The sequence below is a fragment of the Paenibacillus plantarum genome (genome assembly GCF_013141695.1).
Lineage (GTDB): Bacteria > Bacillota > Bacilli > Paenibacillales > NBRC-103111 > Paenibacillus_E > Paenibacillus_E plantarum.
Genome location: NZ_WHNY01000075.1, coordinates 1 through 57671, shown reverse-complemented (window position 1 = coordinate 57671; position 57671 = coordinate 1). Strand labels below are relative to the sequence as shown.

The window sequence follows — 57671 nt, the reverse complement described above, 5'->3', positions numbered from 1 at the left end:
CTTGAGGCGTTAGGCTCTAGCCACCACCAGAAATTCGTAGGGCGGAACTCCCAACGATGACCTGGAAACCAATCCAGATGCTGCGCACCTAAGGCAACTACCGTTTTTCCACTATTCAGAAATTCATGAATTTGCGCCATGTGTTGTGTAACCAGTTTTTGATGAAGCTGCGAAGAAACAATGAGCACATCAAACTGATGAAGATCTATTTCTGCAAGTTTTGGCAAATACAACAACTCAGCAATATACGCTTTGTATTTCGGTTCTGTAAAAGAACGGTGCTGATGCGAGCTGCCTGAGTAGAGAACCGCTATCTTTCTCATACTTGCACCCTCCTAAGCTGCAGCGATTGATGTTCTTCATAAAGGAATCTATAAAATTGCTCACCAATCCGCCCTGCACTACTAACTACATGCCGATATTTGAGCAGATTCCGTCCTGCATGCACAATAATCGTGCCTTGGCTGCTGTGACGATCGATATACGTAGTAGGCTCTTCACCTGCCAGCCTCAATAACACTTCTGCCCCTTCTGGAACCGGGTGATGTCCACGGCTGAAAAATCCAGCAACCCCTTTATTGTAAGTGACATCATCAGACACCACGCCTTTAAATATCGGATGATCAAGGACAGTAACTTGATAATCAAGATAAGAATGAATCGTTTTTGGCACAAATAACGAAGCTCCCGGAATCCAATATCGAAACAGTTGTCCACCGAAAAACAAGATATTCCCTTGATCCAAGAATGCCTTGATCCGATCTTTATGCTCGAGCATTAATTCTTGATCAATAAACTCATCCAAGATTAGAAATTTATGACCCGCATTAAGCAAATCATAAGCATCGAAATCATACTGATCGAGCACTTTCATATTCGGATCATTATGCCCGTCACGAACAGTTTGCTCACTAAAGTTGGCACCTGAATCCAACAAGAGGAAATCAGATGGATTACTCATGAAAGCCTCTTAACTTCCAATAGTTCGGATTGGGGAAGCGATAGCGCTTTTTCACATAAAGAAGCTTTCAGTTGTTCATTCGCTTGTGTATCTTCTTCCGTCATAGTTCCTTCTCTGCCCTTTTTCAAATACTCATAAAATACTGCAGGCAAAAAGTCAGCCTTCAAAGCAACTTCCACAGATGCACCTTGTGAATCTGAAATCACATAAGCATAGGACTGAGCACGGTGTGGATCATATTGAGCCACAGGATACTCCACATCTATGATGTAAGCTCCACGCGTCACAGCTCTTGTCGTATATTCAAATGCATCACGGAAGCCAGGTCCTGCATGACCTGAACGTACAGTCAAACTACTTCTCTCAGGAGCTTCTTCTCCGTATAGTTCTTTTAATGCCGCTTGCACAACGCGAAAACCTACCCCTATCGCCATTAAAGCTAATCTCCCATGATAATTACGAAGCTCAGAGAACTGTAACGTTAACACTTCTCCACGATCTTTGACTTGGATGAATGACATGATGAACACCTCTTTGTGATTGATAATGATTATCATACATATAGTGATAATGATTATCAATGATAATGGCGTAAATTTCACTTCCTCTGTGTCCGATCTGTGAAGGTAAAATTTAGGTTACTTCTGAAAAGCTATCATTTCCTGTTGCCAAAGGCACTCTGCAAGCTCACCCCTACATGCTATAATTAGCACTAAGAAAGGTGCTGATCAGATGGCTCCCAACCTGACAACCATGCAGCCGGCAGAAACGATCGGCATGCTTGCAGATTATCATTTCCCGCCGTATATTACGCTAGCTCATATGTTCCATGCCCCACAGGGATGGTCGATACGCAATCGAGAGATGACGCAGTTCATCCTACAATATGTCGTCGATGGTTTTGCTCACTATCCCGTTGGCGACATTCCCTATGAAACGCGCCGCGGGGATCTCTTATTTCATCGTCCGAATGAACGTCACTCGATTATCAAAGAGGACCACAGTCCTTATGTATGTATTTCACTTGTCTTCCATTTTGGTACGTCTGCGTTCCCTTACGAGGAACTCTTTAAACATAAGCATCTGCTCGGTAATTTCGCGGATCATCCGGTAGAAACGATGCTATCCCAGCTTGTTTCGCATTATCGTCAACCAGGACTTGTGCATCAAATGCACTGTCAAAGCTTACTCATGCGCATTCTTGCTGAAGCCGCACAAGCTTTCGAAACGGGGACAACCCGCGCCAAAACTGACGCAATCACGATGCCCAAACTCGTCTTAATCAAAAACTATCTCACCGAGCACTACAACCGTGAAATTCAAATTAAAGAACTGGAAGACGTTTCGGGCCTGAGCAAAAATTATATTTTAACCTTATTCCGCCAACATGTCGGCATGTCTCCTATGCAGTACTTGACGTGGATTCGCATCAACAAGGCGAAAGAGTTGGCCATACACAGCAGCCTTTCCTTCAGTGAAATCGCGGATCGTGTCGGCTATTCGGATGTCCACACATTCGGGCGCATGTTCAAGAAAAAAACGGGGCAAAGTTTAACCCAGTTTTGTTCGAATTTGATTTATTCTTAGCTCGTTGAGGCGCGGCTGTTTGGGCCCGGCTTTGGATTGCTGCTCCCCCTCCTCTCCGACGCAAATTAACTGGAAAATCTACAGCTAATCTGACGAAATCCACTCCCATTTTAGAATTAACTGGATTTTATGTAGCTAAAACTGCCCCTTCTACCCATTTCGGCTAAAACGCCACTAATTACCTGTAGATTTTCCATCTAATCTCCTAATGTAACGATTATCCAAAGATTTAACTGGATAAAATCCAGTTATTTCCACAAACAGCTGGTTGGCGCCTCATTGCCCACATAACAAAAAAGGCCATCCCCCATCCATCTACTTGGAGGAACAGCCTCATCTTCACTTAAGCACGCCAATATTCCGCATGCGTATACCGGTACGTCTTCGGTACCTGCTTCGTACCTATCGCGAATGCACCCTTCGGCTGATAGTCGTATGGTTTTTCACCTGACGTATAGACTGCTTCTTTGCGCTTTTCGATACAATCGACGAGCATATGCTGCTTCAACGATAGATACTCTAGCGTATGCGGACCATATTCCGCTTCGATTTCACCTGGGCGGAACTCGTAGTACACGGTACGGCGAAGCGCATTGCCATCCCCCTCAGGTGAGCCATGCAGCAGCTGAATATTGTGGAAAATGACATCCCCAGGATTCATTGGCACGGGAACAGCATCGCTGACATCGAAGCCTGGCAGCGCGCAGCGTTCCTCGGCAACCTCAGCTGCCCAGTTGTTTGAACCAGGAATAACCCACAAGCATGACTTCAGATCTGCCTCATCCAAATAAAAATCAACATTGAAGATCGGCCGTGGATCTGTACAGCCCACAGGCACTAACGCATCGCGATGCCAAGGCACGCTGGCCGCCTGATTCGGGATTTTCACAACGAGGGAATCCCATGTAGGAATGAAGTTAATCCCTTGAATCTTCGCAACTGATCGCAAAATAAACGGATGCGCGAGCAACGCTTTATTCGCCTCTTGCTTATCGATAATATACTCTGTCCGCCAGTATTTGCGTTCGCCATTTTTCCTCACACGGTACAGATAATCCTCGTCACCACGACCAGCCATTCCAATGTCAACAGCCTTCATCGTTTGCTCCTGCAAGAGTCGAAGCTCCTCTCCCACAACCACATTCCGAATAACAAGGAAACCACTTTCTAAGAAAAATTGTGCTTGCTCGCTTGTAATTTCATCTTGCAGTAAAGCATCAGCTTCAGGAATATGAATCTTTTGTTGGCTCATGCGAACAACCTCCTCGGATATCTTTCTTACCTTTACTTTACTGCAACAGTTAGCGAAAATCTTTAGTCTAAACAGGCATAATGGTTGCCAAAAGCACACTGTCCATTTAAATATTCATGCTTCCAGATCGGGTGGACAATCCTTACGATGATGCCGATCTCGATTTCACTGCTCTCTTCCAGACCATATGTAGTACGATATTGCAAGATAATTCGCTCATTCACATTGGCAATCCCGCTATTATTCCGATTTTCTTGCCACAAGCCTAGCATCGCATTTTGAATAACTTTCAGCCGTGCATCTTCCATGCCGCACCCATTATCCCGAACGGGGGGTTGGGTTGGGTTGGGTTGGGTTGGGTTGGGTTGGGTTGGGGATGTTCAAGCCAAATAACTGGAAAATCTACAGCTAATCTGGAGGAATTAACGCGATAATTTGTTTTAGATGGAAATTATGTAGTTAATTTACTCAAATTTGACCATTTCGACTGAAAAGACTGAATTTAACTGTATGAAATCCATCTAATGTCTGATTAGACGGAATTTCATGGAAATTAACTGGAGGAAATACATCTATTCGCGACGAGTATGAAAAGTGTCGTGTCGCAAAGTGCCAACTCTACTCTACTCTACTCTACTCTCACCCCCATACTAGCTAATCTTTACTCGTCACTCCCTGCCCACTCACCATCACACTATCCATCTCCAAACCTGATCTACGCTCAAAACCAACTGAAACAACTCCATCTATCCGTCGCGGACACGTGCTCCTCAAAAACTAAAAAAACACCAGACCATGTCGGGTGCCTCACACTGGGTAGACCCAGCCTCTTCTATGCTAACTTACTCGCCTAATGCTTCAATCTTCTTCTCGCTTCGAGTTCCTGCTTCAATGCTTGTTCCACCAGCTCGGCCATCATATCGAATTTCTCAGCAACCGTGTAGGGAGACAAAGCCCCACAGTGCGAACAACGCTGCATATGGAGTTCTGTTGGTTTGGAGCACGATTTGCAAGTAATCATGAGATGTTGTCCCCTTTGTGTAAATAAGATATATCCATTATACACTTCTGGCACGTATCCCACACCTTTAGTTCGTGCGGAACGTTCGTGGAGAGCTTCCGTATTTCTGCTTGAATGCTCTTTCGAAATGCGTTAATGTGTTGAAGCCTGAGGCGAAGCAGATTTCAGTAATCGGAATGTCCGAAGCTTGCAGAAGTGATTTGGCAAATTGCAACCGTAGCCCTTGCAAGTAGTTTTGGAACGAAATACCTGTCATTTTATGAAAAACGAGACTAAAATAATTCGGCGCCAATCCAGCTTGCTTAGCAGCATCTTCCAAACGGAGTTCTTCCCGAAAATGATGATGCATATAAACAAGCGCCCGCTGAAGCGTTGAAGACTGAGACTGTGTGACCTGCAACTCTGGCTGATCTTTACGTTCGTGATAAGTTCGAAATAAGTTCAAAAGGATCCGCTCGAAAGCCCCTTTGATCAGAATAGCATGTCCTGGCTTCTTTAATTGAACCTCATCACGTATCAGTTGAAACTCGGACTCTATAATCTCATGATGCGTCTCGTTCAGATCTACCATATATGCCGCAACTTGCCCAAACATGAATTCTCGCAGTTCTTGATCGAGCAACTCTTCATCAAACACTAGATTATAAAGTTCCATCGGCTCATTCGGATACGAATAGATTTCGTGGAAATCAGCAGGAGTTAGTAAGAACAAGCTTCCTTTCCGCAGCTCATGCTCGGTTCCATTCACAATATTCTTCCCTCTACCTCGAACCACAAAGCAAAGCTCATAGAATTCGTGCCAATGTAATTCATGGTGCTTATTGATATACTGGAAGTAAATTTGAAAGGAGGAAGCAGGATGAATAAATTGTTCATTCGTTAGTCTTACCGGTTGTTTTTTCATCCAAGTCCTCCTCATCCCGCATTTCGTTTATCATAAGATTTCCATGAATGAATACTTAATCCCTTCTATTATACATTCGCGTAACTATTTCCGGCTAAGTCTTTACCTCGAGCGAGCCATACTTTGAAGTTTGGATTTTTGTCCGCGTAGACCTTCGTATCCGTAGAGAAATAGCGCATCGTATATCCGCAGCGACGGAATTCACTCTTGTTCGGATCCGCACCATGAATAATTCGTGAATCATGCAAGGAACATTGACCTCTTTGCAGTTCAAAATGAACGGCAGTCGATGTGTCCATATTTTTGATTTGCGTAGCGAAGAGATTTTTGGCACCATCTACTTTTTCATACTCAGAGAACCCATTGCTGTGTGTACCTGGAATAACTTGCATGCAGCCATTTTCCTTCGTGCTATTATCGATGGCTAACCAAATTGTAATGATATTATCGAAGTTACTAACGCGGCCCTTCCAATAAGCAGAATCCTCATGCCATGGCGTCGCTCGTCCAATGAATGGATCCTTACATATAAAATGAGAAGACCACAAACCAATGTTAGGTCCGATAATAGGCTCAACGAGATCCAATACTTCATCAGCTAAAAGAAACTGTAATAGACGCTCTTCACGGAAATGCGGGGTGTCTAACTCGTCTGAGAGCTTGCTGCCTTTTTGCTTCAGTTGATCTTCAAACAGCTCCGTTAATTCGGCTAATTTCTCTGGGGAGAATACTTGCTTCTCATAAAGAAAATACCCATTCTTTTTATAAAATGCGACTTCTTCTTGTGTTAATTTACTTGTTAATTTACTCATCCTAGCCCCTCCTGAAAGTGTGATTTTATCTACACACTAACTATATCCTGAAATAGGATCCGGAGGCTTATCGTAAGCTTAGAAGAAGTTAGCGTATCTTCAGGTTCTTAACTTTTTTACACCCAGAACCAGAATACAAGCAACAGCATCGTAAAGCGAACGATCTCATAAGAAGTGTCTACAGCCACGACTAGCCAACTTTTGAACTGCCACACCTTTTTACCCACTGTAAACGGAAGCGTGTAACCTGCTGCTAATAACATAGTGAACCAAAAAGCATTCATCAGACTATCGCCATCATAACCAAATGCTTGTCCACCTGATTTCCAAAGCTCTAAACAAACTGCGAATGCAATGGATGTTATGATAGATACAAAAATATAAATCACAAAAGACTGGATTTTATCCGCTTTACTCACATTAAGATTGGTTTGCTCTCCCTTGCCGTACATGTCCCTCTGATAAGGTTTGGCCCATATAACAGCCATCCAAAGAAAACCTAACACTAACGATAAAATCCCCGTAACGAATACGGCCCAATAATTAATTTCTTGAAGTAACATTTCCAATCTCCTCTTCACCCATATATCGTTATGCGAAACCATTTGGTTTCGTTTTTCATTATATACAACCATTTGGTTTCATGTCAATTCCTTATTTCTGTAAAAAGTATACAGAAGTCTAATCCTTTTTCATGAAGTTCCACTCTTGTACATATCAACCATTCACCTAATGACATATGCATAGAATTAGATAAACCTAAACTGGTTTATGTGAGGTGAACTTTCGTATTCACAGCAATGAAAAGGTAAACCTGTAGTGGACACAAGCGTATTTTCGCTGCAGAAGTAAGTGTTTTAGAACGTACAATTCACTTTAAAATACGTGATGGAGTGATGGTGGTGGAAAATTATCAAATCGTTCCCTGGATCGATGACGTCTTAGAGCCAGGAATCGTAGCTAACATGTATGTTCCTCCTGGGTTAGAAATGCTGGCACGAGAAGTCATGGGACATTATGATTTTCAAGTCAATGATATGCTCTTGATTACTTCAAAGCCAGATAAAGGTGGAGCTATTTGGAAAATCAGCACAAGTAAGGGTAATCTCAGTATTAAATGTTTGCACAGACGACCTAGAAGAAGTCTTTTCAGTGTTGGAGCTCAATCCTACATGTCTGGTTTAGGTCACCGAGTTCCATCTTTCATCCCAACGAGGGAAGGCAATTTCTACGTTGAAGCAGGCGGTAAACTCTGGATTGTTACTGACTGGATTGAACCCCTAGTGCCCGTATCCAAAGTCGACTTGGAAGGTGCTTCTCAGCTGTGCTTTGGCTTAGGCGAATTCCACAATAATTCCAAAGGCTATGTCCCTCCTAGCGGTTCGGAGAAATCCTCGCGCATCTACGGATGGGGCAAATATTATGAAAAAATAATTGCCAAAATTGGATGGTTCCAGGATATCGCTCTCGCCTACTCTGACACTGCAGCAAGCGCAGACTTACTTGCCGTTATTGAAGAATTCAAGAAGCAAGCTAACGACATGTATCAACGTTTCCAAAATTCCCCTTACCAACAGATGGCCGCAAAAGGTGAACCCCATTGGGGACTTGCCCATCAAGATTTTGGATGGTCGAACGGTCAAATGGGGCCCGGCGGTATCTGGGTGATCGATTTAGACGGTGTTTCCTACGATTTACCGATTCGAGATCTAAGGAAATTAATTACTAGCACCATGGATGATATGGGTGTGTGGGATTTAACTTGGATTCGGGGCATGATTGAAGCCTATCATAAAGCAAATCCTCTTGATCAAGAAACCTTTGAAATCTTGTGGATTGATATGGCTTTTCCTAATGAATTTTATAAGCATGTCAAAGAAATCGTATTTAATCCGCAAGTATTCCTCGACACTGAGCTTGCTTCAATTCTTCAAAGAGTGATGACTACTGAAGCAAGTAAATGGCAAGCATTAACGGAGCTTGAAAAAGATAAGGCTAATTACCCGGCTGGAGACTACTCGTCGGAATACGTCAAACCGTCTATTCAACGTCCGTCTTTTGTGCTTCCAGAAGCTATTCTAACGCCTATTAATTCCGAAATGCCTGCTCTTCCACAAACGCCAGTACTAGAGCCCGTTCATGCAGGAGACCCCGCTGCTGTTACCGTGCCTCCAATGCCAGTACTCATTCAACTCCCTGCTCGCGGACAAAAGCAATTTAAACTTCGCGTTCCAAGGAAGCGACGCGCTATGAGAAAAACTAGAATCATCAAGAAAACTCGTTATCTGAAACGCAGAAAATTAAAAAGACTCACAAAATGGAAGCGTTCCTCAGGTGTTAAAGTCTTTTACGGATACAAAAGTTACAAAAAATGGCTTGCAAAGAATAAAATGAAGCCTGTATCTCGTTCTCGGAAGAAACCAATGAAACGTAAACTAGGACTTAAGAAGCCTATTAAACGTGTAGTGAAACCAACAATGAAAAAAATACAACAACCTCGAACAACTAAGAAAGTACCTCCACCGTGGAATAAAAGGCAGATTCCCCCTAGAAAAAGGACTGCCTGAGAAAGGAAGCTGTTAACTCGTGAACATTCTGATGATTTGTACGGAAAAGCTGCCTGTCCCCAACATTCGAGGGGGAGCTATTCAAACCTATATTGACGGTGTGGCTTCGCTACTAAGTAAACATCACAGAATTACCATTTTAGGTAGAACGGACCCAGATTTGCCCAACGATGAAGTCACGAATGGTATCCACTATGTTCGTGTGGAATCACATGGTCTACTTGAATCATACGCTGCAGGGGTTATCCAATTTCTACAACATACGCCGGAACACTATGATATTATTCAAATTTTCAACCGCCCTTTACTAGTCCTTCCTGTTAGGGAAGTTGCGCCTACATCGCGGATTATTCTAAGTATGCATAATGATATGTTCAATCCTTTTAAGATTAACCTTACCGAGGGTACTCAAGTTATTGAACAAACGGAACGTATTATTACGATTAGCCAGTATATCGGAACGGCAATCTGTGATTACTACCCACAAGCAGCTGGTAAAATAAAACCGATATATTCCGGCGTTGACCTGAATCGCTTTGCTCCATGGTTGGAATCCGAACAGGCAAGGAACGCTCGTGAAAGCCTTAGAGCAGAACACAACCTCTCCAATAAGAAAGTCATTTTGTTTGTGGGGCGGTTAACTCGTAATAAAGGTCCTCATGTGTTGGTGCGAGCAATGTCTCAAATCAACCATTCTGATGCAGTACTCGTTGTTGTCGGTGGCGCCTGGTTCAGCGATAACTCGGTCAGTGACTATGTCGCTTACGTCAGAGCACTTGCCGTGCGCTCACCTCTGCCAGTCATAACAACCGGCTATGTTCAAGCGCAAGATGTCCACCGCTGGTTCTGCGCAGGAGATGTCTTTGTATGTACATCTATTTGGCAGGAGCCGTTAGCACGTGTACATTATGAAGCTATGGCCGCTGGCTTACCCTTCCTTACAACAGCTCGAGGTGGCAATCCAGAGATTGTTAAGAATAATAATGGATTACTCGTCGATAACCCTGAAGATCCGAGCGAATATGCTCAGAAACTTAATTCCTTGTTGTCTGATATGAACCATGCACGACATATGGGACTTAACGGACGAAGATTGGCAGAACAATATTTCCCATGGGAACGCGTAGCTCAGGAAATTCTTGCCGTCTGGGAACAACGATAAGTATACATTTGCAGATTTCTAGTTAACTTAACTGGCTGTCCCACAAGTAGACACTTCTACTTAGGGACAGCCCACTTTATTTGCAGTGAGTCTCAGAGCAAGTATGGCTAATTACGGATACCGAAGTGCAGGAAAACCCCTTTCTACAAGTATGGTACATCTGCAAAACTAGCAGAAGCCATAGCAAGAGTAAGAGGTTTCCTTACTTGCCTAGTCTATTGGATAACTTTAATACGATTACTTATGCTTCTTCTTCTTCTTCCTCATCATCATCGTCGTCGTCGTCGTCGTCATCTTCTTCTTCTTCTTCTTCTTCTTCTTCTTCTTCAGCGTTTACAACCGGTGCTGTTACTTCTTCGTCTTCGTCTTCTTCATCTTCTTCATCTTCTTGATCTTCTTCGTCTTCTTCGTCTTCTTCGTCATCTTCTGCACCAAACGCTATCTTGGAACCGTCTGCTAATTCAATCTCAACTTCATCAACTTCAGCCCAAGCGATGTCTTTCATTAAATCATTAATTTCTGTTAAATCAACCTTGTTTTTGTCACCATTTTCAAACTCCAATGAGAGTTCTGTTACTTCAGGATGTGCTTTTAAATAACTGAGTAATTGTTCTAAACTTTCCAAAAAAATCATTCCCCTCGCCATAAATTAGAAACTTTTAAGTCTCCCTGTATACTATGATATTTCCTACCTCATGCTTAGGCTCTTGATAGAGTAGATTGGCGGATTATGTTTGTCCGCTAGGACATTTTCCATGAACGTATACATATCAGCTTATTTTCCCTGTGAATAGCCCTTACATTTCATAATTCTTCATCATAAATTAATAATGTCTTCATATAGACAAGGAGGTAAAAGCTTATGAAAGGATTAATTCTCTGTGCAGGCAATGGTACTAGACTCCAACCTTTTACCAATATAAAACCTAAAGGTCTGCTTCCAGTGGCGAATAAACCCTTAATTCATTACGGCATTGAAAAGCTAGTGGAATTAGGCATCGACGAGATCGGAATTGTAATTCGGCCCAACCTTCATGCCATGTTTATGGAAGAAGTAGGTGCTGGCGAGAGGTGGAATGTAAACATCACATATATTTTTCAAATTAATCCTTTGGGTATTTCAGACGCTGTGAAACAGGCAGAATCTTTCATTGACAACGAACCTTTCTTGCTGCTTCTTGGGGATAATTTGATTACGCAAGATCTTCATGGCTTATGTCACGCCATTACACATGGGAACCATGATGCAGCCATTCTTCTAAGAAAAGTGACGAATCCAAAGCAATTTGGAATTGCCGAAGTGAATAAAGATCGCATTATTGGTCTGGAAGAAAAGCCTTCAGAACCCAAGTCAGATCTTGCGGTTCTGGGGAGTTATGCGTTTAAACCAAGTATATTTAAAGCGGTGCATGCGATTAGTCCCTCCGCCAGAGGCGAATACGAAATTACAGATGCTATTCAGTGGCTGATTCATCAACAATATTCGGTTGCCTATCAAACAACAAATAAGAATTTCTCCGATGTTGGAACTATGGAAGGGTGGCTAGAAGCGAATAGGTGGATGTTGAAGCAGTTAGACGAAGAAGGTTTGTTAACAACTCCAACAGATTACCCAGGAACTACGATAATCCCACCTGTATGCATCGCCCCTAGTGCTGAATTGATTAATTGTGTGATCGGACCTTACGTGACGATCGGACCCAATGTCAGACTTGAAAGTTGTATATTAGAAAACAGCATTTTGCTAGAGTACGCCATTCTTAATCCTAACCACTATCCAATGACGAACTCGATTATCAGTCCACAGTCGGTGTTTGTGCAAGAAGACGGAGGGTCAGGAAAATGAATATCTTAATCATGGGTATGGGGTATGTAGGCGTTACAACTGGCTTAGTATTTGCCGAACTGGGATGGCAAGTTACAGGGTTAGATACAGATACGAGAAAAGTAGAGGCATTATCTCAAGGTAAGTTATCTTTTTATGAACCAGGGCTAGACCTGTTATTACAAAAACATATTGCATCTGGTAAAATCAATTTCATTTCCTCTCCCGAGATGGGCATTCGTCAGAACGACATCATTTTCATATGTGTTGGCACACCCTCGGATAAAGATGGAAGCGCTGATCTTCAGGCAGTACGAGGAGCCGCCCAAAGTATTGGAACCTTCATGGATGACTATAAAATTATTACTGTGAAAAGCACAGTTCCTATAGACACAAATCGTAAATTAGTCGAGTGGGTCAAAGAATCTCAAATCCATCCCCACCCCTTCGATGTTGTATCTAACCCCGAGTTCCTTCGGGAAGGCAGTGCCTTGTTTGATTCACTGAATCCGGATCGCATTATTATTGGAAGCGATAATGAGCAAGCCGCAATTGTCATTCAATCCTTATATGACAGCATAAAAGCGCCTGTTTTTGTGACCAAACCTCGAACAGCGGAATTGATCAAATATGCATCGAATGCTTTCTTGGCAACTAAAATTTCCTATGTCAATGAATTAGCAAGACTCTGCGAATCGTTGGAGGTCAATGTCACTGATGTCACCAAAGGAATGGGCTTGGACCAACGGATAGGCCCTCATTTTCTAAAAGCTGGGATCGGTTATGGCGGATCTTGCTTCCCGAAAGACAGCATGGCACTCTTATATACGGCGAAAGAGCAACAAGTTGAGTTGAGTATCCTTGAACGAGTTGTTGCCGTCAACAACTCACAGTCATCACACTTTTTGAACATATGGGAGCAAAAAATAGGTGGATTCAGCGGTAAAACCATTGCGATTCTCGGCATTTCCTTTAAGCCGAATACGGATGATTTAAGGGAAGCGCCCGCGCTATCTATCATTCAACAATTACAGCATAAACAAGTGAACCTCCGAATACACGATCCCATTGCCAAGCTGCCTGAAGCTCTTAGCTCTGATATGGTTCAACAATTCGAAACACTTGAAATCACATTGCAGCAGTGCGACGCAGTCATCCTTTGTTCGGAATGGAAACACTATCGAGAGGCAGATTGGCTGCAGTTAAGAGCGCTTATGAAAGATTATTATATTTTTGATGGAAGAAATACACTGAACGGCCAAGAAATGACCAAGCTAGGCTATGCTTACTATGGTATCGGAAATAGATAATCGCTCTAAGATGGGAGGTTAAATGGAATGAAAATACTCGTCACAGGAGCAGCAGGCTTTATCGGATCGCATCTGTGTGAAAAGCTTCTCCAGGATCCTCGCAACGAAGTCATTGGATTGGATGCTTTGGTTCAGAAATCGCCAACCCCTGTCCCAGTTAGGGAATATAACCTGCGCTATTTACTGGTGCATGATCGATTCACATTCATTAACCAGGATTTATTACATGTTCAGTGGGAGGAGATTCTTCCTGGGGTAGATGTTGTCTACCACTTGGCCGGAATGCCTGGCGTGCGTTCTAGCTGGGGGGAGGATTTCAAAACCTACGTCACCAATAATATCGAAGCTACGCAAAGACTGCTCGAAGGTTGTCGTACTTATCCCGTCAGTAAAATCGTGTATGCATCGACATCCTCCGTGTACGGCGAAAAAACGAATCAAGTGAACGAGGCCGCTACGACGGTGCCGCTCTCGCCATATGGGGTCACCAAACTGACTGGAGAGCAGCTCTGTAAGGTTTATGCTACGAAAGATGAGCTACCTATCGTTGTATTACGCTTCTTCACTGTGTACGGTCCTAGACAGCGTCCTGACATGGCTTTTCATCGTTTTATCCAGCATATCCGGCACAATAAGCCCATCCCGATCAACGGTGATGGACTCCAAACTCGCGACTTTACATTTGTTGGCGACTGTGTGGAAGCCATCGCAGCAACAGCCCATGCAGCGAATATCATTGGCGAAACCATCAATATCGGAGGCAAAGAACGTGCTTCTGTACTTGATTGTATCGCCATTCTTGAGGATCTTTTTGGCCGAAAAATAGACAGGCAATTTCTTGGCAAGGCCTCTGGAGAGCCTCGACATACTTGGGCAGATATCAGTAAGGCACAATTACTGCTCGGTTATCAACCGAAAACCGATTTACGGACTGGATTACAAGCCGAAATCATGGACTTATCTCAGACTCCTTATTTATAAGGTGACCCTTATGGACATTCACACATAAAACTGGATTTTCTACATGTAGTCGTTTGTAGAAGCATCCAGTTTTTCTGTTGAATACAGTACCCTGATTCAAGGCCGCGGGCCTCCTTTTCGACCGCGTTAGTCGATTTTATCGACGATCTCTGGGCCGCGGGGCTTGAAATTCCCATGACCGCTAACTAAATTCGAAATTTGGACAACAAATAGACGCATTTAACGCTTCAAAAACCAATTATTTGTAAATAAAGGTAAAAATCATTCATTTTAGATACATCAAAACCAGTTATTATAAAATGTCAAATCTAATCCCTCTTCAAATCGTCACAATTATAAGCGTTTCCATCACTTTTATTAACGAAAACCAGCATTTCCCTGCACAATCACGTGCTCTCATGGTTGCATTTCCCACACTTATCGTTTATATTTTTATCTTGCTGGCCATCCTAATTAGCATAGAATTCGGTTTATTTAACAATATAAGCCAGCAGATAAATAATGATGAGGTGTACCCAATGACATTGAAGAAAACAGCTGCAGGGCTTCTTATACTAACTATGGCAGTTACAGGCGTTGCTTGTACTTCCAAAGATTCTACAACTTCTCCTACTCCTGCTGCGTCAGCAACTGCAGCTCCACAAGCAACAGCAGCAGTAACGCAAGATGCAACAAACATGAAAGGCTATATCGCTGCTAGAATTGCACGTGAAAAAGTAGATTACTTGTTCGCTGAAGCAAAATCAGCAGACGGCGCTTTCGTTGTTAATCCGATTGCTGCAACTGATAAAGAAACAGCTAAAAAGTTTCTTGCTAGCTACGTCGATGCCGCGATGCTCGATCCTCTAGTAAATCATTATGTAACAGACACGAAGGCTGGTACAACATACGTAACGAACACCAAATCATACTTCGCTTCCAATATTTTAGAAACAAAAAAAGAGGAAATTACTTTCGATAAAGCCAACACGCCTGAGCTTGTGAAGTTCACAACGAAAGATGGCGCTACTTATACAACGAAAAAAGTGAACGATAAATTCCTTCTTACCGAAGTGAAATAAGCATCTTCTCCATAAGAAAGCCCAGCCCCATGAATGTGGGCTGGGCTTTCGTTATATTTCATAAAGTGCTTAACCCGTTTCATGCTAATTTAGCTCATACTGCAACCCAACTACTCCAGCTACTTTACCTAATTCAGGATCTCCAACTAGCTAACTCTTCTTCTTAAAATTTCAAATAAATGGAAAACCAACAGTTAAATTTCATCATTTCGGCGATTTCAGAAGAATAACTGGAAAATATACAGCTAATACTGATGATTTTGCTCAAAAATAATATAAGCACACTAATTAACTACATATTTTACATCTAATTCAATTTCCGAACCCAAAAGCACTAAATTAGCTGTACTTTTTACAGTTAATCACGCTCCCGCTGGGGAGGATAGCATGGTTGGCCTTGGAAGGATTAGATGACGAGGTGCGAGGATAGCATGCTTGGCCTTGGATGGCTTGGATGACGAGAATCGTGAGGATAGCATGGTTGGCCTTGGATGGCTCGGATGACGAGGTGCGAGAGGATAGCATGGTTGGCTGTGGATGGCTTGGATCACGAGGATCGGGTGGATGGCTTGGATAGCGTGGAAAAGGAGCATGGCGTGAAGAATGTGTGAGAAACTCGAATCCCCATATCTCGCCGCGCCACAAAGAAGAGCTAAGCATCCGCTTAGCTCTTCTCATTTCATCTATTCCGCAAAATAATTGCTTTCATGCAGCCAATCCGCGATTTGGAACGATCGCAGAATATGGTTTTTCTCAGCATCCTGCGGTTCACCAACCAGCGTACCATTGTTGAGAATGGTGAAATTTCGATTCGTATTCACGAGGATTTTGCCCATCGCGGTTGACTCGAATTTCGCCTTATCTACGCCCATCACATAGGCAAGTGTAGGTAAGATGTCGATTTGCCCCCCGATGGTGGGAATCTTCTCCCCTTGCATGCCTTTGCTGTAAATCATGAACGGGAGCTGCAGCGAATGCGTTCTCCAGGCTTCATTTTCTAAGGCAGGAATCGCATCAACCTGGTCTTGATAGTACTTATGCACACCTGTATGATCCCCATATATCGCAACTACTGATTGATCTAATATCCCTAATTGATCCAACTTGTCAAGGAATGCACCAATCTGCTTGTCTGTGTAATTGATTGCTTGAAAGTAGGCACCCATGATCGTCTTATCCAAGCTTGGATCGAGCTGAAGCGATCTCGTTTTCGCCGGCAAATCGAAGGGGCCATGGCTAGACAATGTAATGACATGCAGCATGAACGGGGATTGGACAGTTGCCATTTTGTCCCCAAGCTGACGGAGGTAGGACTCATCCGATAAACCAAGACCGACAGTATCGTCTTCCTTATATTTACGTAGGTCCCAACTCGTTTGGTACCCGATATTGTGATGGGCCTCAACCCAATTCCAGCTGCCCGCAGGTTCCGAATGCGTGGAAATCGTCTGATAACCCATACCTTCCATTAACTTTGGCAACGAGTTATATGTGTTGGTTGGATACCGAAAGAAATTCGCACCCGATCGAATGGGGTACACAGATGTCGTCGTCAGCAAATCGCTATCTGAGCTCGTCCCATTGTTAACCTGCTCATAGAATTGGTTGAAATATAAACTATTGCCTAGTATACGGTTTAGGTTCGGCGTAATTTCCTGTCCATTCACCTTTTCACCAATAACGAAGTTTTCTAGTGATTCTACCTGGATGACAATGAGATTCTTCCCTTGAAACATCCCTTTGTAGTTATTATCCGGAAGGCTTTCTGCGTTTCCTTTTAACCACTCCTGCACTTCTGTACGTTCTTGATCAGCAAGCTTGATACTGTTCGATGCACCGAACAGCCGTATCCCATCATACAGATGATAGCCAATCGGTGACATATCTGACATGGATTGAAAGGGAGCCCAGCTCAGATTAAAGAACATCATCTCGCCATTCGTCGTATTCTTAACATCAATACGATAGTGTTCGTAGGAAACAACACCCACAGCAAGGATGATCAGCAGAGCTGCCAGAATCGGCTGCCTTTTGTTTTCACGTCGACGGGATAGAATTGGTGAGTTTCTAAAGCGAAACAGTGCAACCGCAGCAATCACCACAAGATCCACAAAGAACCATAAATCAAACGCGCGTATAAATGTCCACAGATTATAATCGAGAGGATTAAATCCATTGGGATGAGCAAGGAAGCGAAGCGATAGAAACGCTGAATAGGCTCTGTAATACACTAAATCGCAAAACAATACTAAACTAAACAGCACCTGTACACTGATCAAATAGTTGCGACGGCCTCTTTTTTTGAAGAATAGTCCAAAGGCTACGACAAATACGATAAACATAAGATGCGACATGACAGGCGGGATGGTGAAATACATTTTGCCAATATTAATCCCTGCCATATCTGGAGCATGAAGAGCTGCCAGCAAGAGCTGGGACTTCCATAGAATTGCAAAGAACGTATACAAAGTCAGCTTCTCGCTGCTCACGACTACTTGAAGAACATTTTGAATCGTGTTGCGGAAGGTCTTTCTTTTATAGGATGATAATTGCAGCAAAAACGGTTCACCTCATACCTCTTGATTTTAAGCCGATTTCCCCATTTTACCACAAGTTGTTCGCGTATGTTGCTTACAAATATTGCAATCTAGCGACAGCAAAGGGCAATATGCCGCTCTCCACAAACAAAAAGAACCTGAGACGAGTGTCTCAAGGTTCTTTCAACTGCTGCTTTCTCCCATAAAATCGTCACTTGATATAAGTTAATAAATTATAGATCAGAACTGCAGCCTGTGCACGATTCGTCGTATCCTGTGGAAACACTTGATTCGCGTAGCCATGTACCAGCCCTATTTTAACCAGCGTAGCAACACTTGCGAACGCATAATCAGATATCAACGAGACGTCTTCAAATATAGTTAGATCCGATTGATCTCCTACAAGGGTGAGATGATTCGATACGCGTAATGCTCGATCTGTGAGCACCATCATATCTTCTCTCGTAATCGAAGCTTTAGGATGAAATTGATTCACTTCGTCTCCTTGCACAATGCCCAAATTTCTTGCAATAGCTACAGGCTGTGCATAATAAGCATCAGCTTCAATATCATCAAATGGTTGGCCGACTGTCCCCTTCAAGCCAAGCGCTCTCATCAAAAGCACAAGGAAATCTGCACGCGTCACCGCTGAATCAGGACTGAACTGCCTCTCACCAGTGCCATTCACGATCCCTTTGGAAGCCAAATCTTCAATCGCCTCCACCGCCCAATCGAAGGAATCAAGATCGTCGAAAGCATATGGATGATGTATCGTAAGTGTGGATTTCGCATTTATTTGCTTCGTAAAGTTACCAAGATTGGAATCTACAATCTTCACACTGCTTAGTGTGAGTTCATTGTTTCCATTCTGGATCGCTTGAAAATGCAACTTGAATAGGGATTGCTCACCTTCAAATCCTTTCCCTTTTCCAACCTTTGTATGCGCAAGCTGAATATGTGAATTCTTCACACTCGGTGGTACAGAGAACCCAGGTACATCGGATTTGGCATCTATGAATGTTAACCTTGTAGGATCATACTCCAAATTAATTTCGAAAGCATAGACATCAGTCAATTGTTGTCCCGCAATGACCACTTCAATGGTGTCACCTTGATTCGGCATGAGTGTTGAAACCTTCATCGTAAATGTGCCTGATTCATCGGCCTCAGAGGCCCAACTAGTTGTAGGAAGAATCCAACTTATAAAGAGTACTAGTACAAAGCTTATTTTCATCCATTTTCGCAAAAACATGTTCGATGTCCTCCCTCAGCACTCAGAACTCAGAACGATTCATTCCCGTACAATGAAGATCACCCGCCATGAAACTATACGAAATGTATCATGACGGGCGATGTTAAACTTGCTTAACCTTGCTTACGCGTTATTAATAAACAAAATCTTACTGTTGCAGAATACGTTGTGCCACAGCAGCCAAATCAACCAGATCCACTTTGCCATCCCTGTTGAAGTCAGCTTTCTTGAACTGTGCCCAATCTGTATCTGCGGATGTTTTGCCGTAAGCCGCTGCGACGTTTGCCAAATCTATGACGGAGAGGATACCATCATTATTCAGATCTCCTGGATCGCCAACGTATCTCAGCGAGTCAAAGACATCTAAAGCTTGTTGCAGATTCGCTATCGCTTGCGTCACTTGCGGTTTCGTAACCGCCACATTCGCAGCAACACTTCTTGCAGCGTCGATCGCAGTCTGGAGGGCAGCTTTCGCTCCTGGAGCGTATTGACCACTGCTATAACCTTCTGTTGCGGCATCATACAAGGATTGCGCCGCAGCAATCTTACTATTCAGAATCGACAGATCGACGATCGCTTTCACCAGAATCACTTCCGATGCTGAACCAAGGTTCGTTGCCGTCTGCAAATCAGCTAAGGCAAGACTGTCTAATACGATCGTTGTGGACACATCGTCACTTGGCGCTAACGCCTTCCAATGTAGTAGCATCAACGGTCCGTTGACATCACCACCAGCCAAATTCGCTGTCAGGATGCGGATATGTCCTGCTCCAACCTTTTGACCAATGATCGTAATGGCAGGATTTAATGATTCCACCGAGTCAAATTCAAGCAATCCAGCGTCATAAGACAATTGAATATCTTGTGCATACACACTGGAAACAACATCAGACAAATTTATCGTCGTCTCAAATGATTGCCCGCTTGTGACTGTCGTAGGTCCCACTATGGAAGCTGATGCAGGTACGGACCCGTACACTCTCACTTCATGAACAGACCACCAGCTGGAATTCGTTCCTGTTTGAACAACTTTGAAGAATCTCGTCACCTGTGGAGCAAAATCAATGGTGATTAGCTTGTTGCTGCCCACTCCCGTGGCGATCGGACTGCCCCAAGTTGCACCATCATTGGATACGTATAACGCATAACCCCGTGCATAGTCATTATTGCTGCCTGTAGAATCCAACTCAATGCTATTGATACTTGTAGGTACCTTCATATCAATGGTGAACGATTGCTCTGGCGTTGGCGCCATCGGTTTGCCTGCGCTCCAGCGCGTACCCATATCACCATCTATGAGGTTTGCTGCTGGATCCGCTGATGTCGAGGTTGCTGTCCATGCAGAGCGATCTAAGGCTCTCTTCGGCGTTGTTACGCTTAACGCCGCACTTAACGCGGACACATTGTTTCCACCATCTTTGGCTTTCACTGTGTAGCTGTAAGTTGTCAGTGGTTTTACTGTAGTGTCCAGATACTCAGCCGTAGTTGTGTGGCCAATGAGCGTCCCATCACGATAAACATCATAACCAGTGACATTGAGGTTATCTGTCGATGCGGTCCATCCAATTTTGACACGATCATGTGCCGCTGTCTCTTTAAGGACCAAATTAGTAGGCACGCTCGGTGCTTCCGTATCCCCAGCATCTGTCCCGTAGAAGTTAATCGTTTGTCTTTGAGCGCTGCCTGATGTCCCGTACACACGACCGCCGATACCATTAATAATGTGTGTGATTTCACTGCCCGCTGTACCATTTAACCAAATGGTTGTCGCATGATGAATTTTGACGCCTGCCGTATTCGGCACTTCGATGGCATTTTCCAACTTCACCGCTGCATCTCGGAAATAAGAGTACACCCCAAGTCCCCAAGCTTCATGGGTCGTAACGGTATCAGCTACTTTATAAGAGGCATATCCATTCTTGCTTCCGTCCATCCAAGCCGCTTGATTAGGAACATCATAGGGAATCTCGGACTGATAGAAGTAAACGCGACCGCCGTTCCCATTCCATAGGGTTTGATACTCATTGTGATGCTCATTAAATAAACCGTACAAGGTAACATCATCACCATTTACAATGAGACCATTGGTCGAAACATTCTCTGTCCAACCTGCACCTGCACCGTGGTCAGCACGCCACATCCAGAAATGATCACCAATGATGTCATCGCTGTTAATGGTCATTTGTGCTTTATTTTCCCCAACAACAGCTCCGCCAGTACGGAAAAATAAGTCATGCAACGAGGTTGGGTTAGCTGCGTGATCTAATGAACTGCCCGTTGGTCCGACTTCTAATAACGACGAGGTTGCATTTGGCCCCGCCTCATACAGCAATCCTGCCAGCTTCACGCCATCCACATCAGCAATTGTCATCGCTGGCTTATCTGTCGTTGGAATGAGCGTCGGCATCCCGATGCCCAACACAACTGTATTCGCATTATTGATACGAATTGTATCATCAATGTGATAAATTCCTGGCGTAAAGAGCAAATTCTTGCCATTCGCCAATGCAGCATTGATATTCGTAGCACTCGTTGTTGCGGGCACATCTGCACGTACAATATAGAATTGATCGATACTGATGGAATTACCTGGTGTTGCGCCATTTGCCCAGCTTGCACCTTGTGTATTCTGAGAAAGTGACGGGACGAATACTTGATATTCATTCGCGTTATTGATATAGAGATACGGCTTCTCTCTTATGACTGGCGTCTTCTCGACTACTGTATAAGGCGGATCCGGAAAGTTTCCAGTTGGCGTATTCTTGTCACCGACGAACACCATGTTCCAAACCCCATTGGACCAACTCGACCACTGACTGTTTCGCGAGAACCATTGTTGCTGTGAAGCCGGTGTTACTTGACCATCTACGATGGAGTCCGCGAGGAAGCCGCCACTTGCCCATCCTGCGCCCCACCCCGAATCAAAATCGAACAAATTTAATTTCCCTTTAATATGCAAACGCCTTAGTGGTGCTGCTTGTGAAACCGCGATTTGCGTTGTCCCTGCTGAGAAATGCGCTGGCGCTGGCGGTGTATAATTGAAAGTTGGATTAATGCTCAGATTTTCTATCCCCCGCCAAAAATTTCGTGTCGCATTCCCATTATCCCAATCCGCATTCACATTCAGACCGCCATTGATCAGCACATCATCTGGATTGAGCCCGAGCCCTGAAGCTTGTGTGTTAAACCCAATAAAGTAATTGCCATTATACGTTCCCGGTTTAAAAAGAAAAGCATCTCTTTCCGAACCAAATTCATTGGACTCCTGTCTTGTGAACACCGCATTCACAGCACTCTGAATGTCAGCTGCAGGCATATCAGGATCAAATACATACACATTTGGACCAAAAATGGATGAATTGGCATCACCGATTGGTGTTGCTGCACTCGAAACACCAGGACTCCACAAACTAAGAACGATTGCCATCATCGATACAGATGAAACCATTTTTTTCAAACTACGCATTGTATACCTCCCTTAGATTAGAAACGATCTATCCTGCTCCACATTCCGTTGGTAAGCGATTACATAATTGCTCCGATCACCCTCTCGTCTTACAAAGTAGGATGCTGACTCGTAGTTGGTATCTCCATCATAGAAAAATATGGATCGTAATGAAAGCGGTAAACTTAAGAAGATTAGGAGAGTTACTTAAGGTATTGGGATATTTTAACTATAACGACGACCTTGCCTTATTCTACCTTACTTATGGATATGCTGAAGAATAGCAGGTCGATATCCGATCATTTTCTACCCTGGTCCTTATCCTGTTCACCTTACGAAACATCCGAAAATCCTTAGAATGAAGTAGAGTCAATCAATCAGGAGGTCGAACATGAAAAAACTAACACTTATCTCTACAGCTTTACTTGCAACAACCGTTCTTGTATCCGCATGTGGAAATGGCGAAGAAACTGCTCCCGCAGATAAAGGCACATCCGGCGAGAAAGTAAAGCTTACCATTTGGCACAACTGGTCTGGTCAAGATGCGAAAGCTGTTGCTATGCGTAAAATTCTGGATGATTTCCAAGCTCAAAATAAAGATATCACTTTGGAAATTGAAGGTCTTCCAACCGACGGTTTAAAAACGAGACTGAAGACCGTAGCAGCAGCCAATGAAATGCCTGACTTATTCGTGATGTGGCCAGATGCGATGACGAAGGAATTCGTTAGCGGTAACTTGCTTCAACCGATCAATGAGTTCTTGGATAGCAAACCAGAATGGAAAAACAATTTCATTCCAGGCGCTTTAGACGGATATACGGTAGATAGCAAAATCTACTCCGTACCTATGAACTTATCTCCAACTTCCTTTATTTACTACAATAAAGCGCTTCTTGATCAGTATCATGTTGCTGTTCCTAAAACGTGGGATGAGCTTATGGCCGCTGTCAAAACGTTCAACGACAACAAAATCATTCCAATCGCGCTTGGTAATAAAGCAAACTGGGCTGCCCAATCCACGATTTTCAGCGGACTTGCTGATCGTATGACGGGTTCTGACTGGTTCCTTAAAGCTGCTAAGCAAGATGGCGTGAAGTTTACAGATCCTGAATTCATCCAAGCTTTAAAAAAGCTGCAAGAGCTAAGCAATGCCAAAGCGTTCCAAGATGGCTTCAACAGTATTGATCAAAACCAAATGAGACAACTGTTCTATCAAGGTAAAGCTGCGATGTTCATCGATGGTGGATGGGCAATGGCTGACGTCGTTCAGAATGCACCGAAAGATTTGCTTGCCAACACACATATCGCTCTACTGCCATCCATTGCAGGTGGAAAAGGTGATCCTCAATCCACGTCTGGTGTAGTTGGAACTGGACTTGGCGTTAGCAAGAAACTTACTGGAGCTAAAAAAGAAGCCGCTCAAAAATTGTTCTATGCACTATCTGGTCCAGATGGTCAACAAGCAACGCTGAACAGCTCCACATTGGTTAGCTACAAAATTGATCTTGATCCTTCCAAAGCAAACCCGTTATTCGTTGAACTCAATGACCTTATGAAAACAACGAAAATCACACCGGTTTATGATGCTAAACTAAGCTCCGCTGCAGTTGAAGTTATCAATAATGGTCTACAAGAACTTCTAATGGGTGGAAGTGCCGAAGCGATTGCTAAGAAAATTCAAGACTCACAAGCTGCGTCATTAGGTAAATAATACGTTATCGTACAACCAGCCCTCCACATCTGTGGCAGGGCTGGCTAATTTCATACAAGAAGGTAGTGAGATTGATGAATGCTGCTTACGTCCGCAGGTTTGTTTTTATGAGCCTTGCCCCTGCGATACTTGTTTATGCCTTATTTGTGTTTGTCCCCGTTATCTGGTCAGGCTACTATAGCTTCTTCGACTGGAAAGGTATTGGTACGGCGAAATTTATCGGTTTGAAAAACTATGTAGAAATTATTCATGATCCTATTTTTTGGACATCCTTAAAGAATAACCTTATTTTTCTTGTTGTTGCTGTGTTCGGCCAGCTGCCAGTTGCTCTCATTCTGGCCATTCTGCTGCATAAAAGCAATGCGCTTCAACGGTTCATCCGTTCTGCCGTCTTCGTTCCGATGGTCATGTCCTCGGTCGTGATCGGAATGATCTGGCAATATATTTATCATCCGCAAATCGGAATTCTGAACCTTCTCCTAGAGAAGCTAGGTTTAGAATCTTGGAAGCTGCAATGGTTATCAGATCCTAAGATCGCTATCTTCGCATTAGCTCCTCCTCTGATTTGGAGCTTTGTCGGTTTGTATCTCATTATTTTCATCTCGGCTTTTCAAAATATTCCTGGTGAAATTCACGATGCTACGCAAATCGATGGCGCTGAAGGTGCACGCAAGTTATTCTCCGTCACCCTGCCGATGATGTGGAGTACAGTACAAATTGCCATTATTCTATGTATTTCTGGTAGCTTAAAATCCTTCGATCTCGTGTATGTCATGACCAAGGGCGGACCCGCTCACGCAACTGAGCTACTCGCTACGTATATGTATAATTCGACTTTTTCCTCATACCGATATGGATTCGGTAGTGCCATCTCGACAACAATCGTCTTGATCAGCCTTATTTTCATTGGAATTAGCCAATGGGCAACAAGTCGTAAATCCAAAGTATAACGAAAGGAGGAAGCTGACTATGTCTTCTATTCCCATTCAAGTAAAATCGACTGCGACAACCCGCAAGTTCTCGTTTCAAGTATGGAAACAAGGCGCACTCTGGACGTTCTTAACCCTATATGCGATTCTCACGCTTTATCCGTTGTTTTGGCTCGTTATTTCCTCATTTAAAACGAATAGTGAATTCTTTAATCATCCGTTCGGATTGCCCCAAGTATGGAAATTTTCGAATTACGTAACCGCATGGCAAGCATCTAAAATGGGTACGGCTTTTCTCAACTCGGTCATCGTCTCGCTGGTCTCACTCGCACTTACGCTATTTTTAAGTTCCTTAGCAGCTTATGTATTAGCTAGAATCAAATTCCGTTTCAAAGGCATTATCCTGGCATTCTTCGTCATCGGGATGCTCATTCCCATTCATAGTACATTAGTACCTTTGTTTATTCTCATGAAACAAATTGGTCTATTGAATACGTATTGGGCGCTTATCTTACCTTACACGGCTTTCGCATTACCGACTGCCATCTTCGTTCTCACTGCCTATTTGGCTTCCGTACCCAAAGAAATCGAAGAAGCTGCCTATATTGATGGCACGAAACTTTGGGGCGTATTCTGGCGTATTATGCTGCCAATCTCACTGCCGGCCCTATCAACAGTCGTTATCCTGAGCTTCTTGCATTTCTGGAATGACTTCTCGTTCGCACTTGTTTTTATTAGCAAAAGCAGTTTAAAAACGTTACCGCTAAGCATCGCTAATTTCGCTGATGGTTACCAAACAGACTACGGCTTAACGCTCGCCGCTATGACGATCGCTGTCATTCCGACAATTGCCGTGTACTTGGCCTTCCAAGAGCAAGTTATGAAAGGGATGACCGCGGGAGCTGTAAAAGGCTGATTGATTTCAACGATCCAGACAACGAGTTAGGAGATGACACGTGTTGCGCGAGTGGTTCGGCTATTCTTTACAGCGTAAGCTATCCTTCATTATGCTTGTCACAACCTTAATCCCCCTCTTGTTTCTGGGTACTTTCGCTTTTACAACATCATCGGATATTACCAAAGAAAAGGCGCAGCAAGCAGGCTTGAATTCACTCGCGCAAATGGATGCCAAATTTCAATTCATTCTGAAAGATGTTGAGAATATTTCTATTTTTCTGATCGGGCAAAGGGATATTCAATCGTATTTGAAACGAACTGATGAGAATTTGGATGCGCAAGCACAAATCCTTGGGTTAATGACGAATCTGGTGTACACCAAGGATTACATTTCAAATATCACCATTTATCCCAGCAATAACACGATGCCTCTCTCTACCTCTACGATCTACAATTCGAGTTTGGATCAAGAGATCGCCATTAAACAGATAACAGATAAGTTGTGGACGGGCTTATATCACATTGAGAATTATTTGGGGAAACGACAAGTATTTTCCTTTATACGACCCGTACGCGCTATGAATACCTTTCAAACACTTGGTTGGTTATCGATCAGTGTGGATGAGCAAGTGCTCTCCCGTACTTGGTCCGTTCCACAGTTAGCCGATGGCTATGGCCAAGTTGCTTTGTTAAATGATCGGAATGAAATCATGTCTTCAACCACGAAGAGTTGGCTGTCACAAGAAGCCGATAGCTTGTTCCCTGGTATAAAAGATCGCGTTCGCGGCTATTCTTCCGGGGTATGGACGTCAGGTGCCGGGAAAACACAACAAAGCATTCTATTTTATCGAGAACCGATGATTAACTGGACAATTGTTGGCATTATTCCATCAAAGCTATACAGTGCGCAGAATCGGTACATTTTGCAATTAACAGCCGTTGCTGTGGCGCTTTCTGTCCTTACCAATGTGTTTCTCACCATATTCGTCATTCGTAAGGTCACCACGCCTCTCGGATCGCTAACCCGATTGTTAACCAAAATCAATCCTGATGAACCTTTACCCCACTATCCGGTATACACCTCAGATGAAATTGGGCGACTAGCTGGCAGCTACAATTTGTTAAGCACACATATCGAAGCCTTGAAGAAGCAGCTCATACACAATGAAACGCGCAAAAAAGAAGCAGATATGCGGGCATTGCAAGCTCAAATCAATCCGCATTTCCTCTATAACACGCTGTCCTCGATTCATTGGATTGCTTTGCTCAATGAAGAGAATCGCATCGCCGAGATGGTCGGTGCCTTAAGTGACTTCTTGCGTTTCAGCTTGAATAAAGGCAAAGAATATTGCAAGGTCTCGCAAGAGCTAGCCCATATTCGCAATTATGTGCAGGTTCAATCCATCCGTTTCCCAGATGAATTTACCGTGGATTACGTGGTTGACGCTCGACTTAGCGATACGTTCATGCTGAAATTGTTGCTTCAACCATTGGTTGAAAATGCGATGATTCATGGTATTCAAATGAAAGAGGAACCAGGTGTTATTTCCATTTATGTTGAGCTAAAGGGCAATTCGATGCATGTCAAGGTGATGGATGATGGCATCGGGATGACGGAAGATCGGTTGCGCGAAGTCACTGAAAGTTTATACCCTGCTGAGGGCATGGAAGCTAACGATGCCAGTTATGGGCTGCGTAATGTGCACGAGCGACTGCAATTGCATTACGGGCTTGATTCGGGGATCAAGATCGAGAGCCGATTGAATGAAGGCACGTGTGTGTCATTTGCGATCCCAGTTTTGGAGGATAACCATGAAAATCTTGATCGTTGATGACGAGGTCATCATCCGAACAGGCTTGGCCAAAGTCATTAATTGGAAAGAGATTGGACTCGAGCTGCTTAAACCAGCCGTTTCGGCCGAAGAGGCGCTTCGCCGCATGCCTGAGGAACGTCCGAACATTTTATTAACGGATATCCGAATGAAGCATATGAATGGGTTAGAACTTGCCCTTAAAGCGAAAGAAATTATCCCTGATATCGAGACGATAATCTTATCTGGGTATGATGATTTCATGTATACACAGCAAGCGATTCGGCAAGGAGTCAGCGACTATCTCTTGAAATCCAGTCGTCCTGAAGAGATTATGAAAACCGTCCTTCAAGTCAAACAGCGCATTGAAGATAAATGGAAGCATCTCAATCAGGATCAATATAAGAACAAAGAAGTTCGCAATCGTTTGTTTGAACGCTGGATTATCGAGGGGGAATCCGCCGCAGTTGATGCAGCTATGCTGCCGGACTACCTTCCTCTCCTATTTCTCTCACATGAGCATGAGCAACCCAAATTTCAAACCTACGTGGTGACCGCTGAAGGATGGGGAGAAACAGCATCGGAAATTTCTCTGCTGCTTTTCGCCGTTGACAATATGCTGAACGACATCTTGCAATGTGAAACGTTGATTTACAGGCAACGGATTGTCGTGGCGCTTCCCAAAACAAGCGCATCTGACTTCTTCGATCATCCTGATTCAGCGAAGCAGAAAATCGAGAGGCTGCTCAAATGCAAAGTCAGCATTTCCGTCGGTGAAGTCGTAGGGCAACAGTCTGATTTATATAAATCGTATGTCACGGCGGACTATGCGTTTAGCTATAAACATCACCTCGATGAATCTATTCTGATTTATTCAGACATTGTTAAGCGTAAAGGCGGCAAAACTGTCTGTACGCACGAGGAGGAGCTCGAGCTCTCTTCGATCCTGTTGGAGGACGACTCCGTTGCATTGAAGAACTGGGTTCAGCGACATATGCATTCGGAATTGAGCGACCCGCACATGACGATCGAATCCCTTGAATCGTTGGTCCGTTCAGCTGCCCTGTCTGCTCATCGTTGGCTGGAACGTGTATTAACAGCAACGGGACGACAAGGCGCACTGGATGGTCAAAATATCGCCTTCGTCGTCAAACGGGATATTGTCCTGAAGGATGCCTTATTTCAATATTTATTGACCGTTATGGAACTGTATCATCATCGATTGGGGAACGGACAAGCCACACATACACAGAAAGCCATGGCCTACATCCACGAGAATTTGGGGAAAGATGTTGGCCTGCAACAGGTTGCTAAATATGTGCATCTGCATCCGAATCATTTGAGCGAAGTGTTTAAAAAGGAAGCCGGTATTACGTTTGGTGACTATGTGACACGACAAAAAATTAATCGTGCCATGGAAATTCTAACCGTATCCCCTGCCAAAATAGCCGATGTCGCAAGCTCCGTCGGTTTTGAAGATATTAAATATTTCAGTCAAGTGTTTAAGAAATTCACTGGCAAAACGCCAAGTGAGTTCCGGGAGGAAGCAGTCCTTCACCCTGCTGCTCCACCTCCAAAATTTTAACAATATCATGGTGTAAGAGGAGAAATCACAGATGGAATTATCAGGATTATGGCGATTGCAGCAGTTCGAAGTAGGACAAGTTCGACCACTTGACGTCGCGGCAGCTTGGTTAGACGATCGTTTCTGGATTACAGCGAAGGTTCCCGGGGATGTCCATTCCGCACTCATTGAACGAGAATTGATTGAGAATCCGTATTTCGGTCATAATGATGCGAAGAGCCGTTGGATCGAGCAGAAAGAATGGTGGTACCGCCACTCCTTCAATTATTCGTTAGTGCATGGAACCGATGAGAAAGAGAAGCATGAATTAACCTTCGAAGGTCTTGATACGTTTGCTACGATCTATGTGAATGGGAAGGAAATCGGAACAACGAGCAACATGTTGATGGCTCATACCTTCGATGTTACACGCGTCATTCAGGATGGTAAAAATTCAATTGCCGTTAAATTTGATCCTTTGCATTTACATAACAAGGATAAAGAATTATTCCAATGGTCCTCTTATACGAAAGAGCGCCCTTGGCTGCGTAAAGCTGCGATGAACTTCGGCTGGGACTGGGGTCCTCGTATGGTCACGGTCGGTATTTGGGGCAAAGTCTTTATCGAGCGTTACCGCCGCGCGAAGCTGGACAGTGTTTTTGCAAGAACACGCACGATCCATGATACTGGGGCAGAAGTACAAGTTGATGTCGACGTAACAACACTTCGCAAAGGTGTACAGAAGTCATGTGACATTCGTTTAGTGGACGCAGCTGGTCAAGTGGTTGCTTCTGCTCAGGGGAATGTGCAATCTACTGAATCGTTTACTTTACAAGTTGTTGATCCACAACTTTGGTGGACACATGACCTCGGCAAACCTTACTTGTACGAGCTGGAAGTTGTTCTATATGCAGACGGTGAGCAAGTTGATGCGTATCGCAAACCCTTAGGTATCCGTACGATTGAGCTGCAATTGAAGGATGCGGAAGGTCAGAATGCCTTTGCTTTTGTACTCAATGGTGTCAAACTATTCGCCAAAGGTACCAACTGGATCCCGGCTGATCACTTCATTGGAAGTATTCCAGATCAACGCTATCGAGACTTAATTGATCTTTCGGTTACTTCGAATCAGAACATGCTTCGTGTATGGGCAGGCGGCATCTATGAGAAGGATGTCTTCTATGAGGAGTGCGACAAGCGGGGCGTTCTGGTTTGGCAGGATTTTGCCTTCGCAAATGCGTTGTTCCCTGATTTCAACCGTGACTTCATGGAGAATGTCCGGAACGAAGTTATTTATAATATCAAACGCTTGCGCAATTATACGTCCCTAGCTTTGTGGTGCGGAAATAATGAAATTGATTGGCTGTATGATATGAAATCCGCTGGAGGCGACATCAACTGTCCGTTCTATGGGGAAATCATTTACCATGAGTTGATTCCTGATGCGCTTGAGTTGCTCGATGACAGTCGTGCCTACTGGCCATCTTCCCCATTTGGCGGCAATGATGCCAATGATCCTGATGTCGGCGACCGCCATAACTGGCAGGTGTGGCATGGTTCCGTGTATCCACGTCAATTCGGTGATGTGCCTTTGCTTGATTACAGTATTCAAGGCGTCACGTTCAAAAATTACAAAAAAGACTTCACCCTTTTCAGCAGCGAATTCGGTATGCACGCCTCTGCCAATCGGTACACGTTGGAGAAAAACATTCCAAATGGCCAATTCTACTGGAACAGTGTTGAAATGGCTTATCGCAACAAAGATACCAATCACCAAAAAGGTATTCTCCTTATGGAAGGATACACCGGTATTCCGACCAACATTGAGGAATATATGAACTTCTCCATGCTGACACAAGCCGAAGGCTTGAAGTATGGTATTGAGCATTATCGCCGGAACAAGCACCGCACGAGCGGTTCCCTCATCTGGCAATTGAACGATAGCTGGCCAGGCACAAGCTGGTCGCTCATTGATTATGAATTGTTGCCTAAGGCTTCCTTCTACTACGCAACGAAGTTCTATCACCCGCTTCTGCTCTCCATCGATCATGAGCCTGGGCAGGACTTGCACGTGTGGGCTGTCAACGATACGTTGGCTGAGTTACAAGGGCAAGTTCACGTAACAGTTTATAACTTCTCCGGTGAGGAAGTGTTCAAGCATACATTCGAGGCTTCTGTGGCGGCGAACTCTGCGATCCAACTGGGAAGTCTGCCAGAAGCTACCGTCTTAAATGGAGCATCTGCGGAGCAAGTTGTTGTCCGCGTTCACACAACAGACTGGGCTGCGCCTGATAATCTTCATTATCTGCGCGATCAGAAAGATCTTCAGTTCCCTGCGACTTCGCTTAGCGTGAACGTCGATGCAGAGGCGCAAACTGTGCAGATTACCGCTAATGGCGCACATGCGCGGATGGTGAAGCTGGATCTGCCACAGGGTAACATTCGCTTCAGCGACAACTTCTTTGATTTGCTTGCGGGTGAGCAAGTGACTGTGCAGATTAGTGATCCAACTGGTGCCAAAGTAGATTTGAATCGTTTGACTGTGAGTGCAATGAACGTTTGAGCAAAATGAGCGAATGAGAAATGCTGAAAACTGCCTTTTTTGCAGTTTTGGCGGAGCTTTGGAAGTTTGGGTAACAGAAATAAGATAGCAAGGATGCAGAAAAAGGCTTCTCCACTTGGTTGTAAGCCGAGTAGGAGAAGCCTTACTACTTTGCCACTATTTGCTTTTCTGTGCGCTAACTTTCAAGAGAACGGTTACCGCCTCTGCTCTCGTCGCATGATCTTGCGGGGCGAATTGGTTATCACCTTTTCCTTGCATGATACCGGATTGCAACATGAAAGCAACGCTGCCCTTTGCCCACACGGCAATATGCTTATCATCCGCAAAGCCTGTTCCAGTTTCCGTCACTTTAGCTTTCCCCAGAGCGCCCGCGATCACTACCGCCATCTCGGCTCGCGTAATTTCAGCATTGGGACGGAAGCTGCCGTTTTCATAGCCATGCAGGATACCCTCTCGCACTGCAAGTCCGATGGCTTTTTGCGCCCAAGCTCCAATCTCCGTGTTATCTGTAAAATTCAGTTTCACTCCTTCGCCTTCCGGCTTCAACGTGTTCATCAGCATGACCGCAAACTCCGCACGTGTCACTGTATGATTCGGTTTGAATGTACCGTCCGGATAACCCGTGACGAAACCGTTTTGTATCGCTTGCTGGATACCTGACTCAGCCCAATGCCCCGAAATATCACTAAAATTCAGTTTTACTACCTCTCGGTCAACTGCAAATACCGCATATTTCGTAAAATGATTCACATCTACGGTGATTTGATCCCCGTTTACCTTCCCGCCAGGAACTTCCACCCATACCTTGTTCGTTTCGTCAAAATAGAAAACCGCTGCTCTTTGGTCAGTTGCTATGCTTGCCTGATCGAATGCAAACGTCAGCGTAATCGGTTTGCTGAAGTTCTCCGTAAAGTTCTTCAGAATCTCGAAGATTGGGCTTGCTAACGTCTCATTTCCCTTAATTAATTCCTGTGTATCCAACACTTTATCAATGGTCACATTGAGTTCTTGGGATGAAGCATCCGCCGGAATCGAAATCGTTACTTCCTTGTTCAAACTAACTTCACCGGTTTTACCAACCGGCAGTATCAAATTACCATCTGTGGAGGTAACCACTGTAGAGATTGGTGACGCTGGCAGTGAGATTGGACCGCTTCCACCTTGCACACTTGGCGAGCTTGGCGCACCCCTTTTCACAGTAAGCACATAGGAATGTGAACTTCCATCTTGTGCATACACATCGATAAAGATTGGATTCTGCCCTACATTCAGGTTAGATATCGTGTACACGTACACATTACCGGTGACTGAACTCGTCGTGTAAGTCACACCAGTAACTGATAGAGTTTGATTAGGATTGGCTTTGGTTAAAGTCATTTTGAAACCTGTAACGCTGTTCGCCACATCCACAAGATAAGAAAACTCTGAAGGATTGAATGTCATTGCACCTTGATCAACTACCATGTTAGATAGCGAAGCATCGGTGCTAATCACTTCTCCTGTGCCTGCGCGAATATCCTGCGAAACTATGGCATCATCATAATTTGGTGCAATGACGGTGATAAAATGGCTTCCTAATGACAATGCGCCTGCTTTGAAAGAGATTTTTCCAGCGTTTATTGAATATTTCGCTACTGGCATCGTCTTCGTTCCGTCTTTGACAGCTGTGATCTCATCCCGCCAATTCACATCATCCGCAAACGTGATGTCAATCGCGCTCGCTACGTAATTATCTGTGTTATCTGAAGTTAGATTCGGCGAAGGCATCCACTTCACGATTTGAGTAATACTTGTATCGAAATAGTCGGTTGCCGAAATTGTAATGGTATGATCACCTTGTGCGAGTACACCAGCCCTAAAAGTGATTTTGCCAGGCTCGACGGTGTAGCTCTCTGATGGTATGGTTATTGCTCCGTCCTTCACCGTCGTAATGGCACCGCGCCATGCCGCATGATCAGGGAATGAAACAACGATGTCATGCGCAACATCATTGGCCGTCGTGTCCGCCGCTAACGCCACTGGTTTTAACTGCACCAACTGGTTCACAACAGCATCTTCATAATGCCTCGTGGATACCGTGATGGTATGATTCCCTAGGTTTAGCACGCCGGGATTAAATGTTATCTTACCAGGGCTAACCGTATATACAGCTGACGATATTGTAGCCGCGCCATCCTTTACTTCGGTAATCTCATTGCGCCATGCCGACAAATCTGGGAAGGTAAGTTCAATTGGACTTTCCGTGTTATTACTGGTGGAATCCGCGGTCAAGACCGGTGCTGTCAAAAAGAATTTCAGAATCCCAGGCTTACGATTGATCGCAGGATCTGCCCCTAAGATGAAGGCGCTATTAGCCAAATAGGGAATACCGTTATGCACATATAAAGAATTTGCCATCACCGATCCTTCAGTTATTCCCGAAACACCTACAGATACCCAAGTAATTCCATTAAATTTCTTCACAGCTGTTGTTCCATCCGTAAATCTGCACGCCACATAGAGCACACCATCAGATAGAGAGAAGGAGGCATAGCTGATATTACTTGAATCCCCTATTTTCAAACTCCCGTTGTCTACCCTAGTCCAACTGCTTCCTTCATACTTTTTCAAGGTGACACCATAACCAGTTTGCCAATCCACATACGCCACATAGGGTATGCCACCGTTGAAGGTCAAGTAGGTAGTCGAATATCCGCCTGTCGCAAATGGCCCCAGATTGACCCAACTACCGTTACTTGTATCAAATTTTTTAAACTCTCCTGAATAACTTGTCATACCTTGCCATGTGCCACCTACGTTGATGCGATCCGGTTTCTCATTACGATAAGCCACATAAGGGACGCCATTATCAACCGATAGGGAGATCTGGGATACCGGATCCTGTGAAATTCCCGCAGTGCCTATTAATTCCCAACTGTTATCGCTTTCTTTATACTTCCTCACTGTCAGTTTATCGCCATTTGCTCCGTCTTTATAGGCAAGATAGGGAATTCCATTCGAGATCGCTATTGACATCTCGAACGCCCTGTCAGTGGAAATAGCTCCACCACCTAAGAGTTGCCAACGGTTTCCGTCGTATTTTTTGACATAGGCTTTAAAACCATTCGCTATATCCGAATAAGCCGCATATAACATATTGCCCGAAACGGCAGTAGATAAGTAAAATGCTGTCCCTAGAAGTCCATCCGTCCCCCCGGAAATGGTCTCATCTCCTGCAGAAACCCAATTGCGACCATCCCATTTTTTCACAAACAATTTGTTTAGAGTCTCTTCTATATAAGCCAAATAGGGCGTATCCTGAACGAATTTGAGTGACATATTATAGGATGCATTTTGCGAGATGCCCTTAATGCCTACATACTGCCAACTACCAAGTTCATTCTCTTCTAACTGATTAATTTCTATCACCCTATTGAAAGGATCACCAAGGATATCCTTCAGTGCACCGGGAGCTATTCGTATTTGATTGTCTAAGCCCATCAGCGGTTTCTGAAATGTAATGACAATCGTACCGCCCCCAAGAATGGAAGTCGTGTTGCTGACGGAATCGTCTGTCGTTAAAGCAGTGAAATCAGCCTCATCCGTTCTTTTGACCGAAATCTTATTCTTCAACTCCTCTAGTGTCCCAGCGTTCGTTTCTGTAGAGGAAAATGTAAGCGTAACTGACTTATTCCCTTCCCCGACTGACGCAGACCACGAGACATCAAGCGATGGCTCCGGCTCACTTACCATACAATAATTGCTAAACATGGCACCCGAGACAGGAGCAAACTCGCTCGCGCTGCATCGTACGCCTTCCACGGATGAACCATTAAGTTGGTACGTTTTAGGCGTCAGCTTTTTAATAACCCATACTTGGTTTTCAAACGTTGCCCAACCGTACTCGACTATCTTCGTACCCGTAAATGAACAATTCTCTCCTTCGCCGGCACAGTACGTCCATGACGCAGCAGATGCTTGCTTCATATTGGGATTGATAAGCCATAAAAAGGAAAATAATGCGCACCCCGCTATAATAATTATAAGCTTTAGTAAAAAGTCTTTCTTTAATCTTGCTATCAGTATCATCGTTATACTCCTTTTACAGGCAAATTTTAATTTTTCACCGTCTGTTCATTAACAACGTCTTCTCCTATCAATCTACTACAGCTCAATAAAAGAATAATGAAAGATTCGGCTATAAAAAGACAAAAACCGCGCAGCATCAAGGCTTCGCGGTTTTTGTCTTTTTATCAGTAAACGCTCGCACTAACGAGTCGTATAGAATGGTTAGCTCCTCAGAAGGACGAATACCAAGCTCCTGATTGAGCAACCGAACATAATTCGTATACCGTGCGGTTAAACCCTTTTTGTCCCCGGCCATCTCGTGTACTATCATCAAATAGCTTATCACCGACTCGTCCAGCGGATTATTCTCATTTAACTTGAGTAATAGCTTTGAAGAAGTACTTATATCTCCCAACGAAATAAGTGAGGCAACTAGTCGTTTGACGAATGAAGCGTACATTTGGCTATAACGTTCCGTTTCGTGAATAGCCCATACATACGCTTTATCGCCGAACAGATCACCCCTATACAGTCGTTCAACGCTTAGGGCAATTTCCACTTGACTGGCATCTATCGTTTGTAGTTCTTCCACTTGCGCTTCGAATTCTACATAATCAATACTGGAGTCCTTCAATTCAAGTGCATAGCCATCGTTCTCTGAACGTATGACCTCGCGCATACCTAGCGGTTCCAGTGACTTGCGCAGTTGATACACGGTTGTGTTCAAATAACTCTCCGCACCTGCTTGCTCCATGCCGCCAAAAATATCAGTAACCAACTTTGAACGTGGAATACGTCGGCCTCGGTAAAGCAGGAGATAAGCGAATAGCTCTGTACATTTTCGCGAGATCCATTTCACACGGCCTGCTTCATTGCTCACAACAACATCTCCGAGTCCAGTAATAACGATCTGTCCTGCATACTGTAAAGGTGGTACCTGGACCGTTGGAGAATGAAAAGCCCGCCAGTTCGTGAGCGCACGATGCACTGCCCGCTGCAGTCTCTCTTGGGAGACTGGCTTGACCAAATAGTCAATCACCGAAAGTTCATAAGCTTCCAGCGCGAAATCCTTGTGGGACGTGACGAAAACAAGTTGAACCGATGAGCCAGAACTTCCTAGCCTTGCTGCAAACTCTATCCCGTTCTCACCTTTCATTGCGATATCAACGAACGCTAGGCCGATTTCTGTGTGCTCATGTAAGAAGGAGGCCGCCGACTTCGTATCTGTGAAGGTGCCAACAACATAAACTTCTGGCAGTTTACGCAACATTTTGCTCAAAATCAAATGCATCGTCGGGTCATCGTCTACCAAAATCACTTTCATGCGTCTTCGCCTCCCTTCCATTGGTCAATTACGTCCATCCCGCCCCTAGAGCTATATAAAGTAAAATAGAACGTCGTCCCCACGCCCGGGACGCTGTCAAACCACAATTTCCCGCCATGAATGGCGATAAATTCGCGAGATAGCATAAGCCCAAATCTGGCATGCCCTGCACCTTCTTCGGGGTCCGGCACTTTGATAAATGTATCGTCACGGCGCAGCATCTCAGCTGTCTCTTCATCTATTCCTGCACCATTGTCACGTATGGTCACAACAATTCTATCCTTGTCCAGCGCAGCTGCAATTTCAATCCATCCACCAATTCCGGTAAACTTAATCGCATTGGAAAGCAAGTTTCGCAGAATGAGATCAAGCATTTCTTTATCTGCGCTAACTGAAAGCTTCTCGTCAATTCGCTCTCTCATCACAATGTGCTTCATTCCTGCCTTCGATTCTGCTAGCAACACAGCTTGACGAACGACTTGCTGCAAATTCCAGCCGAGGGGTCGAAACACGACATTCCCTTTCTGGCTGCGATACCAATCGAGCAAATTCTCGACAAGATGGAACGTATTCTGGACTTGTCCTTGGAGTACGCCGAACAATTCGGCATGTTCTTTGTTATCTGCAGCAAGTTCTTCGCCAAGCAGTTCGGTTAAGCTGACCAAGAGCGCGATCGGATCACGAATGTCGTGTGCCACAACCGTAAACATCTTGTCCTTAAACGAATTTAATTCTAGAAGCTGGTTCGCACTCTCACGCAGCCTTATCTCGTTCTCTTTCAACTCCGTAATATCGTTAAACATGATCATTTTTCCGATGGGTGTGCCTGCATCATAGATGAACGATACGCTGCATTGATAATGTTTATTGCCGCCAGTTTGGGATCTGTAGAATGGGAACCGTTCGTTTCCGTTATGAGAACTAAGAATAGGATTAACCAATTCTGGATTCGCCGAGAGAACCTCTCCGACATAAGCAGGGTAATGTTTCGTCAGAGTGAGTTCAGGTAAGACGCCTTCAGCCGCTTTGTTGTAACTAACAATTTGGTCCTTGTAATCGAGCAGAATAACACCATCCCGGATGGTGTCGAACACTTGAGTCAACGCAAGAGGTGTAAATCGGAGCAGATTAAATCGCAGAATCCCCCACGCATAAACGATCCCAGATACCGCGAACCCGAAAGGCGTCAAATCGACAACCATCCCAAACCACAAGGATATGTTGAAAAGCAAGGGCACTGCGGCTCCCATGGTCAATACGATAATTTGCTTGCGAACAATGCGTGAAGACCGCCAATACATCGGAATAAACAGGAAAAATCCACACAATATCACGAAGTAATTATATAGCGTGTGTGCTTTATACCAAGGCCCTTTAGCTGTTTTGTACAACGGAAATGAAGAACGTTCATTCAAGATATATTGCTCATAGAATAGGTGATGCCACTCATTGGTCAAATGGAGAAAAAAGACCCCTACGGGTATAATGAATAGCGCCAGCGCAAGGGGCTTTCGGTAACGCGAAGCCGTCCCAGAGAACTGGATGACCTGGAAAAGCCAAAGCGTCGTCACGAATGGTATGCCCACATATTCGATTTGCAGGGAAAGCTTAACTTCGTATAAGTTGCGACTCAGCAACTCGAAAGCATAGCCAATTGCGTAGCAAGCAGCTCCTAGCATGATAAGAATCATCGTTCTAGCGACGGATAGATGGCGTTTCTGATAGGACAAAAACGCAACGTATATCATGAATCCCGCTGCCAGAAAAAGCAGTAAGGACAACCATTGTACTGTGTTCACTGCAGCGTCTCTCCTGACTGTTGACTGCCATGTGGGTCAGTCCTATGTAATCCTCCATTTCAATATACATGCTTCTACGTCGAGTATCTACCTTCACTCACTACTGCATAGCCCTAACCTCAATTCTATAAATGGGGACGTTCTTATGGCGCGGGATGCGAACACGGAATCTCGACTCGCGGATGTAGCTGGGGATATTTGTGAGTTTGGAGCGACTAGTATGTTACATCCTTGTTTTCACTGGAAAATATGCAGCTATTTAAGAGTATTTTCCTTAAAAATTGGATTTAACTGGAAAAACTGCAGGTAAAACTACCTCTTTTATCCAATTCAGGTAAGATGTTAAAAATTAACTGTAGGTTATCCATCTATTCACTAAACCCCAGCAAATACGGCAAAATTAGCTGTACATTTTACATCTATTTGAAAGCTAGCTACTCAACTGAGCTCTACTTCTACTTCTACTTCTACTCCTACTTCTACTCCTACTCTCCCAACTCTACTCACACCAACATGTCATAGTAAAAAGAACATCCCCCTCCAGCGCGCGATACCCGTGAAGAGCTCCGCCTCCGGAGGATGTCCGATGTCCCTATCTCTTGCTTTACCAAACCTCATTAACTCCCAATTAACTCCAATGGCATAAAAGCATACTCCCCATTCCTAACAATGCTGCCTTTGCGAACAGGTATAGAATGCTTGAAAAGCGGCCCATCAATGACTGTCGTATGGAACTCGCCGCCTTCTCCACACGGGTCTATACCGCGAGCTTGCAGTTCTTTTACGTAGTCGTGAGTTAGCGTACGTCCCAGATCTTCTTCCCGCATCCCTAAAGATAAATTAACCGTAACCAAGATAGAGACGAACCCCAGATCTATAAACTCTTTGACGGCTTGGGCATGGTCCATTCTCCATAGCGGCATGCCAAGTTTTAGGCCAGCATTTTGGGTAACTTTGTCATGCCAGCAGCCCTCAACAGGCATATCCAAGTCTCCGGTGACTAACACTTCGGCACCTTGACGTTTGGCTTGTTCCAAAAGGCCCATAAACACCTCTTCATAGTCATCCCAACTTGCAGCAGCTGTATAAACGGGCAAGCCGATAGATTCTGCTTGGGCACGAATAAGCTCCGGAGGCATGCCGTGAGATCTGGAACGTTTCCCTTCTTCCTCCAGCATGACGATGAGTCCGATCGCTTCGCCAACTTTCATTGATTTATACAGCGCCAGAACGCTATCCTTTCCCCCGCTAAATGAAGCTATAAATGTATGCCCATGAGCACCATTTTTCCAATTCACAATATGGTCCACTTCTATCGTTCTCCCTTATTTGTATGCTCTGTTTATTATATCACGAGCTGCTTTGGGATTTATTGAGCTCTTTCGCAACAGCTCGTCCCGCTACTCGGCCGGTAAATAAGCACCCTCCGAGAAACGTCCCCTCCAGCGCACGATATCCGTGAAGACCTCCACCTCCGAAACCGCTTGCCTCACCGGCCGCATATAGCCCAGGAATCGCCTCTCCCGCTTGATTTAGCACACGACCGGATAAGTCCGTTTGTAATCCACCCAACGTTTTACGACTTACGATATTCAATCTCACCGCGATAAGCGGTCCATTCGCAGGGTCCAATAGACGATGCGGCTTCGCAACACGAATTAATTTATCCCCAATATAATTGCGAGCGCCTCGAATGGCTGTAATTTGCAGATCTTTGGTAAAGTGATGTGCGATCTCCCGATCTCTCGCCTTGATTTGGCGTTCAATACGGTCAAAATCAAGCAACTTCTCCTCCGTCAACGCATTCATACCAGCGACCAGCTCAGTCAATGTCGGGGCTACGACGAAATCCTCTCCCTTATCCATAAAAGCTTGCACCGGAGCCATCGCTCCTGGCAGTGCCCTAGACAACACTTTAGGGATACTTTTCCCAGTTAAATCTGGATTCTGTTCGGAACCTGACAACGCGAATTCTTTTTCAATGATTTTCTGGGTCAAAATAAACCACGAATAGTCGTATCCAGACTTTTGGATCGTCTCCAAAGTTCCCAAGGTATCAAACCCCGGGAAGTTAGGGGATGGAAACCGCTGCCCCCGCGCATCTAACCAAAGTGAGGATGGCCCTGGAAGAATACGAATACCATGGTTATGCCACACGGGATTCCAATTCTTGATTCCCTCTGTGTAGTGCCACATCCGGTCGCGATTTACAATCCGGCCTCCGGATTGCTCCGTAATAGCCAGCATGCGGCCATCGACATGCGCTGGCACACCAGAGAGCATCCGCTTAGGTGCTTCACCAAGCCGACTCGGCCAATATTGGCGGACTAACTCGTGATTAGCGCCTATTCCGCCACTGCTGACGATGACCGCTTGCGCATGGAATTCGAACTCGCCAATCGCCTCACGTGAGCTCGCTTCCCCGCGAGCCGCCGTGCTAGCCACAAGCACGGAACCTCTAACACCCGTAATGGCACCACCGCTTTGAATAAGCTCGTTCACACGATGACGCGGTCGGTACACAACGAGCCCACTCGCCATATGCGCTCTGACTCTCTTCTCGAATGGCTCCACGATGCCAGGCCCTGTCCCCCAAACGATGTGGAAGCGAGGCACAGAGTTGCCATGCCCATCTGCCAAATAACCTCCGCGTTCCGCCCACCCGACAACCGGGAAGAAGCGGATCCCCATGGCATGCAGCCATTCCCTTTTTTCACCGGAAGCGAACTTGACATAAGCCTCCGCCCACTTGCGGCCCCAGTAATCCTCGTCGTCTTCACGATCAAAACCAGCTGACCCCTGCCAGTCCTGCCAAGCTAGCTCTTGTGAATCTTTAATTCCCAACCTGCGCTGCTCCGGGGAATTCACAAGAAATAAGCCGCCGAATGACCACCAGGCTTGTCCACCAAACGATGCTTCTGGTTCTTGATCCAGGAGCAGCACCCTTTTGCCAGCATCCGCTATCTCTACTGTTGCCACTAAACCTGCGAGCCCTGCTCCAACCACAATAGCGTCATAGTCCATGATCGAGTTCTCCTTTGATTCTTTCTATTCTCTAGATAGCTTTTCCGATCTTTTGCCAAAAAAATGGCCTCCCTCTGACCACTATAGCCAAAAAGGAGGCAATTCATAGGATGGAATGTCCATCCGATTACGAATCCTTGAGATCTTCTTCCATGTCGTCAATGACGACAAGTGATTTTTCAAGCGTAAGCTTTCGCAGAGGCTTCACCTCAATTGCTCTAGGGCGTGAGTCGCCATAAAGCTCAGTAAAGATCTCTTCAATTTCATCACCTGTCAAATCTTCACGTTTCAGCAGCTCTTCTGCAATCTTGTGGACGAATTCCGTATATTCGTTTACGAGCTTCTTGACCTCGAGCATTTGCTCTTTGAGCAGCTCATTAATTTGTGGCCGAAGTGCCTTAAGTCCATCCGTCCGCGAACCGACCGCTAAGAAGCTGAACAGTTCATCGCCCATCCCCAGCATCCCGAGATACGCACCTGCAATTTGGGTCGCATGCTGTAAATCTGATGTGACGCCATTTAGTTTCTTGTGAAGAAATTCATCCTCTACCGCTCTGGCAGCCAGACAAACTTGAATTTCTGCCAACATCTCCGAGTCGCTGCGGTTATATCGCTCATGCGTCTCCTTCGTAGCCGAAAGTCCAAGAGCGCCACCACGTCGAATGATCGTCACTTTCCAAACTCGTTCATGAGGCTTCAACAGAAATTGTGCCACTGCATGACCCGCTTCGTGATAAGCGACATTCCGCTTCTCATCATCGCGCATCGAGCGAAGCGGTTGTTTGAGCCCCCACTCGTAGGTTTCCATGGCGGCTCGGAAGTCTTCATAACTCGCCGCCTGTGCGCCACGTTGATGGGCAATAACAACAGCCTCGTTGACAATATGTTTTATTTGAGCTGGACTGTAACCGATGGAATCAAGACCTGCTTTTTCCGCAGTTAGCGTTGCGTCCAGCTTGACCTTTTTCAAATAGTATTGGAAAATATCAACTCGACCGTCATAATCCGGGACATCCACCCAGAGTTGTCGATCGAAACGACCTGGTCGCAATAAGGCTGAATCGAGCACATCAGGCAAGTTGGTAGCAGCTACCGTTAGCACGGGCGGGCGTTCTGCCTTTTTACGACGTAGTCCTAGAGAGCGCAGCATCTTTACAATTTTGGAGGTATCAATATTAGGTGGGTCCATTTGTAAGAGCAGCTCGTTCAGAAGGCCTGAACCTCCGCCCATCCCCATCATTCCCATGCCCATTCCGCCACCGCCGCCTTGACGACTCATCCCAATCGCATCGATCTCGTCAATAAAGATGATACAAGCGCCGTAGACGCGCGCAAGCTTGCGGGCTTTTTTGTAAATCCCCATCACCTTGAGGTTACCTACACCGAAGAACATATTCTGAAAGCTTGGTGCAGACGCGTAAGCAAAAGGAACTTGTGCTTCATTCGCAATAACCTGTGCTAAATAGGACTTCCCTGTTCCTGGCGGTCCACAAAGCAATAATCCGCGAATAGCTTCGCCGCCCATTTCCTTGAACTCTTTGACACCTTTAAGCAGGGTAACAATCCGTTTCGCATTTTCCACAATTTCAGGGTTTCCACGATAATCATCCCATGTCGATCCGGTCTCTCCAGGCAGAATCCAATACGTTCGTCCTCGAGCAAGAAACCAGAACAAGGCAACAAATTGAATGATCATGAAGGCCATAGCGAATACCAGTTGCATCAGTAGCGACGCGACACTTATTGCTATCCCCCAAGCGGTTGGCCCACCTGCCCATAGCAGCCCGCCAAACAACACGATGGCTGCTAGCCAGAGGATGAACTTTCGCCATCTAATCCATTGATATCTCCTCATGGCTACACTTCCTTCATATGATTAAGTTTGAATATCCCTATGAAAAAAACAACATTCTTGGCCCCGCAAGAAGCGGGGCCACAGCAACGATTATTGGAATCTTTTAATGATATCGAGCACGTACTTGGTCATCACAGCGAGACCGCAAATGAAATAGAAAATCACCACAATCCACCCTGTTGGATCGAAAGAAATCATAGATAATAGGACCGTCAGTGGCAGCACATAGTATAGGACATCTTTCAAATAACCTAACACGAGTGTAGGACCAAAGGAGCCAACCCAGAAGGATTTGATGAACGCAATCAGAAAATCAATCAACATAAAGCCAAAAATACCCCACAACGTGTAAATTATCCAGCCCTCAATTGTATTTGTCACTTTTCATCACCACCTTCCTACATACTATGCTAGGATTACTGACGGGTGAGAGATCAGTGGGCAACAAGCGATGCACCTGAAATATTTACCTTCTATTACTTACTTCATACAGCTTTATTTTCCTTCTCAATTCGGATTGTTTTAAGAAAAATATATTACTTTTTTTAGGAAATAAGACCGAGGATTGTAGCGGAATCTTTGAAAATCCACCAAGAAATAGCTTTTAAATCGCGAAAGCGCAACCAAGCTAATGCTATTCAGCGATAGAAACCGGTTGAGTTGAGATTGATTTTCCTTTTTTTAAAATCTACACCCAGAAAAACCCATCTACTCCCGAATGCTGTTAGTAAGATTGACTAACTCAAGCACGCACCGCAGGGTCGCAATTTTCTACTCATATATTTTATTAAGGAGAGAAGAAAAAGATGAAGCATTCGCGAATGAAAAAACTGCTTATCCCCACGCTAGCCCTCTCACTTGTTATGACGACTGGCACAACGGCCTTTGCTCAGAACGGTCGCGACCACAAGGACGATGATCGTAACAACAACTCACGCCAAACGTATGACAAACGCCCACAAGCAGCCATCAAATTTGACTTCAAAGACATCAAAGGCAAAGAATTCGAATGGGCCTTAAGCTACATTATGAGTCTCGTCTCTAGGCGTATTTTCGATGGGTATCCCGATGGTACCTTTAAACCACAAGAAACGGTTACACGTATCGAAGCTATTACGGCAGCAGTACGGTTAATGGGACTCCGCGATCAAGCCGAATCCGATGAAGAAAAAGCGACCAAGCTGAATTTCAATGATGCAGCCAACGTACCTTCGTGGGCCGTCGGTTATGTCGCTGTCGCATTGGAGAACGATCTTTTCGCCGAATCCGATACGAACGTCAACCCGAACCAACCAGCTGATCGCCTTTGGGCCACAACCCTCCTTGTGAAAGCTTTGAAACTTCAAGACGAAGCTGAAGCCAACATGAATGCAAAGCTCCCTTTCTCCGACGCATCTAGCGTACCTGCGGGTTCGGTGGGATATGTTAAAGTTGCCGTCGATAAAGGTCTTGTGAACGGCTTTGAGGACAATACATTCCGCCCTAAGCAGCTCGTAACTCGGGCCCAAATAGCGGCCTTATTGGATCGCGCAGGCAACCAATTGCCGAACAGCGTTGACGGGCTCGTGACAGGAACTGTCGTATCACCAGTTAGCGGTAATATCTTAACCGTCCGAACGAACGGTCAAAATATCAATTTGACATTAAATTCCGATGTGTTTATTTACCGAAATGGCGCCAAAGTCAGTCCTTCCGCCTTGCAAATTGGGGACGTCCTTAAGATTCGTTCCAACGACAATTCAATCATTTATATCGAAGTCTCCCAGCCTACTGGCGGTAACCCGACAACGCCTACACAAGCTGTAGGTGTAAAGACGGGTATGGTAACTACAGCGGTAACTGGCAATACGCTCACCCTTTTAAGTAATGGGCAAACGATTTCCCTTCCTTTGAATAGCAATGTCCTCTACTTCCGTAATGGCACTCCAACGACAGCCTCAGGCTTGCAAGTAGGTGACATCGTAAGCACGCGTTCCTACAACAATGGCATCAGTTATGTAGAAGTCACGCAATCTGTGGGCACCGTTGCTACACCAACGAATTTCGCTTCGACTTTAACCGGCACGATGACGTATCCGATTAGTGATAATACGTTACTTCTAACCACGTCGAACCAACTTCAAGGCGTCTCACTGAACAGTAATACCATTGTTTACAAAAATGGTGCCTTTACAACTCTTTCAGCGCTTCAGGTTGGCGATATCCTTACAACGTACGCCTATAATCATATGGCTGCTGTTATTGAGGTAACCAAGAGTGTCTCTCCGGTAACAACAACAGGTGAGATGACCGGAACGATTTCTGGCCAGATCAGCAATAACCTACTCACGCTCACGAGTGGCGGACAATCTTACAGCCTGCAGCTTCACGCAAACACCTCGATCTACTCCGATGGTGTTCAAACAACAAGTGGTGTATTGCTGCCAGGTCAAGTGATTAAAGTGCATTACTATAACGGCGTTGTGCTCCATGCCGAAGTCCTACAGCGTGCTGATGGCACTTCGGTTACGCAGCCTACCATTGCCCAGCTCACAGGTACGATCATTTCAGCTACGAACAATCTCATCGTGCTTGTCAGTGGCAATCAGGCGCAAGCGATTAATTTGAACGACAAAGCTTTCATCTATCGCAGCGGCACTCAGGTCAGCGGTTCAGCGTTGCAACCAGGTGATATTGTCAAAATCCGCTCCTACAATAATTCAGCCATCTATGCAGAAGTCACACAGCTCACCAACGGTAACACTCAGAACTTTAGTGTGTCTGGCACATTTAACAGTGTAACCTTTACGAACCAAGGTAAAATCGCCACAATCACCATCAACCAAACAGGAACAAATGGAAGCAACGTAACAACAACTTACAACGTGTCCTCATCCGTAACGATTACTGGCAACATGTCCAATTTGGTGCAAAATCACGCAATAACACTGCAAGGCAAAGGTGCGCTAATTACGAACATCAACATTCAGTAGTCAAAGAAAAAAGGGTCTCCCAAAAGCCATGGAAGTGGCGGGGGGCCTTCTTTTTTTGAAAAACTACAAGAAAGTACGATTCACCGGATAGACACTCCTCCAACTCTGCTTGGTGGGGGTGGAAGGCTAGCTGGAAGATGGCGTTTCGGGAGCATTTCGTTGCTGTAAGCGTGTTTTTCAGCGTTACAGCTCGGGGGAACGGCGATTCGAGCGCATTTCGCTGCTGTAAGCGTGTTTTTCACCGATACAGCTCGGGGGAACGGCGATTCGAGCGCATTTCGCTGCTGCAAGCGCGTTTTTCACCGCTACACGCGATGAGGCCGGTGCTTCGGGGCGATCGCCGCTAGCCACAAATCCACAAAGAAAAGGAGCTAAGCGCAAACGCGCTTAGCTCCTTTTCCACTCTATTTGGGCAGCAATGGTGCGCCCTGCATTAACGCAAATATAAGCTTAGCGGCTGCAGCTTCAAGTCTTTTAAGCCAGCATGAACCAACTTCGCGACTTCAATCCCGCCTTGCTGCTGGAAATGCGTGTTGTCTTCCACGCCATCCGGGAAATTCATGAATTCACCTGGCGCCAGCCACATGAATAGCCGTTTCGTTCCCTCTGGCCCTAACGCTTCAAACAATGTCTTGCTGCTAGCGGCAAGATCGATCAATGGCACTTCTTCTGCCGCAGCCAACTCACGCATCGCGATCAGGTAATCGCCGTGCGTATCACGCAGCGTACCATCTTCCTCGAAAAACCGTCGTTGCACGGACGTGATAAGAATCGGATATGCACCTCGCTCGCGAGCGCCGTCTATATAGATTTTCAGCGTCTCCTTGTAGGTGGAAAATGGCTCCGTAAACCGCGCTTCATCCGGCTTCTGGTCATTGTGACCGAATTGGATGAGCAGGTAATCGTGGGGCTTGATTTTGCCCCAAATCGTATCCAAGACACCTTCGCCTATAAAACTCAAGGAGCTCCGGCCCGACAAAGCATAATTGGCTACAGCTGCATCTGCTTTGACGAATAAGGGGAGCATTTGTCCCCAGCCTGCGTACGGATACCCGTCAGTCGGCTGATCGGTCACGGTTGAATCTCCTGCTAGAAACAGCGTACAAGCTGTAGGCGTGGGCTCGATTTCCAACGCATTGATGCGAGGTGCTCTACCTGTGAACGTTAGCTTAAGCTGTCCGTCGGCGACCCAAACAGAGAAACTCGAACGGGCAAAATGCCCCGCCGAAGTACGTTGCTTATGAAGCACAAGCCGTCCTTCTCCTGTGGTAATTGTTGTTTCTGTTTCAGCGATTTCATCGCCTAGCAGGATCGAAACGCGATAGGTCCCGTCTGAAACATCCACCAGAAACGAAGTGTCCAGCGGTATGCAGAAATCTCTGCGCAACCCGCTAGGCTCGTCTCGATCCTTGGCATGAACATTTTTCACATTGCTAAAACCATATCCAACTGCTTTCTCATATGCAGTTTGGGCAGTAATCTTCGTGTAACCTGACTCCGGGTTCCCGACCCCGAAATCGAACTTGGGCGCGTGTGTCATCGTAGATTTCCTTTCTCTTACAACGGAATTTCGCCGCCAGGATATAAGGTTGAGCTGGACAAGCGTTTGGGCTGCGGCAGCTGTGAACCGGATAGTCCTGCTCGCAATGCAAGCGGCTCACTGGCATAAATGGCGGCTGTGTCGTCATTATAAATGATCACTTGTTCTGTTCCACTACCACATACATCGGCATGTACAGCATATCCATTTAGCGGAAATTCAACAACAACGTTCATTTCCCCATCATACAAAGATGGCCACACGCCACCGCCTCTTCGATAGGCAAGGATCAGATCTGCAGCATCAGCTTTCCATCCGCGAAGTGGCTCGATAATCGTCAACCAACCATCCGTTTGGCGATCTTCTTTCCAGATCTCTTGACCTTCGCTGTCCAGCAAAAACAAGCCGTCCTTCCCCTTCAATCCCTTCCCATCATCCTCACGGACGAGTCGATCCAATCCTGCAATTTGCAACCCTGGCTTATCGCTGCAGAACCTGCCCAAGGCGATATGCTGTGATTCAATCGAGCCTTCATAACGCCATAGCTCTTTGCCGAAGCGGTCATACATCACTGTGACACTTCCACCGATCACTACCTCTGGATGGCCATCCCCATTCACATCTCCGACCCAGATACAATCGGCATGATCATCGAGATCCTGACAGCTCCACAGCTTCTGACCATCATGGTCCAACAGATCATAGCCAGCCATGACTTCGTCTTTCCCATCACCATCCAAATCGTATACCCATGGGAAATGACCAGGATTGCCTTCATGCGTCCATAGTAGATTAAAATGACGATCAAGCGCCCACATCGTATGGTAGCGATCTTTCAAGATAATGTCACTGGCATATGCCCCGCCTGTCAAATTCGCCACGATGATGCAATCATGGGCGTGCTCATGCGGCAGCTCGTGCGAGGCTTTCACCTCGCCAGTCCTCCCGTTCAGGATAAGAAAGCGCCCATCCATCACGCAAAGCACTTCTAGCTGACCATCGCCGTCGATGTCAGCGATTTGTGCAGGGTAGTCGGACCCTGCACTTCCAGCTCCGGAATCGGGTTCCCCTTTCTGCCACAGCAGATTGCCCTCCAGATCAAATGCCGTCAGGCACTGCACCTGATGAGGAATATAGCGAACATCCTGCCGGTTGTCAGGATGCACCAACAGCATCTCCATGCGACCGTCACCGTTCAAGTCGCCAAGGAGCATCTTGCAGCGTGGGCCAGCCTCACGAATATCTATTTTACCAATCAAAAAAGGCTCTTTACTCGCTTGTTCCACAGCCCATCTCTCCTGTCTATTGAGGTAGCCAATCCGATATAAGCTCAAGTGCGATAATCGTATTCAATGACCATTGCGCGGCCTCATTCGTACTCATCCAATCGATCTCTTGCAAAGTATCCACATGCGTAACGATGGACGCTTCCTGCTGAAGATCAACCTTAGCAAATACGCTTCCCAGCAAAATAGCCCAACACTTCTCAGCCGTCTCATCGTCCCGCTTATAAAAGGCTCCATACGCAGTAATTGCTGCACTGAGCACAGGATGCTCGAAATTTTTCGTGGATATATGACCATGGGTCAGCTTATCCTTCTGCTCCTGTGTTTGGTTGTAATACACGCCAAGCTCCGCCATCATGTCTTCCCATTCGGGATCCTTCAACATGCCAGCCAGTTCGAACCACACCTGCGGTCCTCCCATGCAAATGGCCAAATGTCTGCCCCAGTTATCGTCACCGAGTGGCGAGAGCACGCCTGTTTTCGGATCATACCCATAGGTTGGGCCCGAGATAAGCCCATAATTAGCATCCTTAATACAATTGATGCCTACCAAGATTTTGTCCCGATACGACGTGTCCTCATAGCGCTCCCAACGTGTCATCCAGTTCGAGCTGAAAGCCGCCCAATCCGGCCCCACACGGATATGCGTTGGATGCTCATCCTTCGGAAAGTAAGCGCGCATTGGATCCAAATTCACCGTGGTGAAATCCGAATCACGCACTTCATCCATGATATCCCCGATCCGCTCATCCGCGGTCAAATAATAGAAGTACCGATGCAAGCCCGCCATCCCAATGCGAGCTTCCTTGCAACCGCAGCCCCAATGGACCACATTATGCCGAGAGCCGAGTCCCGCATATTCGCCAAAATGGTACAGGTCCACTTCACTTGTGTGCCGAGTCATCGCTTCGGCCATTCGGAAGATATCCGCTCGACCCGTCCGCAGGAACATCACCCATAGCCACATGTTGGGCGCAAGCTCTGTATTTTGCCAAGCACAGCCGCCTAAATCATAGTTCCATACATGCCTGACAGGATCATAACTATGCATGTAATCGCCGTAATCCCAGAATCCGTACCACTTTCGTTGCTCAACTTCATCTTGATAAAAGGTAATAATGCCATCCAGCCGATTCTCCAGCTGATCTTTCACTGGATGACTACGGTCTGGTAAGCTCCAATAGCCAAAGGCTCCTGACTCATGATAGTACACTGGCTCACACACAAGAAGGGATGGATCTTGCGACTCCTCCTGCATGTGCTGAAGATTCTCCATATCCGGCGTCTCACTCGTACACCACAACATCAATTCACTCGTATTCGCAATGCCATAGGGCGTTGCACGTAGCTCTTCTGCCCCTTCATACGAAGATTCCACATGTGTTTCGGTATCATAATGGCGAAGGTCCATCGGTGTCCCGTCCGGGGACCACAACCAGATCGTAAAAGCAGCCTCCGAAGCTGCTGTACCATGCACCTCAAAGCTAGATGGATGCTTCTCCCAGAAGTGTCGCAGTCCCACCGCTAAGCCGCCGCCTTCACCGCCGACATAGCCGAGACCACCTGCGCGCGCGCCGTCTGTTACCTTGACCCAGCTGCAGCCAGCTTTCGTCCGCTTCCAAATGCGGTAATGCTCGGACGAATCTTGTACGAGTTTAAAGCTATCCCACGTTGCCGAATCATCCAGCAGTCCAAGGAAATACGCATCCTCTGCGGGGTCAAATGTCGTCAATTCACCTGCCGTTTGTCGCTCAAATAACGCTCTATACTTCCCTTTTGTTCGACGGGTATGTAAGGTTTTGGGTGATTCGCTGAAATATCCCCGATCCCCTGCCAAACGGATATGCCGATTGTAGTGGGCCCCTCTCATCGGCACCGCGAACCGAATGCCTAGGCCTTTGATGAAATCCTCATGAGGATTTCCATCATAATGAAACGTATGTACGAGTTTGATCGTTTCCTGCCCCTCATACACATACATACGCAGTGTAAAAGGCAGCCACTCTCTCGTTCCCGTCGTCGAGCGGAGTCTGCCGTCCAGCTTAACGACGGCCCGAATCGGACCGTCTTGTTCAACAACAGCGCGTAGGACACGGCTTTCGAAAGTCTCCTCGCGACTTATCCGTACCCCCGACGCCTCGCTCAGTCCTTCTTTCAAGCCAATCAACTCGCCGCCACTGCATATTTCGTTACCCTCACGAACGATGCTGCGAAGCCATTGTTTCCCCTGCTTGCCTATGGTGCAAATTATGACGCCTGTATCCAGCGTAATGGTATCATCCGTTTCCGTTACGGTAATTTGCTTATCCGACTTGGGGCCTTTGCCTTTGCGAATAGCAAACCCTTCACCAGAACCGGGAAGGACTGCCGCCGCATGCGCGGACCATTTCACACTGCCGTCCGGCCAGTAAGCCGTCGGCCAGCTTTGGACGGGTACTGCTCCTAGGCCGTCATCCGTTTCCAACCGCAATGACTCATCGCGTCCAAGTTCTCCCTCACGCCATGGAATTCCCCATGTTATCCCTACAGGCTTTGATGCCTCTTTGTTTAACCAACGCAGCTTAATTGCCGAATTCGAAGCCAAGCGATCATCTCCTTTTCACATGTAGCCCTATTGTAGAAAGGAGATCTCTTGCAAACAAGGGGACATTATTGCTAAGCAGGGATTGAGCGGTTTGCACTTTATTGGCGAACTCATACATTATTGCTAGGATGTTCGACTGAGCTCACGATAGCGCGTTGGCGTCATGCCCTCCAGCTTTTTGAAAATCCGATTGAAATACGTATGTTGGTATCCGACCTGATCAGCTACATCGTTGATTCGCATTTCTGAATCTCTTAACAGTTCTTTAGCTTTGTCCATGCGAAGTTCTGTTAAGTAATCGATAAAGTTTTTGCCTGTCACTTGCTTAAAGGATCTGCTTAGGAAGAATGGATTCGTCCCCGTATGCTCCGCACAATTATCAAGCGAAATATCTTGTCTGTAATTATTTTGCAAATAAATCATCGCTTGTTCGATAATGCGTTTCACTTGCGCGTCCGAACGACCAGACATCTCCCTCATGAAGGGACTTAGTACTTTATCCTGAAACCATGCAAGAATTCTCGTAGACTCTCGAATCTGGGAAAGCTGTTCATATAAATTAGCACCCTTGAAGAGGCGATTCGGATTAATTCCGGACACCATGATGGCGTGCTGAACATTGCCAAGCAAATGCAGCATCCCTTGCTGAACCTCAATTTCTTTGGCACCTTTGCACGTTAAAACCTCCAGGAAAGAGACCAGCAGCTCGCTTGCTTCCCCTTCTTTTCCAGTTCGTAAGGCTTGAATGAGCTCCCGCTCCTGTGTAAATGGATATTGCAACTCCATGTCTTCATCTCCTGCATAATTGTCATGCTCCATATCGATAATCTGATTCACATTCTCGAAGTAACGATAGCTAACCGCTTGCTTCGCTCGTTCAAACGCGATTGGGACATCTGAAATCAGGGATACCGACCGGCTGATCGCCATGGTCATGCGCATTTTCAAAATACGGTTAATCGACTGCTTCAAATCGTCACTAAACGCTTGGGTGGCTTCCATATAACATTGATCCTCAGGTAGAATGAGAAGAATACCCGCTGTTAAATCGTGAAAGTTAAGGGTATGACGCTGTTCAAAATACTGAGCCGCCAGCTCATCAATCATATTCACGGCCGCAAAAGTAACAAGCCCCTCTTCACCTAATCGGAAGTTTCCCTCCATGCTCGTCATCCCAATCAACTGGACGTAGAGGACAACGAATTGCTTCTGCTTCACGTCCCACTTAAAACGTTCCATTCGATGGCGTAAATCGTCCTCTGAATACGCATTCAAATATCCTTGCAGCAGTTGGTGCAGAAAGCTGTCCTTGAGGTGGGGAAGCTGTTCCGTCAGCTTCGTGTTCAGCTCGAGACTCTCGTTATGTAAATTCATCCACTTCGATTCCAGCAGTGTGAATTCGTCCGCATGCTCATGGTGAGTCGTGCTTCCGCCCAACATCGCAACAAGCCTTTTGACAGGTAAATAAATGCGACGTGAAGCCAGCCAGGCAAGAATAGCCGCGAGCAGCAAAACAGCAAGACTTACCGTGATAATCAACTTGGAAATAAAAACTACCGGTGATGTGATACTCGAAATCGGTGATGCGGATACATAAGTCCAATCCTCCGCAATTCTGGCCAAGCTACCGTACGATACCGTGTATGTAGAGCCTTTCCAATCCATAAAAAAGGAGCCTTTGTTGCCTTTTAGTGAGTCAATTTTGTCCCGAAGAGCGCTTACAAATGGAGACATCGACGTATTCCCGTTTGCTGAAACGAACAGTTCACCAGCGTTCTGAATCAGAAACGTCTCCCCGCCATCATAAGGCGTCAGTGTATTGAGCATATTAGCTACCTTCTGACTATCAAAACGGAAAACTAAGACCCCGAACGGTTTCAAACTTCCACCGGGAACTTGATGAACGAGCGTTAAATCTTTGTTATCAGGACGATTCGCATCAAATGACCATTGCGTCCAGTAGGTCGTATTTTGACCGTGGATGAGAGGTTCATATCTAGCAGCTGTCGCTGCTGTACGATTATCGATCTTCATATATTCAGGGTTGAACAGAACTGAGCTTGTTCCCCCCACGTATAATTCAGCATGCTTCACCATTGCGTTGGATCCCTGCATGGCGACCAGCGTTCTGGTAATATCCTGAGTCCGTTCGAAGTTCCTTACAAAATCAAATCCATTTAAACTATAGTCAAATTTATTATCGAACGCCCAATGGGATAACAGCAGCTCCAGATTGCCTAACTGGTCGTCGATATTTTGTGACCGTTGTTCAATTTGCCGATAATGCAGTTGAAGCAGCTCACTTTCCACGCGCCCGCCTGCCATCCAATACACGAGGACGCCCATCAGTAGCCCAGGAATACCCGAGACGATGAAGATCGTAATCAGACTCTTTTTGTAAAAGCGACCTTGTCCACCCATCGTTTTGCTTAAACTTCTTGCCAGACCTTCTTTCATTGCTCGGAACATGCTCTCACCAACCGTTCGAAAGTTTAGTTTGGAGCGAAGACTTCAACTTAGAGCGTATACCGATTGGCGTAAGTTTGGAAGTTAATTTCCAGAGGAAATACATGACTTTTCCGACTTTTTGTGTTTAAAATGCAGTGATGAGTTGAGTAAGTTACTCCACTCCAACTCAACGTCCATAATATAAACCTGTGGCTCTGCCTCAAGTCCTTAGTAAAAACCCAATCTGATGTGTATAGGGAGGGTTGTCCATGTTTCAAGGTAAACAGGCGTGCCTATTCTTCCCAAACCTAAAGAGTATCGCAAAAGAGGATGGTTGAATTTCCTAACGGACATGACAGCCTCTAATAGCTACAAATGAGGCCGTTTTGATTTTTAATGGACACCAGAGGCGTTATTGGATGATTCGTGTGCCAACATGCGTGGCAAGGGACTACATAACCGCCGTGGCGTCCGTTAGTATTTGGACTCGCTGCTTTTCTTATTACATAACGGCCCTCCTGTCCGTAACTCAGAAAAATGAAAGCTAACCTTGCATCACAACTGGTTCCCCCCTCATCTGCGCTTATCCCAACAGCAACGGTTAACCTAGGTGAAGTCTTCCTACTACCCATTTTTTAGAAAGGGGGGCGCTTTCACAACACCCCTATCGTGATTCTCGTAATCCCCAAACATATAAATTCTGGCGTGGTAAAAAAGGCAGCTCCCCAACTGTCAGGGAGCTGCTGCTTAAAGTTGCGGAACCACGTTCCGTTACACGGCACCCGCCCCGGAAGGAAGAGGTGATGCTACTGGTGCGGAGGCAGACGTGAGTTGGGATAGAGTGGGACAGCTGCTCGTCACTTAAATCGAGAAATTTTTCATTAATGGCATAATAAACGAAATAACACCCATGCCCATCTTCATAAAACTGCCGATGTTTCCAAAGAGGCCACCTGCGCCTGCTGTACTTCCAGCTCCCCCTTGACCAAGTCCTCCAAGCAAACCACCTAAGCCGCCTGCAGAACCACCACCGCCAAGTAGCCCCCCAAGACCTCCTCCTGATCCTCCTCCACCAAGCAAACCGCCGAGCCCCCCGCCGCCTAACATTCCAAGCATATTACCCAATCCACCTAAGCTGCCTAAACTAGAGATTTGAGCTTTGGATTTACTTTTATTGCGGGGAAGCTTTTTCGTTGCTTTAAAGCCTTGGAGAATGACTTGGTTGGCCTCAATGTCTTCCAAAATGCCATAGTATACGGAACCATCTTTAAGCCCAATACATACCGGTGTTCCTAAATGAGCTGCTGCTTGTGCAGCGATCGTGGACGATGTTCTGACTGCTGATTTTTGTACGGCATGACTGCGTTTATGTTTACTTTTGGACTGATGTAAAGGTTTCATGCTGCTCACGCATCCTTTAAAAGTAGTTATTCTTATCATCTTATGTTCAGCAGACAAGTTTGACTAAGCTTTTAAGGACTTATTTATATAAACAAAGACCAATCTTACACACTATTCCTAGTGAAGGACTGGTCTTTGTTTATACAGTATTAAACTCACACTGCCACCGTGGTTCGGTTTCTCCCATTATTCTTTGAAGCGTACAAGCTAGTATCCGCTTGATGGTACCAGACTTCCAGTGTCATGTGAGGATCAATAAGTTCTGATACACCGATGCTAATTGAATATGCAATTTCACTTTCAATGCCTGTCGATACCCAACGCAGCGGTTCTTGCTTCAACCGTAGGCGGAGCTGCTCAGCAGCATGATAAGCCTGGGTCCCATTCACACCAGGAAGGACCATGGCGAATTCTTCACCGCCAATGCGGCCAACATCCCCACCGCTGCGAACTGCATCCCTCATCAATCCGGCAAAATGCTCAAGCACACGATCACCTACGAGGTGCCCGTGTTTGTCATTTATTTTTTTGAAATTATCCAAGTCAATTAGAAGCAAACTAACACTTTCACCACTTATTCTACTTGCTTGCATTCGTATGTCCAGAATCTCCAGGAACGTGCGACGGTTATATATATTCGTTAACCCATCTAGTGTCGATCTTTTTATCAGTTCATTTTCATACACCTTACGTTCCGTGATATCTGTCAAAATGAGGAGTGACCCGGTACGCTTAAATCGAATTTGAATCGGAATGAGGCGCACAGCCCAATGACTGCCGCTGCTTTCCACTTCAATCTCATCTTGATTCCCATTGTTGTAGAAATCCTGCAGAGTAGGATGATTCTTTAATAAAGGTATTAGCTGTGTGCCCCTCAATTTATTATCACCGACTAAACGCGCCATGATGGGTAGAGCAGCTGGATTTGCATCGATAATCATTCCTTGCTCATCCACAATTAATATCCCCTCCGTCATATGCTCAAGCACTTTCTCTTTGGCCATCGGAGGGACGACTAGGAAGTTATACATATACAAAGCATAGAACAGCAGCAGTCCAGATGGCAGCATGGAGACGGCCACAGTCACTTTGATCCCCATCAAACCAGCCAACTCAGGGACGAAAAAGGGTGAAAGAATCGCTACCATCAAAAGGTTATGTTGCGTTCGTTGCGTACCTACGATTTTTCTGGAATTGATTAGCAGCAGCGCTAATCCCCACAGCCCCATTACTTTTTCA

The 57671-nt window shown here is 45.5% G+C and carries 40 protein-coding genes (1 of these 40 running past the window's edge); 14 read left to right on the top strand and 26 right to left on the bottom strand.

Annotated elements, in window-relative coordinates; genetic code table 11:
• The 3 genes in view from GC096_RS28295 to GC096_RS28285 are tightly spaced (each overlapping or abutting the next) and all read right to left on the bottom strand, a layout consistent with a single transcriptional unit that may run on beyond the window.
• Window positions 1–323 carry the 5' portion of a hypothetical protein gene (locus GC096_RS28295; RefSeq protein ID WP_171634947.1) on the bottom strand. It extends 283 nt beyond the left edge of the window, so only the first 323 of its 606 coding nucleotides appear in the window; its start codon is at window positions 321–323; the stop codon falls past the left edge of the window.
• Window positions 320–961: a phosphate starvation-inducible protein PhoH gene (locus tag GC096_RS28290; RefSeq protein ID WP_171634945.1), complete on the bottom strand. Its 642-nt coding sequence runs from the start codon at window positions 959–961 to the stop codon at window positions 320–322. The genes GC096_RS28295 and GC096_RS28290 overlap by 4 nt, the downstream gene beginning before the upstream one ends.
• Window positions 958–1482: an FmdE family protein gene (locus tag GC096_RS28285; protein ID WP_171634944.1), complete on the bottom strand. Its 525-nt coding sequence runs from the start codon at window positions 1480–1482 to the stop codon at window positions 958–960. The genes GC096_RS28290 and GC096_RS28285 overlap by 4 nt, the downstream gene beginning before the upstream one ends.
• Before the next feature lie 211 nt (window positions 1483–1693).
• Here GC096_RS28285 and GC096_RS28280 point away from each other — a divergent pair, with 211 nt between their 5' ends.
• Entirely contained in the window at window positions 1694–2548 is an 855-nt protein-coding gene (locus GC096_RS28280) for a helix-turn-helix transcriptional regulator (protein ID WP_246303032.1), read from the top strand.
• Window positions 2549–2891: 343 nt separating this feature from the next.
• Here GC096_RS28280 and GC096_RS28275 read toward each other — a convergent pair whose 3' ends face one another.
• The 6 genes from GC096_RS28275 to GC096_RS28250 form a co-directional block, all read right to left on the bottom strand.
• On the bottom strand, window positions 2892–3800 hold the full coding sequence (locus GC096_RS28275; RefSeq protein ID WP_171634942.1) for a phytanoyl-CoA dioxygenase family protein: 909 nt from the start codon (window positions 3798–3800) through the stop codon (window positions 2892–2894).
• A gap of 62 nt (window positions 3801–3862) precedes the next feature.
• Complete coding sequence (locus GC096_RS28270) at window positions 3863–4108, bottom strand: hypothetical protein (protein WP_171634940.1); 246 nt, start codon at window positions 4106–4108, stop codon at window positions 3863–3865.
• A gap of 542 nt (window positions 4109–4650) precedes the next feature.
• Window positions 4651–4821 (bottom strand): hypothetical protein, encoded by a 171-nt coding sequence (locus GC096_RS28265; protein WP_171634938.1) that lies wholly within the window; start codon window positions 4819–4821, stop codon window positions 4651–4653.
• Between the two features lie 67 nt (window positions 4822–4888).
• On the bottom strand, window positions 4889–5725 hold the full coding sequence (locus tag GC096_RS28260) for an AraC family transcriptional regulator (RefSeq protein ID WP_171634937.1): 837 nt from the start codon (window positions 5723–5725) through the stop codon (window positions 4889–4891).
• A 68-nt stretch (window positions 5726–5793) separates the two neighbouring features.
• Entirely contained in the window at window positions 5794–6537 is a 744-nt protein-coding gene (locus tag GC096_RS28255) for a phytanoyl-CoA dioxygenase family protein (RefSeq protein WP_171634935.1), read from the bottom strand.
• 116 nt (window positions 6538–6653) lie between these two features.
• Window positions 6654–7100, bottom strand: coding sequence for a DUF1761 domain-containing protein (locus GC096_RS28250; RefSeq protein ID WP_171634934.1), 447 nt, complete (start codon window positions 7098–7100; stop codon window positions 6654–6656).
• Window positions 7101–7439: 339 nt separating this feature from the next.
• Here GC096_RS28250 and GC096_RS28245 point away from each other — a divergent pair, with 339 nt between their 5' ends.
• Window positions 7440–9104 (top strand): CotS family spore coat protein, encoded by a 1665-nt coding sequence (locus GC096_RS28245; protein WP_312886361.1) that lies wholly within the window; start codon window positions 7440–7442, stop codon window positions 9102–9104.
• Window positions 9105–9123: 19 nt separating this feature from the next.
• Window positions 9124–10266, top strand: coding sequence for a glycosyltransferase family 4 protein (locus tag GC096_RS28240; protein ID WP_171634930.1), 1143 nt, complete (start codon window positions 9124–9126; stop codon window positions 10264–10266).
• A gap of 241 nt (window positions 10267–10507) precedes the next feature.
• On the opposite strand, the gene GC096_RS28235 is transcribed toward GC096_RS28240, so the two are convergent.
• Window positions 10508–10891, bottom strand: coding sequence for a hypothetical protein (locus GC096_RS28235; protein WP_171634929.1), 384 nt, complete (start codon window positions 10889–10891; stop codon window positions 10508–10510).
• 237 nt (window positions 10892–11128) lie between these two features.
• On the opposite strand from GC096_RS28235, the gene GC096_RS28230 reads away from it, so the two are divergent.
• From GC096_RS28230 to GC096_RS28215, 4 genes are all read left to right on the top strand, one after another.
• Window positions 11129–12112 carry a sugar phosphate nucleotidyltransferase gene (locus GC096_RS28230; protein ID WP_171634927.1) on the top strand — a complete coding sequence of 328 codons (984 nt, stop codon included), beginning with the start codon at window positions 11129–11131 and terminating at the stop codon, window positions 12110–12112.
• Window positions 12109–13401 (top strand): UDP-glucose dehydrogenase family protein, encoded by a 1293-nt coding sequence (locus GC096_RS28225; RefSeq protein WP_171634925.1) that lies wholly within the window; start codon window positions 12109–12111, stop codon window positions 13399–13401. Before GC096_RS28230 ends, GC096_RS28225 begins: the two co-directional genes overlap by 4 nt.
• Before the next feature lie 27 nt (window positions 13402–13428).
• Entirely contained in the window at window positions 13429–14382 is a 954-nt protein-coding gene (locus GC096_RS28220) for an NAD-dependent epimerase/dehydratase family protein (RefSeq protein WP_171634923.1), read from the top strand.
• Window positions 14383–14900: 518 nt separating this feature from the next.
• Window positions 14901–15443 carry a hypothetical protein gene (locus tag GC096_RS28215; protein WP_171634921.1) on the top strand — a complete coding sequence of 181 codons (543 nt, stop codon included), beginning with the start codon at window positions 14901–14903 and terminating at the stop codon, window positions 15441–15443.
• Between the two features lie 683 nt (window positions 15444–16126).
• Here the strand turns inward: GC096_RS28215 and GC096_RS28210 are convergent.
• From GC096_RS28210 to GC096_RS28200, 3 genes are all read right to left on the bottom strand, one after another.
• Window positions 16127–18001: an LTA synthase family protein gene (locus tag GC096_RS28210; protein WP_171634919.1), complete on the bottom strand. Its 1875-nt coding sequence runs from the start codon at window positions 17999–18001 to the stop codon at window positions 16127–16129.
• Window positions 18002–18191: 190 nt separating this feature from the next.
• Window positions 18192–19232, bottom strand: a complete 1041-nt coding sequence (locus GC096_RS28205; protein WP_171634917.1) for an S-layer homology domain-containing protein — start codon at window positions 19230–19232, stop codon at window positions 18192–18194.
• A gap of 148 nt (window positions 19233–19380) precedes the next feature.
• A complete protein-coding gene (locus tag GC096_RS28200) occupies window positions 19381–22698 on the bottom strand; it encodes a pectate lyase-like domain-containing protein (RefSeq protein ID WP_171634915.1) in 3318 nt (1105 codons plus the stop codon).
• Between the two features lie 370 nt (window positions 22699–23068).
• On the opposite strand from GC096_RS28200, the gene GC096_RS28195 reads away from it, so the two are divergent.
• The 6 genes from GC096_RS28195 to GC096_RS28170 all read left to right on the top strand — a co-directional run bounded on the left by GC096_RS28195 (window position 23069) and on the right by GC096_RS28170 (window position 32152).
• Window positions 23069–24388, top strand: coding sequence for an extracellular solute-binding protein (locus tag GC096_RS28195; protein WP_171634913.1), 1320 nt, complete (start codon window positions 23069–23071; stop codon window positions 24386–24388).
• Window positions 24389–24462: 74 nt separating this feature from the next.
• A complete protein-coding gene (locus GC096_RS28190) occupies window positions 24463–25338 on the top strand; it encodes a carbohydrate ABC transporter permease (RefSeq protein WP_171634907.1) in 876 nt (291 codons plus the stop codon).
• Window positions 25339–25357: 19 nt separating this feature from the next.
• Window positions 25358–26233: a carbohydrate ABC transporter permease gene (locus GC096_RS28185; RefSeq protein ID WP_171634906.1), complete on the top strand. Its 876-nt coding sequence runs from the start codon at window positions 25358–25360 to the stop codon at window positions 26231–26233.
• A 40-nt stretch (window positions 26234–26273) separates the two neighbouring features.
• Window positions 26274–28046, top strand: coding sequence for a cache domain-containing sensor histidine kinase (locus GC096_RS28180; RefSeq protein ID WP_312886360.1), 1773 nt, complete (start codon window positions 26274–26276; stop codon window positions 28044–28046).
• Window positions 28027–29610, top strand: a complete 1584-nt coding sequence (locus GC096_RS28175; RefSeq protein ID WP_171634904.1) for a response regulator transcription factor — start codon at window positions 28027–28029, stop codon at window positions 29608–29610. Before GC096_RS28180 ends, GC096_RS28175 begins: the two co-directional genes overlap by 20 nt.
• A gap of 31 nt (window positions 29611–29641) precedes the next feature.
• Complete coding sequence (locus GC096_RS28170; protein ID WP_171634902.1) at window positions 29642–32152, top strand: beta-mannosidase; 2511 nt, start codon at window positions 29642–29644, stop codon at window positions 32150–32152.
• 156 nt (window positions 32153–32308) lie between these two features.
• Here GC096_RS28170 and GC096_RS28165 read toward each other — a convergent pair whose 3' ends face one another.
• From GC096_RS28165 to GC096_RS28135, 7 genes are all read right to left on the bottom strand, one after another.
• Complete coding sequence (locus GC096_RS28165) at window positions 32309–36220, bottom strand: hemoblobin-interacting domain-containing protein (protein ID WP_171634901.1); 3912 nt, start codon at window positions 36218–36220, stop codon at window positions 32309–32311.
• 136 nt (window positions 36221–36356) lie between these two features.
• The gene (locus tag GC096_RS28160) at window positions 36357–37523 is read right to left on the bottom strand and encodes a response regulator (RefSeq protein ID WP_171634899.1); all 1167 of its coding nucleotides are present in this window, start codon (window positions 37521–37523) and stop codon (window positions 36357–36359) included.
• On the bottom strand, window positions 37520–39322 hold the full coding sequence (locus tag GC096_RS28155) for a sensor histidine kinase (RefSeq protein ID WP_171634898.1): 1803 nt from the start codon (window positions 39320–39322) through the stop codon (window positions 37520–37522). Before GC096_RS28155 ends, GC096_RS28160 begins: the two co-directional genes overlap by 4 nt.
• Window positions 39323–39939: 617 nt before the next feature.
• Window positions 39940–40632 (bottom strand): Dph6-related ATP pyrophosphatase, encoded by a 693-nt coding sequence (locus GC096_RS28150; protein ID WP_171634896.1) that lies wholly within the window; start codon window positions 40630–40632, stop codon window positions 39940–39942.
• A 40-nt stretch (window positions 40633–40672) separates the two neighbouring features.
• The gene (locus GC096_RS28145) at window positions 40673–42346 is read right to left on the bottom strand and encodes an FAD-binding dehydrogenase (protein ID WP_171634894.1); all 1674 of its coding nucleotides are present in this window, start codon (window positions 42344–42346) and stop codon (window positions 40673–40675) included.
• 127 nt (window positions 42347–42473) lie between these two features.
• On the bottom strand, window positions 42474–44201 hold the full coding sequence (locus GC096_RS28140; protein ID WP_171634893.1) for an AAA family ATPase: 1728 nt from the start codon (window positions 44199–44201) through the stop codon (window positions 42474–42476).
• A 90-nt stretch (window positions 44202–44291) separates the two neighbouring features.
• Window positions 44292–44582, bottom strand: a complete 291-nt coding sequence (locus GC096_RS28135) for a hypothetical protein (RefSeq protein ID WP_171634891.1) — start codon at window positions 44580–44582, stop codon at window positions 44292–44294.
• Between the two features lie 425 nt (window positions 44583–45007).
• Between GC096_RS28135 and GC096_RS28130 the strand changes: the two genes are divergently transcribed.
• The gene (locus GC096_RS28130) at window positions 45008–47173 is read left to right on the top strand and encodes an S-layer homology domain-containing protein (protein ID WP_171634890.1); all 2166 of its coding nucleotides are present in this window, start codon (window positions 45008–45010) and stop codon (window positions 47171–47173) included.
• A 433-nt stretch (window positions 47174–47606) separates the two neighbouring features.
• Here the strand turns inward: GC096_RS28130 and GC096_RS28125 are convergent, their stop codons facing one another.
• The 6 genes from GC096_RS28125 to GC096_RS28100 all read right to left on the bottom strand — a co-directional run.
• Entirely contained in the window at window positions 47607–48713 is a 1107-nt protein-coding gene (locus GC096_RS28125) for a rhamnogalacturonan acetylesterase (protein ID WP_171634888.1), read from the bottom strand.
• A 17-nt stretch (window positions 48714–48730) separates the two neighbouring features.
• Entirely contained in the window at window positions 48731–49927 is a 1197-nt protein-coding gene (locus GC096_RS28120; protein ID WP_171636137.1) for an FG-GAP-like repeat-containing protein, read from the bottom strand.
• 88 nt (window positions 49928–50015) lie between these two features.
• Entirely contained in the window at window positions 50016–52583 is a 2568-nt protein-coding gene (locus GC096_RS28115) for an exo-rhamnogalacturonan lyase family protein (protein WP_171634887.1), read from the bottom strand.
• 123 nt (window positions 52584–52706) lie between these two features.
• Window positions 52707–55052, bottom strand: coding sequence for an AraC family transcriptional regulator (locus GC096_RS28110; protein ID WP_246303030.1), 2346 nt, complete (start codon window positions 55050–55052; stop codon window positions 52707–52709).
• An 840-nt stretch (window positions 55053–55892) separates the two neighbouring features.
• Window positions 55893–56432, bottom strand: coding sequence for a hypothetical protein (locus tag GC096_RS28105; protein WP_171634885.1), 540 nt, complete (start codon window positions 56430–56432; stop codon window positions 55893–55895).
• 155 nt (window positions 56433–56587) lie between these two features.
• Window positions 56588–57671: histidine kinase N-terminal 7TM domain-containing diguanylate cyclase (locus GC096_RS28100; protein WP_171634884.1), on the bottom strand; the 1084-nt coding region annotated here is incomplete at its 5' end.

What these genes read in the sequence shown, in the direction of transcription:
- GC096_RS28175 (WP_171634904.1), top strand. Translation starts at nt 28,027, where the DNA reads ATGAAAATCTTGATCGTTGATGACGAGGTCATCATCCGAACAGGCTTG.
- GC096_RS28105 (WP_171634885.1), bottom strand. Translation starts at nt 56,432, where the DNA reads ATGAAACCTTTACATCAGTCCAAAAGTAAACATAAACGCAGTCATGCC.
- GC096_RS28190 (WP_171634907.1), top strand. Translation starts at nt 24,463, where the DNA reads ATGAATGCTGCTTACGTCCGCAGGTTTGTTTTTATGAGCCTTGCCCCT.
- GC096_RS28220 (WP_171634923.1), top strand. Translation starts at nt 13,429, where the DNA reads ATGAAAATACTCGTCACAGGAGCAGCAGGCTTTATCGGATCGCATCTG.
- GC096_RS28270 (WP_171634940.1), bottom strand. Translation starts at nt 4,108, where the DNA reads ATGGAAGATGCACGGCTGAAAGTTATTCAAAATGCGATGCTAGGCTTG.
- GC096_RS28125 (WP_171634888.1), bottom strand. Translation starts at nt 48,713, where the DNA reads ATGACACACGCGCCCAAGTTCGATTTCGGGGTCGGGAACCCGGAGTCA.
- GC096_RS28230 (WP_171634927.1), top strand. Translation starts at nt 11,129, where the DNA reads ATGAAAGGATTAATTCTCTGTGCAGGCAATGGTACTAGACTCCAACCT.
- GC096_RS28205 (WP_171634917.1), bottom strand. Translation starts at nt 19,232, where the DNA reads ATGTTTTTGCGAAAATGGATGAAAATAAGCTTTGTACTAGTACTCTTT.
- GC096_RS28170 (WP_171634902.1), top strand. Translation starts at nt 29,642, where the DNA reads ATGGAATTATCAGGATTATGGCGATTGCAGCAGTTCGAAGTAGGACAA.
- GC096_RS28265 (WP_171634938.1), bottom strand. Translation starts at nt 4,821, where the DNA reads ATGATTACTTGCAAATCGTGCTCCAAACCAACAGAACTCCATATGCAG.
- GC096_RS28145 (WP_171634894.1), bottom strand. Translation starts at nt 42,346, where the DNA reads ATGGACTATGACGCTATTGTGGTTGGAGCAGGGCTCGCAGGTTTAGTG.
- GC096_RS28195 (WP_171634913.1), top strand. Translation starts at nt 23,069, where the DNA reads ATGAAAAAACTAACACTTATCTCTACAGCTTTACTTGCAACAACCGTT.
- GC096_RS28285 (WP_171634944.1), bottom strand. Translation starts at nt 1,482, where the DNA reads ATGTCATTCATCCAAGTCAAAGATCGTGGAGAAGTGTTAACGTTACAG.
- GC096_RS28160 (WP_171634899.1), bottom strand. Translation starts at nt 37,523, where the DNA reads ATGAAAGTGATTTTGGTAGACGATGACCCGACGATGCATTTGATTTTG.
- GC096_RS28110 (WP_246303030.1), bottom strand. Translation starts at nt 55,052, where the DNA reads ATGTTCCGAGCAATGAAAGAAGGTCTGGCAAGAAGTTTAAGCAAAACG.
- GC096_RS28120 (WP_171636137.1), bottom strand. Translation starts at nt 49,927, where the DNA reads ATGCTCCTTGGCGACTTGAACGGTGACGGTCGCATGGAGATGCTGTTG.
- GC096_RS28140 (WP_171634893.1), bottom strand. Translation starts at nt 44,201, where the DNA reads ATGAGGAGATATCAATGGATTAGATGGCGAAAGTTCATCCTCTGGCTA.
- GC096_RS28255 (WP_171634935.1), bottom strand. Translation starts at nt 6,537, where the DNA reads ATGAGTAAATTAACAAGTAAATTAACACAAGAAGAAGTCGCATTTTAT.
- GC096_RS28275 (WP_171634942.1), bottom strand. Translation starts at nt 3,800, where the DNA reads ATGAGCCAACAAAAGATTCATATTCCTGAAGCTGATGCTTTACTGCAA.
- GC096_RS28165 (WP_171634901.1), bottom strand. Translation starts at nt 36,220, where the DNA reads ATGATACTGATAGCAAGATTAAAGAAAGACTTTTTACTAAAGCTTATA.
- GC096_RS28185 (WP_171634906.1), top strand. Translation starts at nt 25,358, where the DNA reads ATGTCTTCTATTCCCATTCAAGTAAAATCGACTGCGACAACCCGCAAG.
- GC096_RS28200 (WP_171634915.1), bottom strand. Translation starts at nt 22,698, where the DNA reads ATGCGTAGTTTGAAAAAAATGGTTTCATCTGTATCGATGATGGCAATC.
- GC096_RS28225 (WP_171634925.1), top strand. Translation starts at nt 12,109, where the DNA reads ATGAATATCTTAATCATGGGTATGGGGTATGTAGGCGTTACAACTGGC.
- GC096_RS28250 (WP_171634934.1), bottom strand. Translation starts at nt 7,100, where the DNA reads ATGTTACTTCAAGAAATTAATTATTGGGCCGTATTCGTTACGGGGATT.
- GC096_RS28280 (WP_246303032.1), top strand. Translation starts at nt 1,694, where the DNA reads ATGGCTCCCAACCTGACAACCATGCAGCCGGCAGAAACGATCGGCATG.
- GC096_RS28215 (WP_171634921.1), top strand. Translation starts at nt 14,901, where the DNA reads ATGACATTGAAGAAAACAGCTGCAGGGCTTCTTATACTAACTATGGCA.
- GC096_RS28130 (WP_171634890.1), top strand. Translation starts at nt 45,008, where the DNA reads ATGAAGCATTCGCGAATGAAAAAACTGCTTATCCCCACGCTAGCCCTC.
- GC096_RS28290 (WP_171634945.1), bottom strand. Translation starts at nt 961, where the DNA reads ATGAGTAATCCATCTGATTTCCTCTTGTTGGATTCAGGTGCCAACTTT.
- GC096_RS28260 (WP_171634937.1), bottom strand. Translation starts at nt 5,725, where the DNA reads ATGAAAAAACAACCGGTAAGACTAACGAATGAACAATTTATTCATCCT.